Here is a 56,655-nt window from a genome sequence, read left to right as displayed (position 1 = left end):
GGTTCCGAGTTCACCCTGTCGGACGTCAAGAACACCGACCAGAGCATCGCGACGGACACCGTCGAGCGTGTCGTCTCGGACGAGATCCCGCGCGTCTCCCAGCTCGGCACGCACGGCATCCGCGTGCAGACCGGCCAACTCACCGACCGTCAGACGACCGAGGTGCAGGACGCCCTGGCCGAGGCGTACGACGTGCCGGAGAGCCAGGTCGCGGCGACGTTCATCGGTGCCACCTGGGGCGCCGACGTGCTCGCCCAGGCGATCCGCGGTCTGGTGATCTTCCTCGCCCTGGCCGCCGTGTTCATGACGCTGTACTTCCGCACCTGGAAGATGTCGCTCTCCGCGATGGCCGCGCTGCTGCACGACCTGTTGATCACGGCCGGTGTCTACGGCATCGTCGGGCTCGAGGTCACGCCCGCGGCGGTGATCGGATTCCTGACGATCCTCGGGTACTCGCTCTACGACACCGTGGTGGTCTTCGACAAGGTGCGTGAGAACACCGCGCAGGAATCGATCCGCACGTTCAAGCAGTCGGTGAACCTCGCGGTGAACCAGACGCTCGTCCGCTCGATCAACACCTCCGTCGTGGCGCTGCTGCCGGTCGCGGCGATCCTGTTCATCGGGTCGTACGTGCTCGGTGCGGGCACGCTCCGCGACATCTCGCTCGCACTGTTCATCGGCATCATCGTCGGTACCTACTCGACGATCTTCATCGCGTCGCCGATGTACGCCCAGCTGCGCGAGAACGAGCCGAAGATCAAGCAGGCCGACGCCAAGAAGATCCAGGCGGCAGAGAAGCGCCAGCGCGAGGTCGACGCCGACGCCGACGCGAAGGCGACCGCCTGATGCCGATCGAGATCACCGAGGTCGACGTCGCCGAGGCGCGTCGCCGGCTCGAGTCGGGGTCGCGGTTGTTCGACGTCCGTGAGCAGGGGGAGTGGGACGAGGTCCACGCTCCCGAGGCCACGCTCGTCCCGATGTCCGAGCTGGTGAACCGCTGGCAGGAGATCGACGGCGGCGACGAACCGGCGATCATCGTCTGCCACTCGGGTGCTCGTTCGGCCCGGGTGGTCGCGGCACTCGAACAGTCCGGTGTCTCCGCGGTCAACCTGACCGGCGGCATGGTCGCCTGGGAGCAGTCCGGCGCCCCGGTGGTCCGCGACGCCCAGGGCGAACCGGTTCACGAGCACTGACCGGACACGCGTAGTGTTGGCGGATCGAGCTCGGATCGAGCTCTCGGACCGAGTCCTGGGAGGCGCATCATGACGGACACCCGCGAAGAGCCGTCCGCGCCGAGCCGCCCCGGCTCCGCCCAGCGGCCGACCAGCCCCCTCGGACCGAACACGACAGGCAACCTCGGTTCCCTCCGCTCGCTGCTGCCGCGCCTGTTCTCCCGCGCCCAGCCGGCCGGCGCCGTGGACACCCTGATCCGCACGGTGCGCTCGCACCATCCCAAGGCCGACGTCACGCTCATCGAGCGCGCGTACTCGGTCGCCGAGCGCGCGCACGACGGTCAGAAGCGCAAGTCCGGCGAGCCGTACATCACACACCCCGTCGCGGTCGCCCAGATCCTGGCCGACCTGGGCATCGGGCCGATCACGATCGCCGCCGCGCTGCTCCACGACACGGTCGAGGACACCGACTACCAGCTCGACCAGCTCCAGGTCGACTTCGGCGACGAGATCGCCATGCTCGTCGACGGCGTCACGAAGCTCGACAAGGTCAAGTACGGCGACAGCGCCCAAGCCGAGACGGTCCGCAAGATGGTCATCGCGATGTCGAAGGACATCCGCGTGCTGGTCATCAAGCTCGCGGACCGGCTGCACAACGCCCGCACCTGGGGCTTCGTCGAGTCCACCTCCGCCACCCGCAAGGCGAAGGAGACGCTCGAGATCTACGCGCCCCTCGCGCACCGGCTCGGCATCCAGATGATCAAGCTCGAGCTCGAGGACCTGTCCTTCGCGGTCCTGCACCCGAAGCTCTACGTCGAGATCGACAGCCTGGTCAAGGAACGGCAGCCGAAGCGCGAGCAGTTCGTCCAGAACGTCATCGGCACGCTCAAGAAGGACCTGAAGGCCGCGAAGGTCCGCGGCGAGGTCATGGGGCGGCCGAAGCAGTACTACTCGATCTACCAGAAGATGATCGTGCGGGGTCGCGAGTTCGACGAGATCTACGACCTCGTCGGCATCCGGGTGCTCGTGCCGACGGTGCGCGACTGCTACGCCATGCTCGGTTCGGTGCACGCGCGGTGGACGCCGCTGCCCGGCCGGTTCAAGGACTACATCGCGACGCCGAAGTTCAACCTGTACCAGTCGCTGCACACCAGCGTGCTCGGGCCGCAGGGGCGCCCGGTCGAGATCCAGATCCGCACGCACGAGATGCACCAGCGCGCCGAGTTCGGTGTCGCCGCGCACTGGAAGTACAAGCAGCGCGCTGCGGGCCGCGACGTCGGCACCTCGTCGACCACCGACGACCAGGACATGGCGTGGCTCGCCCACATCACCGACTGGCAGGCCGAGACGAGCGACCCGGGGGAGTTCCTCGACTCGCTCCGCTACGAGATCGGCGCGAAGGAGACCTACGTCTTCACGCCGCAGGGCAAGGTCATCGGCCTGCCCGCCGGCGCCACCCCGGTGGACTTCGCGTACGCCGTGCACACCGAGGTCGGGCACCGCACCATGGGCGCCAAGGTCAACGGTCGCCTCGTCCCGCTCGAGAGTTCGCTGTCGAGTGGCGACGTCGTCGAGATCTTCACGTCGAAGAACCCCGACTCCGGTCCGTCGCAGGACTGGCTGAAGTTCGTCAAGAGCCCTCGGGCACGCAACAAGATCAAGCAGTGGTTCACCAAGGAGCGCCGCGAAGAGGCGATCGAGCAGGGCCGCGACGCCATCGCGCGCGCCGTGCGCAAGCAGAACCTGCCGCTCCAGCGGATCATGAGCCAGGACACCATCGCCGAGGTCGCCTCCTCGATGCGCTACGACGACGTCTCGGCCCTGTACGCCGCGGTCGGCGAGGGGCACGTCTCGACGCAGTCGGTCATCGAGAAGGTCCTGGGCAGCGTCCAGAGCGACACGGAGACCGACGAGCCGGAGCTCACGTTCCCGCGCCAGGTCACGAGCCGTCAGCTGCGCACGAGCGACAGCGGCGTGTTGGTGCGCGGTGCGCCGGACATCCTGGTGAAGCTCGCGAAGTGCTGCACCCCTGTGCCGGGCGACCAGATCGTCGGGTTCATCACCCGCGGGCAGGGCGTCTCGGTGCACCAGTCGTCGTGCACGAACGTCAAGTCCCTGATGAACGAGCCCGACCGGATGATCGAGGTCGAGTGGGCCCCGTCGTCGAAGTCGGTGTTCCTCGTGCAGATCCAGATCGAGGCGCTCGATCGGTCGGGGCTGCTCAGCGACGTCACCCGGGTGCTCACCGACCACCACGTCAACATCCTGTCGGCGACGGTCTCGACCTCGTCCGACCGGTTGGCGCTCAGTCGGTTCGTGTTCGAGATGGGTGACACCATCCACCTCGACCGGGTGCTGAACGCGGTCCGACGCATCGACGCCGTCTACGACGTCTACCGCGTCAGCGCGGGCTGAGCACGGCCCGAGCACGCGTCGCCTCGGGCTGAGCAGGACCCGAGCGCGCGTCGCCGCGCGCTCAGCACGGCCCGAGCCCGCGTCAGCGTGCGCTGAGCAGCCCGCGCAGCCGCCGTTCGGCCTGCCGCGCCATCGGGATGGTCCCGAGGCCGCTCAGGCGCGCGTGCAGCTCGTCCACGGACACCGCCCCGATCGTCAGCAGGCCGTCGACGGCCGCTGCCCGCTCGAGATCCCAGTCACCCGGGGTGCGGAGCAGGTCGACGGCGGTGCGCGCCGGCGTCGTCACGACGGTCTGCACGGACCCCAACCGGACCACGTCGACGGGCTGGAGCGCGACCTCGCGCAGGTGCAGGCCCGGCCCGACCGCGATGCGCAGCTGCGGTGGGACGCTCGCCTCGATCGGGTCCGGTGGCCGCGACGCCGCGCCCCAGACCCACGCAGCGGTCCGGCCGGAGGCGACGAGCCGCGCGTCGCCGAAGACCCACGATGCCGCGGTCGCGCGCAGCGCCGGGTCCTGCGGCGTCGCGGGGGAGGCCCAGCACGGCCCGACGGGCACCAACTCGCCCGCGAGCACGGCAGCGCGCAGCTCCGCTTCGGGCCAGGCGTCCGTGGTCAGGAGACGGGAACCGGGCACCCCGTCATCCTGCCGGACACCGACACCCGGCCGACACCCCCTGTGGAGAGGCCGGGCAGGTCGGTGTCGGCAGCGCCGCTCAGCACAGGACGTCAGCGCAGAGCGTCGGCGCGGTCCGATCAGCGCAGGACGTCGGCGCGGTGCACGAGTGCCGCGGCGCCGATGAGCGGGCCGTCCTGCGACAGCGCCGTCGGCACGATGCGCACCTTCGTCACGAACCCGAACTCGACGCGCTCCGCCACCGCTTCGCGTGCGTACTCGAACAGGTCCGGCGTGACGTGGGAGAACCCGCCGCCGATCGCCACGACCTCGAGGTCGACGAGGCTCGTCGCCGCCGCGATCGCCTGCCCGAGCGCCCGGCCGCTGCGCTTGACCGCGGCGACCGCGATCTCGTCGCCGGCCGCGTACGCCGCCGACAGTTCTTCGCCGGTGGACCCGTCGAAGCCCTGGCGCTGCGCCCAGGCGACGGTCTTCGGGCCGCTGGCGATCGCCTCGAGGCAGCCGGTGCCGCCGCAGGCGCACGGGTCGTCGTAGCCGCCGCACTCCACGTGCCCGATGTGCCCGGCGTTGCCCGTCGGGCCGCTGACGGTGCGGCCGTGCAGGATGAGGCCACCGCCGACGCCCGTCGACACGATCATGCCCATGACGTGGTCGTACCCCTGGGCCGCACCGACCCAGTGCTCGGCCAGCGTGATCGCCAGGCCGTCCATGCGCAGCGTGACCGGCACCCCCTCGGGCACGAGCGCGGCGATGCGGTCGCGCAGCGGGTGGCCGCGCCACACCGGCATGTTGAGCGGGGAGACGAGGCCGTGCTCCTCGTCGACGGGGCCGGCCGAGCCGACCCCGACGCCGACCAGGGTCGCGTCGGTGGGGACCGTGGCGAGCGCGCTCGTCACGACCTCGTCGACGGCGGCCTGCAGCTCGTCGGACGTACGCTGCGGCCCGGTGGGGCTGCGGAAGCGCGTGCCCGGCAGGACGACGCCCTGGTCGGTGACGAGCGCGGCCTCGACCTTGGTGCCGCCGAGGTCGACGGCGAGTGCGAGGGCGGGGGGCTGGGGTGCGGTGCTGGACATGCGCGCTCCGATGCGGCGGTCTGGAGGCCCGGGGCGGCTCCCGGACGCGGCGTCGCGTCCGGTGGGCCCCGGCCTGGCAGGTGGTGGGTCGGTCGGGTCAGGTCGTCGTGCGGTGGATCAGGTCATGTCGCGGTGGGTCAGTAGGAGCTGGTGTCGTCGCCCTGCGACGACGCGGCACCGGTCTCGACGCGGTGCGCGACCTCGTCGAGGATGCGCGCGGACGCACTCGTGCCGATGCGGTTCGCCCCGGCGTCCACCATCTCGAGCAGGGTGTCGAGCCCGCGGACACCGCCCGAGGCCTTCACGCCCGTGTCGGCACCGACCGTGCGGCGCATCAGCGCGATGTGCTCGGTCGTCGCCCCGCCGCCGGCGAACCCGGTGGAGGTCTTCACGAACGCGGCACCGGCGGACTGCGCGGCACGCGAGGCTGCGACGATCTCGTCGTCGGTCAGGAACGCGGTCTCGAGGATCACCTTGACGACGGTGGACCCGGCGGCGTCGACGACGGCGCGGATGTCCTGCTCGACGCGCTCCCAGTCGCCGGACTTCGCGGCGCCGATGTTCTGCACCATGTCGAGCTCGAAGGCGCCGTCGGCGAGGGCCTGCAGCGACTCGGCGACCTTGGCCGCGGTGGACGTGGTGCCGTGCGGGAAGCCGATGACCGTCCCGACGCCGACGCCGGTGCCCCGGAGACGCTCGACGGCGTAGGCGACGTCGCTGGGCCGGACGCACACGCTGAAGACCCGGTACGCGGCGGCTTCGTCGAGCTGGGCGTCGACGTCCGAGCGGGTGAGCTCGGGCTTCAGGATCGCGTGGTCGATGAGGCCGCGGACGGCATCGGCGGTGACGGGGAAGGCTGCGTTGTCCACCCGGCAAGCCTACCCGTCAGGCGTGCCGCGTAGCGTTCCGGGCATGCAGGTCCTCGTCACCGGCGCCACCGGGTACATCGGCGGTCGTCTCGTCCCCCGTCTCCTCGAAGCCGGACACTCCGTGCGCGTGTTCGTGCGCAACCCCCGGAAGCTCCAGGACGTCCCGTGGAGCAGCGACGTCGACGTCGCCGAAGGAGACCTGCAGGACGCCGACGCGGTCCGCGCCGCGGTCGACGGCGTCGAGGCCGTGTACTACCTCGCCCACGCGATGGGTGCCGACGGCGACTTCGAGTCCGCGGAACGGCAGGCGGCCGAGACGATGGCGCACGAGGCGAAGCGTGCCGGCGTCAGCCGGTTCGTCTACCTGGGCGGCCTGCACCCCGACGGCGACCTGTCGAAGCACCTGCGCAGCCGGAAGGAGGTCGGGGAGATCCTGCTCCACTCCGGCGTGCCGACGATCGCCTACCAGGCCGGCGTCGTCATCGGTTCCGGCAGCACCTCGTTCGAGATGATCCGGCACGTGACCGACGTCCTGCCGTGGATGCCGGCACCGCGGTGGGTGCGCAACCGGATCCAGCCGATCGCCGTGCGCGACGTCCTGTACTACCTGGTCGCGGCGCTCGACGTCCCCGCCGACGTCAACCGCACCTTCGACATCGGCGGGCCGGACGTCCTGCGCTACGGGCAGATGCTTAACGGCTACGCGGTCGAGGCGAAGCTGCGGCAGCGCCCGATCACGGTCCTGCCGGTGCTCACCCCGCGCCTCGCCGCACACTGGTTCAACGCCGTCACCCCGATCCCGCGCAAGCTGGCGACGCCGATCATCGAGTCGCTGCAGTTCGAGTGCGTCCAGCGCGAGCACGACATCGACGACGTCGTCCCGCAGCCCGAGGGCGGGCTCACGTCGTACCGCCGCGCCGTCCGACTGGCCCTGAACAAGATGCGGTCCGGCGAGGTGCAGACGAGCTGGCGGAGCGCCACCCTGTCGAGCGCCTCGGCCGACCCGATGCCGACCGACCCGGACTGGGCCGGCCACACCGTCTACGTCGACGACCGGAAGCGTCACTCGACCGCCTCGGCGGAGGACGTCTGGCGCGTCGTCGAGTCGATCGGCGGCGAGAACGGCTGGTACTCGTTCCCGCTGGCCTGGGTCGCCCGCGGCTGGATGGACAAGGTCGCCGGCGGCGTCGGGCTCAGCCGTGGTCGTCGTGACCAGGACCGACTCGAGCAGGGCGACGCCCTCGACTGGTGGCGCGTGGAACGCCTCGAGCGCGGTCACTACCTGCGGCTCCGCGCCGAGTTCAAGTCACCCGGGCGCGCCTGGCTCGAGATGACCGTGACCCCGAACCCCGAGGGCGGCAGCGACTACCACCAGCGGGCGATCTACTTCCCGCAGGGCCTGCCCGGACGGCTGTACTGGTACGGGATCCTGCCCTTCCACGGGATCATCTTCCCGGGCATGGTCGAGCGCATCACCGCGGCCGCCGAGCGCGAGTCGGACAACACCGAGTCGACGCAGCGCAACCGGACCCAGCACAATGGGAGTCCGGAACCGGCGAACGAGGAGGCAGCATGACCGAGGAACGCAGTCCCGTCCTGTTCCTGGGGGACAGCATCACGGCCCAGGGGTCGTGGGACAGCTGGCTCCCCGACGAGCAGACCCTGAACCAGGGCATCAGCGGCGACACGACGGACGGCGTGCTCGCACGGCTCGACGCGGTCGTCGCCGAACAGCCCGAGGTGATCGTGCTGCTGATCGGCACGAACGACTTCGGCAACCACCGGGCGAGCGCCGAACACGTCGTCCGCAACGTCGAGACGATCCTCATCACCCTGCGGCGCGAGCTGCCCGGTGTCCGGCTGCTGCTCGTCTCCGTCCTGCCCCGCCAGGCCGAGTACACAGCGAAGATCGAGGAGGCGAACCGGCACCTGCGGCAGTTCGTCGCGACCTGCCACGCGCAGTACCTCGACGCCTGGCCCGCGCTGGCCGACGGCGACCACCTCGGCGACCGCTTCACCGACGACGGCCTGCACCTCACCGACGAGGGCTACCGGGCCTACCTCGGCGAGCTGGTCCCCGCGCTCGAGCGTGTGCGGGGTCTCCCGCCGATGTCCCGGTCCTTCACGGCCATCGACCTCGACGAGGCCCCCGCCTGATGGCTGCCCGCAAGGGACGACCTCCAGTGGGGTCGTCGCAGAACGGCGTGCCCGCCGCACCGGTCCGACCGACCGCGGGGACGACGAACACCCGTGCCACCCCGGGGTTCACCCGGCCGGCACTCGCGCCGTCGCTCATCGCCGCGATCGTCCTGCTCGCCTGCGTCGCGATCATCGACTCGTCCGGCTTCGTCTTCGCCCGCTGGGGCATCACGGTGCTGTCCCTCATCGTGCTCGTCTTCGCGGTGCGCGGGAAGACGTGGTGGGCCGCCGTGCTGATGGCCGCCGTCGCCGTCTGCTGGAACCCACTGGTCACGGTGCCGATCCCCGGCCAGGTGTGGGCCGCGTTGCAGATCCTGGCTGCCGCCCTGTTCATCGTGGTGGGCATCGCCGTCAAGGTGCCGCGCGAGGCGGACGCACCCCGGGCCTCCTGACCGGCTCCGCTGACCGCCTGCGGAACCGACCGGGCGGGCGGACGGTAGGATCGCAGGGTCGGGTACAGGACCCGGCAGCACGACCCGAAGGGCATGGATGAACGACGAGACCGAGCCGGTGACCGAGAGTCCTCTGCTGACCCCTCGACCGTCCTCCGGCGGTCTCGACCGGCCCGACGTCGTCGTCCGCAAGGGGCGACTGACGCTGCTCAACGGCCACCTGACGCCGCAGCAGTCGATGATCGAGGACCTGTTGTTCCTGGACGACGCGCTGACCGAGGCGGACGTCGACCACCTGCTCATCCGCGGCAACGACGAGCGTCCGGTCATCGCGATCGACGAGCGGGACCGGCAGCGTGCCGAGAGCGCCGTCATGGCCGCCGCCGTCAACGAACCGTTCTACGCGAAGCCGCCGGGCGAACCGGCCGTGCTCGTGCAGGACGACGGTCTCGGGCCGGTCGACGAGCCGGTGCTGCGCGTCTTCCGTCCGCGTCTCGAGCCCCTCGGGCGGCTGCGCTACGGCGCCGAGACGAGCGTGCAGCTCGAGTTCTGGCGACTCACCGACACCGAGGTGCTCGCGCCCGTCGAGAACGCGCTGATGCGCCGCAGCCTGCCGGTCGACGAGTTCGTGCTCGTCGACATCGAGCGCTACGGCCGCACCTGGCGCACCGTCGAGCACATGTTCGACGACCACGTCTCCGACATACGGTTCCCGATCGACATCGTCTTCTCGTGGGTCGACGGCAACGCCATCGAGTACCAGCGCGCCCGCCAGGCAGCGCAGGCGACGGCCGTCCTGGGCGAGGGCGACGACGCCCCCGCACGGTTCCGCCAGATCGACGAGCTGAAGTACGCACTCCGCTCGGTGCACACGTTCGCACCGTGGATCCGCCAGATCTACATCGCCACCGATTCACCCGCTCCGCACTGGCTCGCCGACCACCCCAAGGTCCGCATCGTGCGCAGCGAGGAGTTCTTCGCCGACCCGTCCGTGCTGCCGACGCACAACTCGCAGGCCGTCGAGTCGCAGCTGCACCACATCCCGGGCATCAGCGAGCACTTCATCTACTCGAACGACGACATGTTCTTCGGCCGCACCGTCGACCCCTCGGTGTTCTTCAGCCCGGGGTCGGTGTCGAAGTTCATCCTCGCCACCACCCGCATCGGCCTCGGCGTGAACAACGCCGCGCGCAGTGGGTTCGAGAACTCCGCGCGGGTCAACCGTCGCCTGTTGCAGCAGCGGTTCGGTGCGGTCACCACCAGGCACCTCGAGCATGCGCCCACCCCGCTCCGGTCGTCCATCATGACGGAGATGGAGCACGAGTTCGCCGACGAGTTCCGTGCCACGGCGGCGTCGCGCTTCCGTGCTGCCGAGAACATCTCGGTGACCAACTCGCTCTACCACTACTACTCGTTGCTCACGGGTCGGGCGATCACGCAGGAGAACGCCGACGTCCGCTACATCGACACCACGATGCAGTCCGGGCTGCGGTCGCTCGACGAGTTGCTCAAGAAGCGGAACGCGGACTTCTTCTGCCTGAACGACGGCAGTTTCCCGGAGGTCAACGACGAGGAGCGGACGCAGCGCGTGACCGACTTCCTCGAGCGCTACTTCCCCTTCCCCGCGCCGTGGGAGCGCGACAGCGTCTAGAACGCGCCAGCGTTCTGCTGTCGCGCTCCGGGCGAGCCTGCGAGCCCGGCGCCGAAGCCCGGCCATGCGCTCCGGGCGAGCCTGCGAGCCCGGCGCCGAAACCCAGCCACGGCTCCGGGCTCGGCGCCGACCGCCGTCCGCCGACCGGTCACGGCCTGTCGGCGCCCGCCCCGTCAGACGACGCAAGCTGACCACTCGACACACGTCTCGCGGTGGGTCATGACCACCGGCCGGACGGGAGGCCCGTGGCGGCCCCGCCACGCGCCTCCCGACCGCCCCGCCCCGTCGCCGACCGCCGACCGGTCACGGCCTGTCGGCACGCGCGCCGTCAGACGACGCAAGCTGACCACTCGACACACATCTCGCGGTGGGTCATGACCACCGGCCGGACGGGAGGCCCGTGGCGGCCCCGCCACGCGCCTCCCGTCCGCCGTGGGCGCACGCTCACCGCACATGGTGAGCACAAATGGTCGGGTCCGCACTGCGGACCCGACCATTGCTGCTCACGAAGTGCGGCGACCTACCGGTGGACGGGGGAGACCGGCACCGAGTCGAGCGTGAAGACCGGGATGCTCGAGGTCACCGGAGCCGGTTCGACCGCGGGCGGGATCGTGACCCCGTGCGCTGCGAGGCGGGCCTCGGTCTCGACGGCCGACACGGGTTCGCCGACCGTGGAGTAGTGCCCGATCGGGACGACCGAGTGCACGACGTTGTGGCCGTAGACGTGCACCAGGTTGAACGACTGCGCGCCGTCCCGCCCGCGCGTGCCGCCCTGGAACTCGGTGAGGTCCTGCGTGTAGCACGTGGCGCTGGCGACCGAGACGGGGATGCCCGCGAAGACCGCGCTGGTCGAGTAGTGCAGGTGTCCGGCGATGATCGACAGGACGTCACTGCCCTCCACGACCTCGGCCAGGGCTTGCTGGTCGCGGAGCTCGACGAGGACGGTCAGGTCCTGCACGCTCGGCACGGGCGGGTGGTGCATCGCCAGGATGGTGCCGTGCGGCGCAGCCTCGGACAGGACCTCGGCCAGCCAGTCGAGCTGCTCGGGGGAGACCTCGCCGTGGTGGTGGCCCGGGACGCTTGTGTCGAGGGTGATCACCCGGAGACCGTTCACGTCGTAGACGAAGTCGACCGGGCGGTCGGTGGGGTGCAACCCGAAGAGCTCCTGACGGAACGCGCCGCGCTCGTCGTGGTTGCCCATCGCCCAGATGACCTGGGCACCGATCCGGCGGGCAGCCGGCTCGACGATCTCGCGGACACGGGCGTAGGCACCCGGTTCGCCCTTGTCGGCCACGTCGCCGGTGACGACGATCGCTTCGGGCCGGGTGCCTGATGCTTCGATGTCCGCGACGATCTCGGTGAGCCGTGCGGCGGAGTCGACCCCGCCGTACAGATCACCGTCGCCGGAGACGAGGTGGGTGTCGCTGAGGTGGAGGAGGAAGTGGTTCGGCCTGGGGTGTTCGGCCGTCCGGCTGTCCATCGGGGTCTCATTCCGTTGGCGGATGCGTGGTGCAACACGTTGCCACACCGTCCTGGATGAGTCCAGCACGTGTCGGTGAACCAGCCGTGAACTGGGGGCGGCGTTTCGCCCATCGCACGAAGAAACCCCCGCCACGTGGTGGCGGGGGTTCCTGTCGTCGTGCTTAGCGCTTTTCCTCGACCTGCGGGGCCTGGTGGCTGCCCTCGAGGTCCGGGCCGTGGTGGGCGGCGTGCGCTGCCTCGAGCTCGGCCTTCGAGACCGGCTCGATGCGGTCTTCGAAGAAGAAGCGGGAGACGCTCGCACGGGCCTTCTGGACCACGGTGATCTGCCCCTTGGCGTTCGGGCGGATCATGAGCGGCTTGTACTCGTTGAACTGCAGCAGCTTCCAGCGCTCGTACTCGTCGAGCTGCTCGTGCACCTCGATGTACTCACCGTGGGGGAGTCGGACGATGCGACCGGACTCGTAGCCGTGCAGGACGATCTCGCGGTCCTTCTTCTGGAGTGCGAGGCACACGCGCTTCGTGATCCAGAAGGCGACGAACGGGCCGAGGACCGTCGTTGCCTGGATCACGTGGATCACGTGTTCGATCGACACCAGGAAGTGGGTCGCGATGATGTCCGACGACGCCGCAGCCCAGAGGCTGGCGTAGAGCGTGATGCCGGCGGCACCGATCGCCGTGCGGGTCGGGGCGTTGCGCGGACGGTCCAGGATGTGGTGCTCGCGCTTGTCGCCGGTGATCCACGACTCGAGGAACGGGTACAGCAGGATCGCGAGGATGAGCAGCACCAGGACCGCGATGGGCGCCAGGATGTTGAACGACACCGTGTAGCCGAACCACACGACCTCCCAGTGCGGCGGCACCAGACGCAGTGCGCCGTCGGCGAAGCCGATGTACCAGTCGGGCTGGGTACCGGCGGAGACCGGCGAGGGGTCGTACGGGCCGTAGTTCCAGATCGGGTTGATCGTGAACATCGACGCGATGAGGGCGATGATGCCCGCGACGATGAAGAAGAACCCGCCGGCCTTGGCGGCGAACGCCGGGAGGATCGGGACACCGACGACGTTGTCGTTGGTCTTGCCCGGGCCAGCGAACTGGGTGTGCTTGTTGATCACGACGAGCACGAGGTGGACACCGAGCACCGCGACGAGGATCGCCGGCAGCAGCAGGATGTGCAGCGTGTAGAGGCGGCCCACGATGTCGGTGCCCGGGAACTCGCCACCGAAGAGCAGGTAGGCGATCCAGACACCGATCACCGGAACGCCCTCGATCATGCCGACGATGATCCGCAGACCGTTTCCGGAGAGCAGGTCGTCGGGGAGCGAGTAGCCGGTGAAGCCCTCACCCATGGCGAGGACCCAGAGCAGGAAGCCGAAGACCCAGTTGAGCTCACGCGGCTTGCGGAAGGCACCGGTGAAGAACACGCGGGCCATGTGCAGCATGATCGACGCCACGAACAGCAGGGCCGCCCAGTGGTGGACCTGGCGGACGAAGAGCCCACCGCGGATGTCGAACGAGATGTCCAGCGTGGACTGGAGCGCCGTCGACATCTCGACGCCCTTGAGCGGGACGTACGTGCCGTTGTAGACGACCTCGGCCATGGAGGCCTGGAAGAAGAACGTCAGGAACGTACCGGAGAGCAGGACGACGACGAAGCTGTACAGCGCCACCTCGCCGAGCATGAAGCTCCAGTGGTCCGGGAAGATCTTCCGGCCGACTTCCTTGACGAGCCCTGAGATGCTGGTGCGCTCGTCGATGTAGTTCGAGACCCCGCCGATGATGCGGGATCCGCGCTCCGGAGCCGGCTTGTTGGCCGTGCTGCTCGGTGCCGTGGTGGTGGGGGTGCTGGTCATCAGCGTTCACGCTCCCAGAAGGACGGTCCGACCGGCTCGTGGAAGTCGCTCTGGGCAACCAGGTAGCCGTCGTCGTCGATCGCGATCGGAAGTTGGGGGAGGGGGCGTGCGGCCGGACCGAAGATGACCTCGCAGTTGTTCGAGACATCGAAGGTGGACTGGTGGCACGGGCACAGCAGGTGGTGCGTCTGCTGCTCGTAGAGCGCGACCGGGCATCCGACGTGGGTGCAGATCTTGGAGTACGCGACGATGCCGTCGTAGCCCCAGTTCTCGTGGCCCTTGGACGGGTTGAGGTCCTTCGGGTCGAGACGCATGAGGAGGACGGAGGCCTTGGCCTTCTCCTCGAGCATGTGCTCGGAGTCGAGCATGCCGTCCGGGATGACGTGGAACACCGAACCGATGGTCACGTCCGAGGCCTTGATCGGCAGACCCGTCGGGTCCTTCGTCAGGCGCAGGCCCTGCTTCCAGAAGGTGTGGCGCAGGAGCTCGTTCGGGTCCTCGGCCGGAGCGAGGTCGCGGACCAGGACGATGCCCGGCAGCGGGAACGCGGCCAGCGCACCGATCATCGAGTTGCGGATCAGCTTGCGACGGCTGAAGCCGGACTCCTTGTCGGCCAGCTGGAAGGCCTCGACGGCCTTGGCGCGCGTCGCGTCCGTGCCGCGGGTGCCGTGGCGGAGCTCGGTGATCTCGCGGTCGACGACGAGCGACTTCGACCAGTAGACCGCGCCGAGGCCCAGCGCGATGAGCGCGAGGGCGATCGAGAGGCCGAGGAAGAGGTTCGCGGTGCGGACCGTCCCGAAGTCGTTCGAGTCGATCGGGAACGCGACGTAGGCCGCGATCGAGAGGACGCTGCCGACGATCGAGAGGTAGAAGAAGGTCGCGACCTGACGCTCGGCCAGGCGCTGCTTCTTCGGGTCGACGTCGGTGCGGCGCGCGCGGTGCGGCGGCTCACCCGGGTTCTCGAACGGGTCGGTGGGCAGCACCGCGATCCCGGGGGAGGTGGTCGTGCCGTGCTTCTCGACAGCCGAGGACGAGTTCAGCGTCTCGTCGTCGTGCTCTGCCATGGTGTTCCCTTCAGTGTCGTTCGACACGGACGATCAGTTGGACTTCGCGGTCAGCCAGACGGTCATCGCGACGACCGCGCCGAGTCCGAAGATCCAGATGAACAGGCCCTCGGCCACCGGGCCCAGGGAGCCGAGTGCGAACCCGCCGGGCGACTTGTTGTCCTGCACGTACTTGAGGTACGTGATGATGTCGGCCTTCTGCTCCGGCGTGAGGTTCAGGTCGTTGAAGACCGGCATGTTCTGCGGGCCGGTCTGCATCGCCTCGTAGATGTGCTTGCCGGAGACCGTCGACAGGTTCGGGGCGTACTTGCCCTCGGTCAGGGCACCGCCGGCGCCGGCCACGTTGTGGCACATGGCGCAGTTGATGCGGAAGAGCTCGGCACCCTCGGCCGCGTCGCCGTCCTCACCGTTGGTGAGTTCGGTGGACGGGACGGCCGGGCCGGGGCCCAGCGAGGCGACGTACTCGGCGAGGGCGTCGACCTGCTCGTCGGTGAACTGCGCGGGCTTCTCTTCGGCCTGCGGACCCTGGGCGGCCATCGGCATGCGGCCGGTGCCGACCTGGAAGTCGACCGAGGCGGCGCCGACACCGATGAGGGACGGACCCTCGCTCGTGCCCTGGGCGGAGAGGCCGTGGCAGGTCGCGCAGTTCGAGGCGAAGAGCTTCTGGCCCTCGTTCACCTTCGACTGGCTGGTCGCCGCGACGGTGCTCGTGCTGTCGTCGGCGTTGGCCGTGGAGCTGAAGAGCGCGTACGCACCGCCGGTGGTCATGAGGCCGACGACGATGAGCGAGACGGTCGCCATCGGTGAACGGCGGCCCTTCTTGGTCTTGGTTCTGTTGAACATGTGCTCGGGGGTGTCCAGTTCCTACTTGAGAAGGTAGATGACGGCGAAGAGGAAGATCCACACGACGTCGACGAAGTGCCAGTAGTACGACACGACGATGGCGGTGGTCGCTTCCTTGTGACCGAAGTTCTTCGCGGCGAAGCCGCGGCCGAGCGTCAGCAGGAAGGCGATGAGGCCACCCGTGACGTGGAGGCCGTGGAACCCGGTCGTCATGTAGAAGGCCGAGCCGTAGGCGCTGGAGGAGAGCGTGACGCCCTCGTGCCAGAGGTTGGCGTACTCGAAGATCTGGCCGCAGACGAAGATCGCGCCCATCGCGTAGGTGACGAAGAACCACTCCGTCATGCCCCAGTGGCGCGGGTTCCAGCTCGTGCGGTGCACCTGGAAGCGCTCTGCAGCGAACACGGCGAACTGGCACGCGAAGCTGGACAGCACCAGGATGATCGTGTTCACCGAGGCGAAGGGCACCTCGAGCTTGGAGGTTTCGGCCGCCCACAGCTCGGGGGACGTGCTGCGCAGCGTGAAGTAGATCGCGAACAGGCCGGCGAAGAACATGACCTCGCTGCCCAGCCACACGATCGTCCCCACGGCAACGGCGTTCGGCCTGTTCAGGGCCGGACCGCTGGCGGATCTGGAGAGAGGGGTGCTAGTCACGTCCTCCATTATGGCCGAAACCCCAGACAGTGTTTTCGCAGGAGACTGGCGGGTCTCTCGAATTCACTACGATCGAGCCATGCCTGACGCACTCTCTTGGCCTGCAGTGATCAGCGCGCTCATGGCGCGCGAGGACCTGACGATCAGGCAATCCACATGGGCCATGGAGGAGATCGTGCACGGGCGCGCCACCCAGGCACAGATCGCCGCGTTCGCCGTGACGCTCCGCGCGAAGGGCGAGACCGTCGACGAGGTGGTCGGGTTCCGCGACGCGATCCTCGACGCCGCCGTTCCGCTGGACGTCGACCCGATGGCGTTGGACATCGTCGGCACGGGTGGGGACGTCGTCGGCACCGTGAACGTCTCGACGATGGCGGCGATCGTCATCGCCGCCGCCGGGGTGCCCGTCGTGAAGCACGGCAACAAGGCGAGCTCGTCGAAGTCCGGTTCGAGCGACGTGCTCGCCGCACTCGGGCTCGATCTCACGATGGACGCCGCGCGTGTCGCGGACACCTTCCGGCGTGTCGGACTGACCTTCGCGTTCGCGAACGCGTTCCACCCGGGCTTCGCGCACGCCGGGCCGGTCCGCCGCGAGATCGGCGTGCCCACGGTGTTCAACTTCCTCGGGCCGCTCGTCAACCCCGCACGGTGCGAAGCGAACGCCGTCGGCGTCGCGCAGCTCGACCTCGTGCCGATCATCACGGGCGTGTTCCAGACCCGCGGCGCGACCGCCCTGGTCTTCCGCGGCGACGACGGCCTCGACGAGCTCACCACCACCGGCCACAGCCACATCTGGGAGGTCACCGGCGGGCGCATCATCGAGCACGACCTCGACCCGCGCGACCTCGGCATCGCACGTGCACGCACCGAAGACCTCCTCGGTGGCGACCCCGAGCACAACGCAGCCGTCGTGCACCGCGTGCTGTCGGGGGAGACGGGCCCGGTGCGCGACATCGTGTTGCTCAACGCCGCAGCGGGACTGGTCTCCTTCCGTCTGGCGCAGGACCCGACCGAGTCCGACCGACCGATCCTGCAGCGCTTCCGCGAGCAGCTCGCGGTGGCCGCCGAGGCGATCGACTCCGGCGCCGGCACCCGCAAGCTGGCGGACTGGATCGCGGTCCCGACCGCGACCGACGCGCAGTAGACGCAACTGACGGGAGGCCCGGTGCCGGTTCCAGGAACCGGCACCGGGCCTCCCGTCGGTGCGTTCAGTGCACGCGGTCAGCGTGCGCCTGCGTCGCTACTGGACGTCCTCGTCGACCCAGTCGAAGGTCTTCGTGACGGCCTTCTTCCAGAGGCGGAGCGTGCGCTCGCGCTCCGCGGCGTCGAGCTGCGGCTCCCAGCGCTTGTCCTCCTGCCAGTTGGCACGGAGCTCGTCGAGGTTGGCCCAGAAGCCCACCGCGAGACCGGCCGCGTAGGCCGCGCCGAGCGCCGTCGTCTCGGCGACGACCGGACGCACCACCGGCACGTTGAGGATGTCGGCCTGGAACTGCATGAGCTCGTTGTTGGCGGTCATGCCGCCGTCGACCTTGAGCTCGGTCAGGTCCACGCCCGAGTCGGCGTTCACCGCGTCGAGGACCTCGCGGGTCTGCAGCGCCGTCGCCTCGAGGGCCGCACGCGCGATGTGCCCCTTGTTGACGTAACGGGTCAGGCCGACGATGGCGCCGCGAGCGTCCGGACGCCAGTACGGCGCGAAGAGCCCGGAGAACGCCGGCACGAAGTACACGCCGCCGTTGTCCTCGACGGTCTTGGCCAGCGCCTCGACCTCCGGGGCACTGCCGATGAGACCGAGGTTGTCGCGGAGCCACTGGATGAGCGAGCCCGTGACGGCGATCGAGCCCTCGAGTGCGTAGTGCGTCTCCTGGTCGCCGAGCTTGTAGCCGACGGTGGTGAGCAGGCCGTTCTCGGAGCGGACGATCTCGGTACCGGTGTTGAAGATGAGGAAGTTGCCGGTGCCGTAGGTGTTCTTCGACTCGCCCTGGTCGAACGCCGCCTGGCCGAAGGTCGCGGCCTGCTGGTCGCCGAGGATGCCCGCGATCGGGACCTCACGGAGCAGGTTGGACGACTCGACGTGGCCGTAGACCTCGGAAGAGCTGACGATCTCCGGGAGCATCGACTTCGGCACACCGAAGTCGGCGAGGATGTCGTCGCGCCACTGGAGCGTCTCGAGGTCCATGAACAGCGTGCGGGACGCGTTCGTGACGTCGGTCTTGTGGACGCCGCCGTCGACGCCACCGGTCAGGTTCCAGAGGACCCAGGTGTCGGTGGTGCCGAAGAGCAGGTCGCCGGCCTCGGCCTTCTCACGCGCACCCTCGACGTTCTCGAGGATCCACATGATCTTGGTGCCGGCGAAGTACGTCGCGAGCGGGAGGCCGACGATGGCCTTGTAGCGGTCGGTGTCTCCGTCGGCGAGCTTGTCGACGATCGACTGCGTGCGGGTGTCCTGCCAGACGATCGCGTTGTAGATCGGCTTGCCGGTGGTCTTGTCCCAGACGACGGCGGTCTCGCGCTGGTTCGTGATGCCCACGGCGGCGACGTCGTGACGCGTGATGTCGGCACGCGACAGTGCCTGACCGATCACCTCGCGGGTGTTGTCCCAGATCTCGGCGGGGTCGTGCTCGACCCACCCGGCGCGCGGGAAGATCTGCTCGTGCTCCTTCTGCCCGGTCGAGATGATCGAGCCGGAGTGATCGAAGACGATCGCTCGGGTGGAGGTCGTGCCCTGGTCGATGGCGACGATGTAGTCGGCCATTGGTGCTCCTTACGGGTGTTCGGTGCGGTGAGCGGCACGCGATCGCGGGCCGCTCACCCCGGGGTTGGGTTGGTTCAGCTGACGACGGGCAGCAGCGCGAGCGACAGCACGGCGGCGAGTGCACCGCCGACGAGCGGTCCGACGACCGGCACCCAGGCGTACGACCAGTCGCTCGAGCCCTTGCCCTTGATGGGCAGGAAGGCGTGGGCGATGCGCGGGCCGAGGTCACGGGCCGGGTTGATGGCGTAGCCGGTCGGGCCACCGAGGCTGACACCGATCGCGATCACGAGGAAGGCGACGGGGACGGCGCCGAGTTCCGCAGGTGCCTTGCCGTTCGTCATCGCGAGGATGACGAAGACGAGCACGAAGGTGCCGATGATCTCGGTCACGACGTTCCAGCCGTACGACCGGATCGCGGGCCCGGTGGAGAACACGCCGAGCTTCGCAGCGGCGTCGGGCTCCTCGTCGAAGTGCTGCTTGTAGGCGAGCCAGACGATGACGGCACCGATGACCGCGCCGATCATCTGCGCGAGCCAGTAGATGAGCATCGTGCCGACACTGATGTTGCCGAGGATGGCTTGGGCGAGGCTGACGGCCGGGTTGAGCTGGCCGCCCGACTTGTAGGACACGAGGACGCCGGCGAAGACCGCGAAGCCCCAACCGATCGTGACCATGAGGAAGCCGGCCCCGAAGCCCTTCGACTTCGTGAGGGAGACGGCGGCGACGACACCGCCACCCAGGATGATGAGCATCGCTGTACCGACGAGCTCGGACAGGAACTTGACGCCGATGTCGTCCATCGGTGACCTCCAGTGCGTGAGGTGGGGGTCCGGTGGTGCTGCGCCGCACTCCCCGTTGAGTGATTGAGGCCGAGCCTAGTGACGAGGCGAACGACGCGGCGATGAATTCCTGAGGGAAGTCCGGGATCGTGCACGAACGTGCAACCGGCGTGCGCTGCGGGGGATCGCGAGCCGGTGACGCGTCCCCGTCGCACTGCACGAACGTGCAGACCGGACGAACGAGCGCCCGGGCGTCGGATGTAGATTGGGCGCACTCCGGTCGACGACGGCGGTGTGCAGTTCGCCTCGGCTCGGCCCCGTACCCGTGGAGGCACGCGCATGAAGAAGCTCATCAACGACCCGCAGGCCGTGGTCGACGAGACCGTCCGGGGATTCGCCCGGGCACACGCCGGACACGTCGTCCTGGTCGAGGACCCGATCCACCTGCACCGCTCCGACGCACCCGTCGCCGGCAAGGTCGGCATCGTCAGTGGCGGCGGCAGCGGACACGAGCCGCTGCACGCGGGCTTCGTCGGGTACGGCATGCTCGACGCCGCCGTCCCGGGCCCGGTGTTCACGAGTCCGACCCCCGACCCGATCGTCGCGGCCACCAAGGCCGTCGACGGCGGCGCGGGCGTCCTGCACATCGTGAAGAACTACACCGGCGACGTCCTGAACTTCGAGACCGCCGCCGAGCTCGCCGAGATGGACGACATCCGCGTCGAGGCCGTCGTGGTCGACGACGACGTCGCCGTGCAGGACTCGCTCTACACCGCCGGTCGCCGCGGCGTGGCCGGCACCGTGGTCGTCGAGAAGTGCGCCGGTGCCGCGGCCGAGCGCGGTGACGACCTCGACGCCGTCGCCGCGATCGCCCGCCACGTCAACGACGTCACGCGGTCGATGGGCCTGGCCCTGGCGTCCGGCACCGTGCCGCACGCGGGGGAGCCGTCCTTCACGCTCGCCGACGACGAGGTCGAACTCGGCATCGGCATCCACGGCGAGCCCGGGCGCGAGCGCATCCCGATGGCACCGGCCGACCAGCTCGTCGACCGTGTGCTCGAACCGATCCTGACCGACCTCGACGCCCCGGCCGGCTCGAAGCTGCTCCTGCTCGTCAACGGCATGGGCGGCACCCCGCTGTCCGAGCTGTACATCGCCTACCGCCGCGCCGCCGAGGTGCTGACGGACCGCGGGTACGACGTCACGCGTAGTTTGGTCGGCGACTACGTCACGTCCCTCGAGATGCAGGGGTTCTCGCTCACCGTCACGGTGCTCGACGAGGAACTCACGGCACTCTGGGACGCACCGGTGGAGACCCCGGCACTGCGCTGGGGCCGCTGAGCGGCCGAGTACGGCCGCTCGACCACCGACCACGACACCGAGCCCACCGGGCCGGAAACACGAAGGGAACCGCATTGGCGCTCGACACCGCATGGGCCATCGACTGGGTCCGTCGCACCGCTGCGACGATCGACGAACACCGGGCCGAGCTCGTCACGCTCGACCGCGAGATCGGTGACGGAGACCACGGCGAGAACCTCGACCGCGGCTTCCGCGCCGTGCTCGAGGCCGTCGACGGCGGGTCGTTCGACACGCCCGGTGCCGTGCTGAAGACGGTCGCGACGAAGCTCATCTCGACCGTCGGCGGCGCCGCCGGCCCGCTGTTCGGCACCGCGTACCTGAAGGCAGCCCAGGCTGCTGGCGACGCGACCGAGTTCGACGCCGACACGCTCGTCGCCGTGCTCGCCGCAGCCCGCGACGGCGTGGTCTCGCGCGGCAAGGCCGCCGTCGGCGACAAGACGATGGTGGACGCCTGGACCCCCGCGGTCGACGCCGCCACCGCAGCCGCCGCAGCCGGTGACGACCCGGCAGCGGTGCTCGCCGCCGCGGCCGACGCCGCCGCCTCGGGCGCCGAGGCCACCGAACCGCTCGTCGCCCACAAGGGTCGTGCGAGCTACCTCGGCGAACGCGCCGTCGGGCACCGCGACCCGGGTGCGCAGTCGACGGCGTACATCCTGCGTGCCGCGGTGCACGCGACGACGGGTTCCGCCGCGTGACCGTCGGCATCCTGATCGTCTCGCACAGCGCTGCGATCGCCTCCGGCACCGTCGAGCTCGCCCGCCAGATGGCGGCCGACGTGCCGCTCGTCGCCGCGGGCGGGACCGACGACGGCGGCATCGGCACGTCGTTCGAGGCGATCACCGCCGGCATCGAGGAGCTCGCCGACGCCGACGCCGTCGTCGTCCTGTGCGACCTCGGTTCGGCCTACCTGACCACCGACACGGCGCTCGACTTCCTCGACGACGACGTCCGCGCACGCGTGCACGTCTCGCAGGCGCCCCTCGTCGAGGGCGCGGTCGCCGCGGCCGTCGCGGCCCAGACGGGTGGTGACGCCGAGGCAGTGCTCGCTGCTGCGGCGTCCGCCGCAGGCTCCGCGGACGACGCGAGCACTACCTCCCGTCCGTCCGGTGACCAGCCGGGAGGCCCGGGACCGGGTGGCGGGGCGGCCAGCGTCGACGACGTGGCCGCGTCCGAGAGCGTCGAACTGGTGAACGAGACCGGCCTGCACGCCCGTCCCGCGGCGGAGTTCGTGAAGACGGCAGCCAAGTACGACGCAGCGGTGCGCGTGAACGGCGTGGACGCGAAGAGCCTGCTGGCGATCATGGCGTTGGCACTGCCGAAGGGCGCCACCGTGTCGATCGAGGCGAGCGGGACCGATGCGCAGGTCGCGGTCGACGCGCTGGTGGAGCTGGTGCGGAGCGGCTTCGGCGAGTAGCCCTCGCCGGTCGTCGTCCCGCGCTCAGCGGATGGACACCGTGCCGGCCAGGTCGAGGTCCGACGGCCCGCCGGTGACACCCGCGTCGGCAAGGAGCGTCGCGCCGAACACCGCGCTCCAGAACGTCCGGGCATCACGGCCGACACCACTCGGACTCGTCCAGCCGTGCTCGGCGACGACACGCTCGAGGTAGCGCTCCGACTGCCGGAACAGGACCGCGAGCAGGAGTCGCACGCGCTCCCGCTGGGCGTCGTCGTCACCGGCGGCGGCCAGCGCGCGCACGACGAGCAGTGTCGACGGCATGGCGAGCGCGGTGCGTGCGAGCACCTGACGGAACGCGTCGGCGGATCCGGCGCGCCGACCGGCTACCTGCAGGCGCGTGGTGTCGCGGAGGAAGAGCGCGAAGGCGGCGTCGAGGACGAGGCGGTCCTTCGAGCCGTAGTGGTGTGTGATCTGGTTCGGGTAGACCCCGGCCGCACGGGCGATCTCGCTGACGGTGACGGCGTGGCGTGCGGTGCTCGCTCCGCCCGCGTCACTGGCGCGTGCGGTGCTCGCTCCGCCCGCGCCACCGGCTGCACCTGCGCTGAGGAGTCCGGCGGTCGCGGCGAGGATCCTCGCCCGGGTCGCTGCGCCGCGGGTCGTCCGGGCGCCGTCGGTGGTTGCCATCTCTGAATTGTACGTGGTACAACTCAACTTGTTCAACGTACAAGAAGGAGCACTCGTGGACATCTCCATCACCGGCTACGGCGCGGTCTCACCGTTCGGCCACGGCGTCGCGCCGCTGTGGGACGCCCTGGTCGCCGGACGCTCCGGCGTGCACGAGCTGCACCGCGACGGGCAGCTCTGGGAACGGGTGCCGATCATGGTCGGCGCCGACGCAGCACTCGACGCCGAGTCCGCACTCGGTCGCGTCCGTACGAACCGACTCGACCGCAGCCAGCAGCTCGCGCTCGTCGCCGCCGGCGAGGCCTGGGCCGACGCCGGCGCGCCCGCGGTGGACGGCGACCGCCTGGCCGTCGTCGTCGGGACCGGCATCGGGGGAGTGGAGACGTTGCTCGATGCACACGACGTGCTCGGCGCCTCGGGCGCGCGTCGGGTGTCGCCCCGGACCGTCCCGATGCTCATGGCCAACGGGGCCGCGGCGCAGATCAGCATCGAGTACGGCGCCCGCGCCGGTGCGTACACGACCGTCTCGGCGTGCGCGTCCGGTGCCGAGGCGATCGCGACGGCCGCGCGGCTCATCGTCACCGGGGAGGCCGACGTCGTCATCGCGGGCGGCACCGAAGCGGCGGTCACCCCGGTCACCATGGCCTCGTTCGCGCAGTCCCAGGCCCTCGCGAAGCCCGACGGTGACGACCCCACCACGTTGTCGCGACCGTTCGACGCCGACCGCCGCGGGTTCGTGCTCGGCGAGGGTGCCGGGTTCGTCGTCCTGGAACGGGCCTCGCACGCCGCCGCCCGCGCACAGCGGTCGCACGGGACGCTTGCCGGGTGGGGGATCACGTCAGACGCGTTCCACATCACCGCCCCGCTCGGGGACGGCAGCGAGCAGGAGCGCGCGATGACGGCGGCGATCCGGATGGCCGGGCTCACCGGTGCGGACATCGACCACGTCAACGCGCACGCGACCGGGACCCCGGTCGGGGACGTCGGTGAGGCAGCGGCGATCGGTCGTGCTGTCGGGACCGGTGCGCTCGTCACCGCGCCGAAGAGCGCCATCGGGCACATGTTCGGTGCGGCGGGAGCAGTCGAGGCGATCCTGACGGTCCGGGCACTCGAGACCGGGGTCGTGCCGCCGACGCTGAACCTGCAGCACCAGGACCCGGCGATCGACCTGGACGTGGTGGCGGCGACGGCTCGGACTGCGACCATGCGTGCGGCGCTGAACAACTCGTTCGGGTTCGGTGGGCAGAACGCCTCGTTGGTGTTCACCGCGGTCTGAGGGACACGGGGACCGACGTATCCTGACTGCCATGAGCATGGAAGGCGTGGCCTGGAGCTCGCTGTACAAGATCTCGACCGCCAAGGACGGCAAGCACGGCATCTCGCGCGAGTCGGTGCGGCGGATCATGACGTTCGCAGTGCCCTACCGGGCCAAGCTGGTGGTCTTCATCGTCCTCTCCGTCGTGGGCGCGGTCCTCGCGGTCGCGACACCGGTGCTCGCCGGCCGGGTGGTCGACGTCATCGTCGCCCGGGGCGCGCTCAGCACGATCACCTGGCTCGCGGTCGTCATCGCCCTGGTCGCCGTGGGCGACGCAGGCGTGTCGCTCGCCACGCGCTGGTTCTCGGCACGCATTGGCGAAGGCGTGATCCTGGACCTCCGGACCGCCGTCTTCAACCACGTGCAGAAGATGCCGATCGCCTTCTTCACCCGCACACGGACCGGTGCCCTCGTCAGCCGCCTCAACAACGACGTGATCGGCGCGCAGCAGGCCTTCAGCGGCACGCTGTCCGGCGTGGTCACGAACCTCGTGGCGCTGATCCTCACCCTGACCGTCATGCTCAGCACGTCCTGGCTCGTGACGGTCCTGGCGATCGTCATGCTCCCGATCTTCCTCGTCCCCGCGCGGCGCATGGGCAGCCGCCTCGCCGCGCTGCGTCGCGAGGCCGCCGACCACAACGCCGCCATGAGCACGCAGATGACCGAGCGCTTCTCCGCGCCCGGCGCCACCCTCGTGAAACTGTTCGGCCGGCCCGACGAGGAAGCGGAGGAGTTCCGCGTCCGCGCCGCCCGGGTCCGCGACATCGGGGTGCGGAGTGCCCTGCTGCAGTTCGTCTTCGTGACCGCCCTCACCCTGGTCTCCGCCCTCGCGCTCGCGCTCGTCTACGGGGTCGGCGGCGCCCTCGCACTCGGTGGCCAGCTGAACACGGGCGACGTGGTGACGCTGGCCCTCCTGCTCACCCGCCTGTACGCGCCGCTGACCAGCCTCGCGAACGCCCGGGTGGAGATCATGAGCGCGGTGGTCAGCTTCGAGCGCGTCTTCGAGGTCCTCGACCTCGAACCGCTCATCCAGGAGAAGCCCGACGCCGGCACCGTCCCCGACGGCCCGGTGGCGGTCGAGTTCGACGACGTCCGTTTCGCCTACCCCTCGGCGGACAAGGTCTCCCTCGCCTCACTCGAGGAGGTCTCCACGCTGGACACCCGCGGCGGTGACGAGGTGCTCCACGGCGTCTCGTTCCGGATCGAGCCGGGGCAGACCGTCGCCCTCGTCGGCACCTCCGGGGCCGGCAAGTCCACGATCGCGCAGCTGCTCTCCCGCCTGTACGACGTCGACAGCGGCGCCGTCCGCCTGGCGGGATCGGATGTCCGCGACGTCACGTTCGCCTCCATGCGACACACCATGGGGATGGTGACGCAGGACGGCCACCTGTTCCACGAGACCATCCGCTCCAACCTGCGCCTCGCACGGCCCGAGGCGACCGAGGACGAAGTGTGGGACGCCGTCCGGCGCGCGCGGCTCGAACCGCTCATCCGCTCCCTGCCGGACCAGCTGGACACGATGGTCGGCGAGCGCGGCTACCGGCTGTCCGGCGGCGAGCGCCAGCGGATGACCATCGCCAGGCTCCTGCTCGCCCAGCCGCGCGTCGTCATCCTCGACGAGGCCACCGCGGCGCTGGACTCGACATCCGAGGCGGCCGTGCAGGCTGCGCTCAGCGAGGCGCTCGAGGGGCGGACTGCGATGGTGATCGCCCACCGACTGTCGACCATCCGCAGCGCGGACCTGATCTTGGTGGTCGAGGACGGCTCGATCGTCGAGCGTGGGACCCACGAGGAACTGCTGGCCGTCGGCGGACGGTACGAGGAGTTGCACCGGACCCAGTTCGCCGTGCAGAAGGACGTCGCGGCGGACGAGGAAGCGCTGCGGGAGAGCTAGTTCCTCAGGTCACGGCGCCGTCGTGAACTGCTGGAGGCCGGTGACCCGCAGCAGGTCGAGCTTCGCGGCGTCCTCGGTTCCGGGGACCGCGGTGTAGACGACGATCCGCAGGTCGCCGCCCGGGACCGTCAGCACGTCGCAGTCGATCTCGATCGGGCCGACGGGCGTGTGCACCTGCTTGCGGCTCGCCCGGTGCTCGGCGATGCGACCGGTGTCCCAGCGGCGTTCGAACTCGGGTGACTCCCGGCGCAGCCGCGCGACGAGTTCGGCCAGGTCGCGGTCGGCGGGGTAGCGGCCGGATGCCTGCCGGAGGTCCGCTGCGAGGTCGCTCGAGAACTCCTCCTGGTGCTCGTCGTCCCACTCGACACCGTCGTGCGCGTGCATGAAGTGCCGCCACACCAGGTTGCGCTCGATGCCGACGGCCCGCGAGGGGTCACCGTTCAGCGCAGCCCACAGGTCGTTCCACAGCACGATGTCGTGCGTCGCCGTGAACACCGCGATCGGGACGTCGCCGAGCCGGTCGACGAGCCGCTGCACCCCGGGGGTGATGTGCCGTGGGACGACCTGGAGCGACGGGGGAGCGACGCCCGCGACCCGGCACAGGTGGTCGCGCTCGGCCGCGGTGAGCCGGAGCGCCGTGGCGAGCGCGCCGAGCAACTGGGGTGAGGGGTTCAGCGCGCGGCCCTGCTCGAGCCGGACGACGTAGTCGACGCTCACCCCGGCGAGCGCGGCGAGCTCCTCGCGACGGAGCCCCGGGGTCCGTCGACCGGGCCCGGCCGGCAGGCCGACCTCTTCGGGACGGACGCGGTCGCGCCAGGAACGCAACACACTCGCGAACTCGCTCATGCCCACCATCCTGGCCCCGCGCCTCCTGTCCGTCCTGGTACTGCTGGTCCCACCGTCGCACGGTGCCTGGGGGAGTCAGCCACTCGGGCGGAGAGTGGGGGCATGACAACGACACTCATCACCGGCGCCAACCGCAGCCTGGGGCTCGAGACCGTCCGCCGCCTGGTCGACGCGGGCCACACCGTGTACGCCGGCATGCGCGACCCCGCCACGGGCGACGGAGCACGCGCCCTCGGCGCCGAGGTCGTCCAGCTCGACGTGACCGACCAGGACAGCATCGACGCAGCGATCGCGACCATCCCCGTCCTCGACGTGCTCGTGAACAACGCCGGCATCCTCGGGACGTCGTTCGGCGTCGACGACCTCGACGCCGCCGCGATGTCCGCCGTGCTCGACACCAACGTCACCGGCATCGTCCGGGTCACACAGGCAGCACTCCCGCTCCTGCGGGCATCCGACCACCCCGTGATCGTGAACGTCGCCTCGGGCGTCGGGTTCGCCCGCTGGTTGACGACCCCGGGCCACGACGAGTACGCGGTGCCGGCGGTGCCCTACGCCGCGTCGAAGGCCGCGGTGATCGCGTTGACCGTGCAGTACGCGAAGAACCTGCCGGGGTTCCGCGTCAACGTCAGCGACCCCGGGTACACCGCCACCGAGTTCAACGGGTTCGGTGGCCACCAGACGATCACCGAGGGCACGGACGCGACCGTCGCGCTCGCCACCGTCGGGCCGGACGGGCCCACGGGGGAGTTCCACAACCGGGACGGCCGCGTCGAGTACTGAGGTCACGGCGTCCGGCTCAGTCGTGCACGTCGGCGCCGAACCCCGGCCCGGGGCGCATCATCCAGCCTTCCGGGTCGGGGAGCGGACGGAACCCGAACCGCTCGTACAGTCCGTGCGCATCCGCGGTGAACAGAGCGAACCGCTTCAACCCGAGTGGCTCGATCGCCTCGGTCACGCCCTGCACGAGGGCGACGCCGACACCACGGCCACGAGCGTCCGGATCGACGAAGACGTCGGCCAGCCAGCCGAACGTCACCCCGTCGGTGATCACCCGGGCGTACCCGAGCTGCGCACCCGTCGCTGTGTCGTAGACGCCGAAGTTGCGGGACCCGGCGATGATCGCGTCCTGGGTGGCACGACTGCGACCCCGTGCCCAGTACGACTGCTCGCTGAGCCAGCGGTGCACGCGGTCGACGTCGAGGTCGGCGGGGTCGGCGGAGAAGTGCAGTGCGGTCGGTTCGTCCATGGGACCAGTGAACCGGCGGTCGCCATCGGCGGGCAACGGCCAATCCGTCGCCTGTGGACAACGCGGCACCACCGTCTGGGACGATGGCGGGATGCGCGCAGTCCAGTACGACCAGTTCGGATCCGCCCCGTCGATCGTCGACCTGCCCGATCCGGTGGCACCGGACCGCGGTGTCGTCGTCCGGGTCGCGGCCACCGGGGTGTGCCGCAGTGACTGGCACGCCTGGAAGGGGCACGACGACTCCGTCTCGCTGCCGCACGTCCCCGGGCACGAGTTCGCCGGTGTCGTCACGGCCGTCGGGGACGCGGTGACCCGGGTGTCGGTCGGTGACCGGGTGACCGCACCCTTCGTGTTCGCCTGCGGGACGTGCCCGGAGTGCGTCGACGGCGCCACCCAGGTGTGCACGCGCCAGCAGCAACCCGGGTTCACGCTGCCCGGTTCCCACGCCGAGTCGGTCGTCATCCCGCACGCCGACGTCAACGTGGTCGCGCTCCCGGACGCCGTGGGCTTCGCCGAGGCCGCAGCACTCGGGTGCCGGTTCGGGACGGCGTACCACGCCCTGCACGCCCGAGGTCGGGTCGCAGCAGGGGAGTGGGTGGTCGTGTTCGGCTGCGGCGGCGTCGGTCTGTCGACGATCATCGTCGCGGTCGCGGCGGGCGCACAGGTCGTCGCGGTGGACGTCTCGCCGGCGGCGCTCGAACGTGCCGCGGCACTCGGCGCCGTCACCGTGCCGATGGACGGAGCGGCAGTCGCCGCGGTCCGCGCTCGCACCGACGGCGGCGCGCACGTCTCGATCGACGCGTTCGGCAGCCGAGCGACCTCCGTCGCAGCGGTCGCCTCCCTGCGCCCTCGGGGACGCCACGTGCAGGTCGGCCTGCTGCTCGACGACGAGGCCGAGCCGGTGATCCCGATGGGCCGCGTCATCGCTGACGAGCTCGAACTGCTCGGCAGCCACGGGATCTCCGTGGGGGAGTACGCGGCGATGCTCGCCGACGTCGTCACCGGGCGACTGCGTCCGGACGACTCGATCGGTCGGACGATCGGTTTCGACGATCTGCCCGGGGCGATCGTCGCCATGGACCGTCCCGCCACGTCGACCGGGATGACCGTCGCCGTCTTCTGACCGCCGCGGTCTCCTAGGCGTCTGCGCTGACGCGGAGCAGCTGCACGGTGGCGTACCGGACGGCGTCCGATGCCTCGCGCAGAGCGTGGTCGAGCTGCATCGCGATCTGCTCGTCCGTCCACGGCACGCCGACCTCGATCGCGTCGAGCGGGTGTACGGGCCGTTCCGGTCGGTTCGCCCAGTCCGCCAACGTGGTGCGATCTTCGATCGTCGGGACCCCCAGCGCAGCGTCAGGGGCCTGGTGGGCACGATGCGCCTCGGCGACCACGGAGTCGATGTCGGTCGGGGGAGTCAACCCCGACACCCGGTAGCGGTCCGCGACCTCGTGCCACCACTTCGTCGCCTGCCGCAGGTGCCCCTCGGCTCGCTGGACCATCTGATCAGCGATGTCCGCCTCGTGCTCGGCGTCGCTCTCGGCCGTCAGGAAAGCGTCCGAGTACCCGAGGACCCCCACGAGGTCCTCGGCTTCGGACCGGAGCAGGGGACGTGCGCCGTCCTCGACCGACTCCACGGTCGCGGCGTCCCAGTGCCAGCCGCGCAGCCGCATCCGGAACGCCAGGTCGTCCTGATCAGAGCCGGCCAGTCGTTCGCGGACGCCCCGGAGGTTCCGGCCGATCTGGGCATCGCTGAGGCTCATGGTGGAGACGCTACGCACGAGACCCCGTCAGTGTCCGAGCGGCTCGACGCTCAGACGACGTCGCCGTCTGAACTGCTCAGCGCTTCGGTCGGTAGACCAGCCCGAGCGCGCCGCCTGCGAAGGCTCGAGAACTGATCAGTTCGAGATCCAGCTCGCCCGTCAGAGCGGCGAACACGCCATCGCCTGACCCGAGCGCAACAGGCAGGACTGCCAGCCGGTACTCATCGACCAGACCGGCCCGGACCAGGCTGCGACCGAACTCCGTCCCGCCCTGCGCGAGGACGTACCCACCCGACTCCTGCTTCAGCGCCGTCACCTCGGCTTCGAGCGGTCCGGCGGCGACGCGTGCACCCGTCCAGGTCGCCGCCGCGGGGGACTCGGGGTCGGTGACTGCCAGTGTTCGCGGATCGAAGTCTCGCTGCGTGGTGAAGACGACCTTGGGGATCCGGTTCATCGGTTCGGCGATCGGCCCGGGTGCCGTCGGCCAGAAACCTGAGATGGACTCGAAGGTCTTGCGGCCGAAGGCGTGCACGCCCGCACCAGCGACGACGCCGAGCACCCAGGCCATCGAGTCCGGACTCCCGCCGCGGAACATCCAGTCCGATTCAGCTCGGGGAACGGCCACGAAGCCGTCCAACGACATCGACATCTTCAGCACGAGTTCACGCACGGGGAGCCCCTGTCCGAATCTGAGTTGACATAATATGCATTATCGGCGCACGCTCACAAGCGGCACCAAGGACTTCCTGCGCAGAAAAGGTCGGGTCCCACGCGCGGACCCGACCTTTCCTGCTCACGAAGCACATCGCCGGGCGACAGTGTCAGTCGACAGGCTTCGTCGGGACGTCGTCGGCGTCGATCTCGAGCGCCGCCGGCTCACCGCCCTGTTCTTCCAGGTTCTCCTGGTCGGTGTCCGGCTGCTCCGGTGTCTCGCTCTGGGTGGTCTCTTCGGCTGGGTCTGGCTGGCTGTAGCTCATGCGCCGGACGGTACGCCCACCGCGCTGATGACGTGTCGGGACTCCGTGCACGGCGCGCTACTGTCGGATGGCCGGTCGACGCCACAGGAGGAACGATGCCGCACACGCTCGTCGGGCTGATCGGCGCCGGACTGCAGCGGTCGCTGACTCCCCTGATGCACGAAGCAGAGGGCCGGGTGCTCGGACTCGACTACGAGTACCGCCTGCTCGACCTCGACGTGCTGGGCCGAACTGCTGCCGATCTGCCGGAACTGCTCGCCACCGCCGAGGCCGAGGGGTACCGCGCGGTCAACGTCACGCACCCCTGCAAGCAGGCCGTCGTCCCGTTGCTCGACGCGCTCGACCCGCGGGCTGTCCGGATCGGTGCGGTCAACCTCGTGCTGTTCCGCGACGGCCGCCGCATCGGGTACAACACCGACGAGACCGGCTTCCGGATCGCCGTGGAGCGCGGTCTCGGATCGGTCGCCGGGCAGCACGTCGTGCAGTTCGGTGCCGGTGGTGCCGGCTCGGCGATCGCCCACGCGCTCGTCGGACTCGGTGTCCGGCGGCTCGACGTCGTCGATGCGGACGTCGGCCGCGCGGAGGCCCTCGTCGCGACGCTCGAGCCACCGCCCGACTCCCCCGTCGACGCCCGCGTCCTGGCGATGACCGATGCCGACGAGGTGCTCGCGACGGCGGACGGAGCCGTCAACGCGACACCGCTCGGCATGAACGACGACCCGCGGCAGGCCTTCGACCCCGCGCTGCTCCCCCGAGGCGCCTGGGTCTCCGACGCCGTCTACTTCCCGCTCGAGACGCCGCTCGTCCGGGCGGCACGTGCGGCCGGATGCCGGGTGGTCGACGGTGGCTGGATGGCCGTCGGGCAGGCGGTCGCGAGCCTCCGACACATCACCGGGCTCGAGCCGGACCTCGACCGTGTGCGCGCCGCCTTCACCGGGTTCCTCGCCGAAGGGCGAACCGCCGGTGACCGGACCGGGCGCGAAGCCATCGGGTGAGCAGAAGAGGTCGAGTCCGGATGACGGACTCGACCTCTTCTGCTCACGATGCACGCCCGCGGACGCACCGAGTGCGCCCGCGAACGGGCTCCATCACGACTGGGTGAGGATGACCGCCGTCAGGATGTAGCCGACGATGCCGATGACGATCGCGACGGCCGACAGGATGATGCCGGCGAGGACGGTGCCGCGGCTGCCCCCACGCTTGCGCGCCAGGATGCCGAGCACGAGCCCGATGATGCCGGCGATGATGCCGATCAGGGCGATGAAGATGCCGCCGACGACGCCGACGATGCCGAGCACCAGGGAGACGACACCGAAGGTGTTGGACTGAGCGGGCGCGTTGCCGGGGTTGGACATGGGAGCTCCTTCGATCAGGACGCCGATCCAGGCCGGGTAGCCGATCGTGAGCGTCGATCAAACGCTATCCGAATCGCACCGGCAACGTTCAGGTTCCGTGCACGAACCTGTCCCCTGCTTCAGGCGCCGACGTAGGTCGCCAGGTGCTGGCCGGTCAGTGTCGAGCGGGCTGCGACGAGGTCGGCGGGCGTGCCCTCGAACACGATCCGGCCGCCGTCGTGCCCCGCGCCGGGCCCGAGGTCGATGATCCAGTCGGCGTGCGCCATCACGGCCTGGTGGTGCTCGATCACCACGACGGTCTTGCCCGAGTCCACCAAGCGGTCGAGCAGCCCGAGCAGCTGGGCGACGTCCGCCAGGTGCAGTCCGGTGGTCGGTTCGTCGAGCACGACGATGCCGCCACGCTCGCCGAGGTGGGTCGCCAGCTTGAGCCGCTGCCGTTCTCCGCCCGACAGCGTCGTGAGCGGCTGCCCGATGGTCAGGTACCCGAGTCCGACGTCGGCCAGGCGCGCCAGGATCGTGTGCGCAGCAGGCAGCGCGGCAGGACCATCGGCGAAGAACGCCACGGCCTCAGCGACGGACATGCCCAGGACCTGGCTGATGTCCTTGCCGCCGAGCTGGTAGCCGAGCACCGACTGGTCGAACCGCTTGCCGTCGCACTCCACGCACGGGGTGGCGATGCCCGCCATCATCCCGAGGTCGGTGTACACGACACCGGCGCCGTTGCACGCGGGACACGCACCCTCGGAGTTCGCGCTGAACAGCGCGGGCTTCACGCCGTTGGCCTTCGCGAACGCCTTGCGGATCGGTTCGAGCAGCCCGGTGTAGGTCGCCGGGTTGCTGCGCCGGGAGCCACGGATCCCGCTCTGGTCGATGGCGACGACACCCTCGCGATGCGCGAGCGACCCGTGGATCAGCGTGCTCTTGCCGGACCCGGCGACACCCGTCACGACGGTGAGCACCCCGGTGGGGACGTCCACGTCGACGTCGTGCAGGTTGTGCGCCGACGCACCGCGGATCGCGATCGCCCCGTCGGACCGGCGGACGGCAGTCTTCACCGAGACGCGGTCGTCGAGGTGCTGACCGGTGATGGTCCCGCTCCCCCGCAGCCCCTGCACCGGGCCCTGGTAGCAGAGCGTCCCGCCACCGGAGCCGGCGCCCGGGCCGAGGTCGACGACGTGGTCGGCGATCGCGATCACCTCGGGCTTGTGCTCGACCACGAGCACGGTGTTCCCCTTGTCACGCAGCCGCAGCAGCAGGCCGTTCATCCGCTCGATGTCGTGCGGGTGCAACCCGGTGCTCGGCTCGTCGAAGACGTACGTGACGTCGCTGAGGGACGACCCGAGGTGCTTCACCATCTTGACTCGCTGCCCCTCTCCCCCGGACAGCGTGCCGGTCGGGCGGTCGAGCGAGAGGTAGCCGAGACCGATCTCGACGAACGACTCGAGGAGGTCGCGGAGGCCGTCGAGCAGCGGCGCGACGCCAGGGTCGTCGATGGCCCGCAGCCACGGCACGACGTCGGTGATCTGCATCGAGCAGACGTCGGCGATGCTCTTCCCGCCGATCTTCGACGAGCGGGCGATGTCGTTCAGCCGGGTACCACCGCACGCCGGGCACGTCGTGAAGGTCACCGCACGGTCGACGAAGGCGCGGATGTGCGGCTGCATCGCCTCGCGGTCCTTCTGCAGCATCGAGCGGCGCACCCGGGGAACGAGCCCTTCGTACGTCATGTTGATGCCGGCGATCTTCTGCTTCGTGGGCTCGCGGTACAGGAAGTCGGCGCGCTCCTGCTCGGTGAAGTCGCGGATCGGGGTGTCCTTGTCGAAGTACCCGGACTCCGCGTACATCCGGACGTTCCACCCGTCGGTGCCGTAGCCGGGGATCGTGATCGCCCCGTCGCCGAGCGCCTTCGAGTCGTCGAACAGCTGCGTCAGGTCGATGTCGTTGACGAGTCCGCGCCCCTCGCAGTCGGCGCACATGCCACCGAGCCGGGTGAACGAGACCTTCTCGGCCTTGGCGTCCTTGCCCTTCTGCACGGTGATCGCTCCCCCGGCGGTGACCGTCGCCAGGTTGAACGAGAACGCGTTCGGACCACCGACGTGCGGGTCGCCCAGACGGCTGAAGAGCACGCGCAGCATCGCGTTCGCATCGGTGGCGGTGCCGACGGTCGACCGCGGGTCGGCGCCGATGCGCTCCTGGTCGACGACGATCGCGGTGGTCAGGCCGTCGAGCAGGTCGACGTCGGGTCGTGCGAGCGACGGCATGAAGCCCTGCACGAAGGCGCTGTACGTCTCGTTGATCATCCGCTGCGACTCGGCGGCGACGGTGCCGAACACGAGCGAGCTCTTGCCGGACCCGGACACACCGGTGAACACCGTGAGTCGACGCTTCGGCAGGTCGACGTCGATCCCCTGCAGGTTGTTGGCGCGAGCACCGCGCACGCGGATCCGGTCGTGGCCGTCAGCGGCGTGCACGCTCCGGCTCGGAACGCCGTCGTCGCCGGAACTGGTATGCATGTCGATCAGCGTACCGACGGGTACCGACACCGACAAGACAACCCGGCACCGTGCGTTGGACGCAACCCACCACCGGACAGGAGGCACGGGTCACGCCCGCACCGCGCCTCCCGTCAGCACCGTGCGCACCTTCTCACCCCGTGCGCGGTTCCGCGCACCGTGCAGCGCCACAAGCGCGCACCACGCGACCAACCCCGCGCCGGCCGACGGACCCGGCACCGTGCGTTGGACGCAACCCACCACCGGACGGGAGGCACGGGTCAGGCCCGCACCGCGCCTCCCGTCAGCACCGTGCGCACCTTCTCACCCCGTGCGCGGTTCCGCGCACCGTGCAGCGCCACAAGCGCGCACCACGCCACCAACCCCGCACCGGCCGACGGAGCCGGCACCGTGCAGACGACGGCCGGGTCAGACGACGGCCGAGTCAGGCGACGGCCGGGTCAGCTCACGGCCAACCGACGCACCAGCTCCGGCAGCTCCGCCGGTTCGAACGGCTCGTCGGTGGCGTCGAGCTCATCGGCGGTCCACCAGCGCGACGCGAGGATGTCGACCCGCTCGTCGTCCGTCCACTCGGCGTCCGACAACTCGAAGCCCGGGGTGCGCACGACGTAGAACTCGCTGTGGCCGCGGTCGTGGTCGGCGAGGTCCCACTCGACGGTGAAGTCCCAGGACCAGACGGGCTCGCCCGGGTCGTCGATGACGATGCCGGTCTCCTCGCGCAGCTCGCGGATCGCCGCGTCGCGGTGGTCCTCGCCGGGGTCGACCCCGCCACCCGGCGTGATCCACCGGTGTGCACCGTCCGACGACGGCGAGTTCGTGTCCATCAGGAACACGCGACCCTCGGGGTCGAGCAGGATGATGCGGGAGGTTCGGCGCAGGCCGGGCTTGGCAGTCACCCGCCCGACGCTAGCCGACGAAGCCGCTGACGTCGCCGACGAGCTTGGTGTGGTCGGCGGGGATCGGCTCGATCGCAGCGAGGGCGATCTCGGCCGCGAACTCCGACACGCTGTAGAGCTTGCCGACCTCTTGCCGGCGGCCCTCGATCGCGCCGGGGTTCAGGCGGTTCAGCAGGGTCGCGGTGATCGTGCCCTCGATCATGTCGCCGGAGACGACGACGAACTCGATGCCGGCGGCCCCGAGCTGCGGGATGAGCTCACGCAGGGCGAGTTCGCCGGCGCGCTTGCTCTTGGCCACGGGGACGTACTCGTCCATCGTCTCGGCGGTCTCGACGAAGTGGGCCTGGTGGCTCGTGACGAAGACGACGCGCGACCCGGCGGGCATGTGCGGCACGGCGGTCTGGAGCATGTCGACCTGCGCGTCGCGGTTCAGGCGGAGCGCGTAGTCCTCGCCGAGGCCGGACTCCATGCCGCCCGAAGCGTTCAGGACGAGCAGGTCGATGCCGCCCCACTCCTGCACGACGGTGTCGACGAGCGCCTGCACCGACTCGTGCTCGGTCAGGTCGGCGCCGATCGCCAGGGCGGAGCCACCGGCTGCGACGACCTTCTCGGCGATCTGCTCGGCGCGCTTTGCCTTGTTGCGGTAGTTCACGACGACCTTGGCGCCGGCCTCGGCCAGGTACCCGACGGTGTCGGCGCCGATGCCGCGCGACGAGCCGGTGACGACGGCGCGCGTGTCGGTGAGGGATCCGGGGGCGAGGGGGTTGCTCACAGTCGTGTTCTCCAGGTCGTGTTCCGGCCGGTCGGCCGCACCGAGCCTACCAATCGCCTGCACGGCCGACCGACCCTCCTGATATGTTGAACGGAGTTGTACCGGCCGTCGCGACGCTGCGAGCCACGGCGCGCGACCGAGGGAGGGAGATCGCGTGAACGGAATCGATTGGATCCAGACCATCGTCTGGATCGGACTGGTGTTGCTGCTGGGAGTGGTCGAGATCTTCACCCTCGACTTCATCTTCATCATGCTCGCGGCCGGAGCCGCCGGTGGGTTGATCGCTGCGCTGCTCGGCGCCCCGTGGTGGTTGTCCGCCATCATCTCCGCCGTGCTCGCGCTCGTGCTGCTGTCGCTCGTGCGACCGCGCCTGCTGCTCATGCTCGGCCGCGGCGCGGACCCGCACCGCACGAACATCGAGGGGCTCATCGGGCTCCCCGGCACCGTCGCCGTCGCGTTCACATCATCTGCTCCCGGTCAGGTCCGCCTGGCCAACGGCGAGACCTGGAGCGCACGGTTCGCCGTGGGCGCCATCGACCGCACACCGCCACTCGGCACCCCCGTGGTCGTCGAGTCGATCGAGGGGTCGACCGCGGTCGTGCGCCTCGCAGAAAGGGCCACCTCGTGACCATCACACCCGGGACGATCGCACTGCTCGTCCTGATCCTCGTCGTCGTCATCTTCGTGATCGTCGTCCTGGCCAAGGCGATCCGCATCGTCCCGCAGGCCACCGCGGGCATCGTGGAACGCCTCGGCAAGTACCACAAGACCCTCTCGCCGGGCCTGAACCTGCTCGTCCCGTTCATCGACCGCCTGCGGCCCCTGCTCGACATGCGCGAGCAGGTCGTGTCGTTCCCGCCGCAGCCGGTGATCACCGAGGACAACCTCGTGGTCTCCATCGACACCGTCGTGTACTTCCAGGTCACCGACGCCCGCGCGGCGACCTACGAGATCGCGAACTACCTCGGCGCCGTCGAGCAGCTCACCACCACCACGCTCCGCAACGTCGTCGGTGGCCTCAACCTCGAAGAGGCCCTGACCAGCCGCGACAACATCAACGGTCAGCTCCGCGTCGTGCTCGACGAGGCGACCGGCAAGTGGGGCATCCGCGTCGGCCGTGTCGAGCTCAAGGCGATCGAGCCGCCCGTGTCCATCCAGGACGCCATGGAGCAGCAGCTGCGTGCCGAGCGGAGCCGTCGTGCCGCGATCCTGCAGGCCGAGGGCACCAAGCAGTCCCAGATCCTCGAGGCCGAGGGGCAGCGGCAGGCCGCCATCCTCGCGGCCGAGGGTGACGCCAAGGCCCAGGTGCTCCGCGCCGAGGGTGAAGCCTCCGCCATCGCCACGGTCTTCGAGGCGATCCACACCGGTGACCCCGACGACAAGCTGCTCTCGTACCAGTACCTGCAGATGCTCCCGAAGATCGCCGAGGGCACCGCGAACAAGCTCTGGATGATCCCGAGCGAGTTCACCGAGGCATTGTCCGGCATCGCGAAGGGCTTCTCCGGCGGACGCAGTGGTAGCGGCCCGGTCGCCGGCGCCGGCTCGGGCGGGGACTTCCTCTCCCGCATCTCCAAGCTCGCGAACGAGAGCCTGGCGAACACCGCCGCTGCCGGGTCCGCCGGCACGACCATGCCGCGTGCGGACGCCACCGCCGCGGACATCGTCCCCGAGTCCGACCTCGACGCACGACTGGCCGAGTCGAACCGGAGCGTCGACGCGCACCTCGCAGCCGCCGACGACGCGACCGCCGAGAAGGTCGACGACGCACCGGCTCCGCAGGTCGACGCCGCGCAGCACCCGAACGACGAAGCGTCGGGGCACCGCACCAGCGACGGCTCTGGCCGACGCTGACCCGCACCACCACGAACGACGATGCCCGCCCCGGGGAACCGGGGCGGGCATCGTCGTTCGTCAGGTGGTGGCGTCAGGCACCGCGTCGTGCACGGAGGACCTGCAGGCGCTCTTCGAGGAGCTCCTCGAGTTCCTCGCGCGAACGACGCTCGAGCAACATGTCCCAGTGGGTGCGGGGCGCCTTGACGTCCTCTGCTGCGACCTCGACGGGGATGCCGTCGTCACCGAGCAGGCGTCCTTCGCGGCCGGAGCGTGGCTCCGACCAGGTCTGGGGCACGTCTGCGTCAGCGGAGAAGACGATGTCGAAGGTCTCCCCCGAATCCGTCTGGTAGACCGCGCGCTTGCGGTCCGAGAGCTCGACGCCCTCTTCGCTCTGGAGGCTCTGACTCCCGAGCCGCATGCCGCGGAGACTCCGATCAGCCATGTGTGTGCTCCTCTCGCTCGTCTGCCCTCCACAACACTGTCCCACGCCCCGTCGTTCCCGACTGGGCGCATTCACAGTCCGTTCCCAGTGCATGGCCCCGATGCGCAGGATCACAGCCTCGGAAGCACAGGGACGCGCCGGCGGATCAGGAGCGCTTGCGACGTCCCCACGGTGCACAGGCGAGCAGCACGAGGAGCCCGCCGAGCGACAGGAACAACGCGATCGACCCCGAAGCGAGCGACGCCGGGGTCGTCGAGGTACCGAGCGGCACGTCGGTCACCATCGAGGTCGCGGTGTACTCGGGGACCCGGTCGATGGTGCGTCCGGACGGGTCGATGACCTGCGAGGCGCCGACGGTCGAGATGTTGACGAGGGACCGGCCGGTCTCGATCGCCCGCATCCGGGCGATCTCGAGCTGCTGCAGGTTCTCGTCGGTGCCGGAGAAGTCCGCGTTGTTCGTCTGCGCGAGGATCACCTGCGCTCCCCCGCGCACCATGTCGCGGGTCAGCCCGTCGTCGACGATGTCGAAGCAGATCGCGATCCCCGCCTTGATCCCCGCCACCGGCAGGACGTTCGGCTTCGTGCCCGGCGTGTAGTCACGCTGCAGCAGGCCGATCAGGGACGGCGCGAGCTTCGAGAAGAACCACCGGTCCGGCACGTACTCGCCGAAGGGCACCGGGCGCTTCTTGTCGTAGGACGACTGCCAGCCGTCGGCGGTCCACACGAACGACGTGTTGTGCAGCACCCCGGACGGCGTCTGTGTGATGGCTCCGGCGACCAGCGGCGCACCGACCGAGTCGACGACGGCGTCGAGCGACGACGCGATCACGGGCTGCTGGCGCGGGTCGAACTCGGCGGAGGCCTCGGGCCAGACGACGAGGTCGACGTCCTTCGCCTCGACGTCGGTCGCCGCGACCTGCGCCGCCAGGACCTCGCCCGGCGCAGCACGGTCGAAGTACCCCGCCGGCCCGTTGCCCTGCACCGACTCGATCCGGATGGTGCCGGAGGTCGCGGTCGGCCAGGCCGGCACCGCCAGCACGGCGGCGACCAGCAACCCGGCCGTCGCGACCCGGACCGGCAGCCGCAGGGTCGCGCCCGGCGCCCGCGGGGACACGAGGGCGAGCGACACGACGACCGCGACGCAGTAGACGACCACGAACGTCACCCCGAGGACGCCGACGTACGCGGCCAGGTGGGTGAACGGCCCCTGCGACTGCGACAGGCCGACGCGCCCCCAGGCGAAGCCGCCGTACGGCCAGCTCCCGGAGAACCACTCGCGTCCGGTCCACAGTGCGGCGACCACGGCCGGGAGGCCCCACACGCGTCCGGCGGTCGAGGGCACCACGCGCGCGACCCAGCGGTACGCGAGGGCGATCGCGACGCTGCCGAGGGCGAAGAACGCGGCCTCCAACAACGCCAGTGCGAACCACGGGACGGGCCCCAGGTAGCGCCCGGCCCACGAGATGGCCGGGATCCAGAACGCGGCACCGGCCACGTAGCCGAGCCACGCGGCCCTGCGGGCGCGTTGCCCCATAGCCGCGAGGAGCATGCAGGCCAGCGCCGGGAAGGCCAGGAACCACCAACCGGGCGACGGGAACGCGAGCGCGAAGAGCAGCCCGCCGATGACGGCCAGGGGCAGCGCGCTGCCCAGCGGGAGCGCCGCGAACGGGCCGTCCGTGACCGCGCCGCGGCCCACGCGCGCGGGCACCCCGCGCACACCGGTCTCCGGAACCCGCACCGTGCCTCCCGTCAGACCGCGGCGTAGGCGACGATGCCGCGGCGCACCGCGTCGGTCGCACGTCGGGCGGTCTGGGCGAGGTCGTCGTCACCGGCGTTCCGGATCTGGTCGAGCAGGTCGATGACCTGCTTCGACCAGCGGACGAAGTCGCCGGCGGGCAGGTCGAGGGTGCGGAGGACGTCGTCGAGGGCCGAGCCGGAGGCCCAGCGGAACATGCCGACCGCCATCGCCGGAGTGGGCGGCACCGACCCGGCCAGACGGGCGTCGCGCTCGATGTCGTCGAGGCGCGACCAGATCGTCAGGGTCTCGTCGAGCGCCGGACGGAACGCGCCGCGCGGCAGTGCGTGCTCGGTGCCGGGGGCGTCGTCGCGGCGGGGCTGGTAGATGATCGTGGCGGCCATCGCGGCGAGCTGCGCCGGCGTGAGGTCCTTCCAGACGCCCGCCTCGAGGCACTCGGCGACGAGCAGGTCGCGGTCACCGTAGATGCGCTGCAGGCGGCGACCACCAGCGGCCACGGTGGCCTCGCCGTTGCCGGCGTCGACGAGGTAGCCGAGCTGCAGGAGCACGTCCGTGACCCGGTCGAACGTGGTCGCCACGGCACCGGTGCGGGACCGGATCTGCTGGAGCAGCTTGTCGTTGACGCGCTTGAGCTTCCACCAGCGCTCCGCCCAACGGGCGTGCGCCTCGCGGTCGGGGCAGGCGTGGCAGGGGTGCCGCTGCATCTGGCGACGGACCGCCGTGATCGCGGCCTGCCGTTCCTGCCGTGCGCCGTGCGAGGCCTCGCGCCCACCGGGCACGTTCGTGCGCTCGAGGTCGGAGAGCTCGCGGCGGAGCGTCGAGTACTCGGTGAAGTCGCCGAGGTGGCACTGCATGGCCTCGCGGTAGCCCTCGAGGGACTCCTGCTGCGAGCGGACCTTGCGGGCCAGGTCGACCACGGACCGGTCGGCCTGGAACTGCGCGAACGAGGTCTCGAGGACCTCACGCGTGCGCTGCCGCCCGAACTGGTCGATCAGGTTGACGGCCATGTTGTACGTCGGCTTGAACGACGAGTTCAGCGGGTAGGTGCGTCGGCTGGCGAGCGAGGCGACGGCCTGCGGGTCGAGGCCGTCGGTCCACTGGATGACCGAGTGCCCCTCGACGTCGATGCCACGGCGTCCGGCACGCCCGGTGAGCTGGGTGTACTCCCCCGGGGTGATCGGGACACGGGCCTCGCCGTTGAACTTCTCGAGCTTCTCGAGCACCACCGTGCGTGCGGGCATGTTCACACCGAGCGCGAGGGTCTCGGTGGCGAACACCACCTTGAGCAGCTTGCGTTGGAAGAGGTTCTCGACCACTTCCTTGAACGCGGGGAGCATGCCGGCGTGGTGCGCGGCGACCCCGCGCTCCAGGCCCTCGAGGAACTCCCAGTAACCGAGGACGGCGAGGTCCTCGTCCGGCAGGGTGCGGCAGTGGTACTCCGCGGTCTCGCGGATCTCGTTGCGCTCCGGGACCGTGGTGAGCGACAGGCCGGAGCGCAGGACGTTGCGGACGCCCTGGTCGCACCCGGCGCGGCTGAACACGAAGAAGATCGCGGGCAACAGCATCCGCTCGTCGAGCATGTGTGCGATGCGTTCGCGGTGCAGTTTCTCGGTACGCGGCCCACGGCGGTCGTGGTATCCCCCACGCCCTCGTCCGCCACGGTGGCCGCCGCCGTGCCGTTCGCTGCGCGAGGCACCGCCGACCATGCGGAGCAGTTCCGGGTTGACGCGGTTCGTCGCCGCCGCACCGCTGGAGTCGAACAGGTCGACCATCTTCGAACCGACCAGGACGTGCTGCTCGAGCGGGACCGGGCGGTCTTCCGACACGATGACGTCGGTGTCGCCGCGGACCGTCTGCAGCCAGTCGCCGAACTCCTCGGCGTTGGAGACCGTGGCGCTGAGCGAGACCAGCCGGACCTCGGTCGGCAGGTGCAGGATCACTTCTTCCCACACCGCACCGCGGAACCGGTCGGCCAGGTAGTGGACCTCGTCGAGGACGACCCAGGCCAGGTCGTCGAGCAGGTCGGAGTCGGCGTAGATCATGTTCCGCAGGACCTCGGTCGTCATCACGACGACCCGCGCCCGCGGGTTCACGTTCGTGTCACCGGTGAGCAGGCCCACCTCGGACTCGCCGTAGACCTCGACCAGCTCGGCGTACTTCTGGTTGCTCAGGGCCTTCATCGGCGTCGTGTAGAACACCTTCGCCGTCGGCTGCCGCATCGCCAGCCAGATCGCGAACTCGGCCACGATCGTCTTGCCGGCACCGGTCGGCGCGGCCACGAGGACGCTGCGGCCCTGGTCGAGCGCGTCGCAGGCGGCGAACTGGAACGGGTCGAGGTCGAAACGCAGGTCGGCGCGGAACAGCTCCAGGTTGCGGGAGCGGTTCCGGACCTTGGCGGCGGCGAAGCGCTCGGCCGCGCTGAGGTCCGCGCCCGTCACAGGCCGTACTCTTCGTCGAGCTTGGCCTGCTTCTTCGCCACCCTGCGGTCGTGGAACCAGGCCACGACGCACGCGGCGATGTAGAGCACCACCATCGGGACGGCCAGCAGGAACATCGAGATGACGTCGGCGCTCGGCGTGACGATCGCGCAGAAGACCAGGATGCACAGGATCGCGATGCGCCAGGACTTGATGATCGCCGCCGCCGACAGGACGCCGACGAAGTTGAGCAGCACGATGAAGACCGGCAGCACGAACGCGATGCCGACCGCGACGATGAGCTTGATGACGAAGTCGTAGTACGCCTTCGCGTCGACGATCGAGGTGTCCTGGCTCGACACGAAGCTGCCGAGGATGCCGACCACGTGGGGCAGGATGTACCACCCGAAGTAGCACCCGGCGAAGAACAGCGGGATCGCGGTGCCGAGGAAGCCCCACACGTACTGCTTCTCGCGCCGGACCAGGGCGGGCACGATGAACGCCCAGATCTGGTAGAGCCAGACCGGGCTGGCGATGACGATGCCGATCGTGATCGCGATCTGCAGCTTGAGGTCGAACGCGCCCGTGATCATCGGGAAGTTCAGCTCGGCCGTGTGCCCGCCGACCTTGGCGAGCTCGGCCACCGGTGCCCGGAGCGAGTCCAGCACGAACGGCGTCAGGAACCATCCACCGACCGCGGCGATGACCACGGCGATCACTGCGCGGAACAGGCGGTTGCGCAGCTCGATGAGGTGCTGCCCGAGCGACATGCGGCCTTCGGCGTCGTTGTCACGGCGCCCTTGCCGCCTCGCTCGCCCGCGCGCGGTCGTCGAAGCCATGGGTCGATCCTACGGGGTGGGGACCGACAGTTCGGCGCGCTCCGTGCGAACGCACATGCAGAGGCGGCCAGCCGGCCCGGTCAGCCGGCGGCGAGGGCGGCGGCGGCGAAGTCCCGCACCGCGTCCCGCGCGGCAGGCGGGTCGAGCACCACGGCACGGCCGGGCAGCCCCGCGACGAGCCGGACCACGCCGTCGAAGCCGTTCGACGCCGCGAGCCGGATCCGCACGCGTGCCTCGGCGTCAGGGGCGTCCGCGGTGTCGGCGAGGAAGTCGGCCACGAGCGGCAGCGACGACGAGTCGAGCTCGACGGTGACGATGACGTCCTCTGCCGACTGCTGGAACAGCGTGTCCGGGATCACCACCTGGTCGGCCGACTTCTCCACCGCACGGTCGTCCACGCGTGCACCGGACATCCGGTCGAGGCGGAAGGTCCGGAGCGCCTGCCGGTCGAGGTCCCAGGCGCGGAGGTACCAGTCCGTGTCGATCGACTCGACCCGGAGCGGGTCGACCCGACGGGTGCCGCCCTGGGTGCGCGGACCGGCGTACTCGAAGGACAACCCGCGGCCGCCGGCCATCGCACGACGGATCGTGGCGAGCGCGACGTCGTGCAGGTCCTGCCCGACCGCGACCGTCGACGCGGCACCGCCAGCACCGCGCGACAGCTTCGCCATGAGTGCTCGGATGGCATCGCGGTCAGCGGCCTCGGGCAGCGCGGAGAGGTACTGCAGCCCGGCGATGAGCGCCGAAGCTTCTCGCGCGGACAGTCGTGGCGAGTCGTCGATGGCGACGAGGTTCGTCAGGACGATCATCTCGTTCTGGTCGAAGTCGTCCCAGGCGATGTCGAACAGGTCGCCGTGCTGGTACTGCATCGTCTCGCCGGGGACCCCCGACACCGCGATGAGCTCCACGGCTCGACGGATGCGGGCCTCGGGGACACCGAAGTGGCGCGCGGCCTCGGCCACCGAGACACGCTCGCGGTCGATCAGGTACGGCACCAGGGCGAGCAGGAAGGCGAGCTTGTCCTGCGCCTGCAGGGGTTGGGCGTCAGCCACGGGCGGACTCCTCTCCGTCGCTGTGGTCGCGCACGAGCGCACGGAGCCGCTCGACCACGCGCAGCCGCAGGTCCTCCGGCTCGAGCACCCGGACCTCGGGTCCGAACGCCGCGAGTTCCTCGGCCAGGATCTGCGGGTCGACGTGGTGCAGCACGAGTGCGCCGTCGGCGTCGGTCTCGGTGTCACGACGGCGGGCGAGCCGCCGCTCGGCGTCGGAGCCGGGGGTCACCGCGATGCGCGCCGTGCGGGCGGACCAGATCCGTTCGAGCTCGGCGAGCGTGCGCTCCCCCGCGCCCACCGGGGCGGTGTGCTGCCCGACGTCGTACTGCGTGACGGGTCCGACGATGCGTGAGAGCAGGTAGTTCTTGTCCGAGTCCGTGGCGAACTCGTGGGCGGCGAGCATCCAGCGGCCGCCGTGCTGCACCAGGGCGAGCGGGGCGAGCTCGCGACGACGGGCCTCGTGCTGGCCCGGGGTGATGTAGTCGAACCGGACGGCGGCACCGCGGTCGAGGGCGGAGCGGAGCGGCTCGAACGCTGCGTCGCGGGCCCGGAGTCGCGGGGCGTACGCGTCGACGCCGAGCTGGAGTGCGCCGTCGTCGTCCTCCGAGCCCGCGGACCGCACCTTCAGCAGCCCGCGACGTGAGTCAGCGGACAGGGCGCCTTCGCGCCAGGCCATGGCGGCCAGCGACAGCAGGGCGGACTCGTCCGGGGTGAAGCGGACATCGACGGGCAGGTCGTACTCGCCCTTCGGGATCCGGTAGCGCAGCGTCTGGTTGTTGCCGGCGGCACCCGGCGTCTCGATGGTCTCGAGCGGGATGCCGAGCTCGCGGACGTCGTCCTTGTCTCGCTCGAACTGCCGCTCGAGCGAGGCGTTGTCCCCACCCGGCGTGAACCGCTGGCGGTAGCCCTGCACGTTGGTCAGGATCTCCGCCTTGGTCAGCCCGGACTCCGTCGAGAGCAGCGCGAGCACGAGGCTGAACAGCCGCTCCTCTGCGGGCACACGGGGCACACGGGTCGCTGGCACGAGGCGATCCTACGGCAGCGCGGGTGCACCGGAGTGCACCCGCGCCGCGGTCGGTGGACGGTGTGGAAGCGTCAGCTCGACATCGCTCCGAGCACGTCGATGACGTACGCGTAGGCGGTGCCCTGCTGGTTCACGACGGCCAGGACCTGGTCGCCGACGTGGTGCCCGACGATGGCGTTGCGAACGCCCTCGTCGACCTGCCCCTTGGTGAGCGGCACGGTCTGCGCACCCGAGCCGTCGGTCCAGCTGGAGCCGGCCACGGACGGGTCAGCGCCCCACGTCACGGCGGTGTACTTGATGACCGCGGTGTCCTTGGCGGTGAGCACGCGACCGGACCCCTTGCGGAGCAGGTGCGTCTCGTTCGACTTCGGCGCGTTCCACGACGGGATCGTGATGCCGGGTGCACCGGACGGTGCGAGCACGACGGCGGGCATCTTGTCGCCGGCGAGCTGCGGGGTGCCGGTCGCGCGGGCGTCGAAGGCCCGCTTGACGTCGATGACGGCGATGACGGCGTCCTCGGTCTTCGTCGACGAGCCGCTGTCGGTGGTCGCGCTGGTGTCCGAGCTGCTCAGGGCGCTCTTCGGCAGCGCGACGGCCAGGCGGTCGCCGACCTGCGCGCACTCGAGCGACTCGCCGAGGGCGCCGTAGTTGCTCGCACCGGCGGTGATCGGAGCCGTCTGCCCGGAGTACCCGCTGGTCTGCGCGACCTCGCCGGTGGCGCCGTCGACGAGCGTGTACTCGATCAGGACGGGGGTGCCGTCGTCGATCGTGCGGCCGTCGCCCTGCTCCAGGACGGAGACCTGCGTGCCCTTCGTGGTGAGTCCGCTCGGGATCGACACCTTCGGCTCCTTGCCGAACGCGCCGGTGGCGGTCACCGCTTCGGAGGCCGCACCGGGTGCGGCGCAGCTCGAGGGGGTGGTGCCGGCGCCGTTCGAGGCGCACGCCGTGAGCGACGCCACGAGACCGATGGTGACCAGGAGTGCGGGGATGGTGCGCACGGACCCTCTTTCCGTTCGATGCAGGACGGGCACGTCCGTCAGCCTACCGTTCGCCGTCGGTCGGCTCGGACGCGTCGCTGACCGGCTCGGACCCCTCGGCAGCGGCGGCTGCGGACCCGGCCTCGGCAGCGGCGACCTTGCGGGCCTGCGCCGCCGACTGCCGTGCGACCTTGCGGAGCTTCTTGTCGCTCGTCGCGCGCTCGCCCACGGCGCCGGGGGTCCAGGCCTCGATGTCCTCGTCGGAGAACTCGACCTTGCCCGCGCGGCGCTTCAGGTTCGGCAGGACGGTGCCGTCAGCGAGACGACGGGCCGTGATGAGGAACCCGGTGTGCCCGACCATGCGGTGGTCCGGTCGGACGGCGAGCCCCTCGACGTGCCAGGTGCGCACCAGGGTCTCGCTCGGCATCGGGTCGGTGAAGCGGCCGGTGTCGCGCAGGGCCTCGGCCGTGCGGGACAGCTGGGTGACGGTCGCGACGTAGCAGACGATGAGCCCGCCGGGCACGAGGGCGTCGGCTGCGGCGTCGACGCACTCCCACGGCGCGAGCATGTCGAGGACCACGCGGTCGACACTCTGCTCGTCGACGGCGCCGGGCAGCTCCTCGACCAGGTCGCCGACGGTCACCGACCAGTTGTCCGGGACGGCGCCGAGGAACGTGCCGACGTTGCCCTGTGCGATCGCGGCGAACTCCTCGCGACGCTCGAAGGACTGCAGCTGCCCCGTCGGACCGATCGCCCGCAGCAGGAACAGGGAGAGGGCACCGGAACCGACGCCGGCCTCGACCACCCGGGCGCCCGGGAAGACGTCCGCGAACGCCACGATCTGGGCGGCGTCCTTCGGGTAGACGATGGCGGCACCGCGCGGCATCGACATCACGTAGTCGTTGAGCAGCGGACGGAGCGCGAGGTACTCGTCGCCCGTGCTGGCCCGGATCACCGAGCCGTCGGGCTGGCCGATGACGTCGTCGTGCCGCAGGACCCCGCGGTGCGTGTGGTACTCGCCGGCGGTCTCGAGGGACAGCGTCGTGAGCTTGCCCTTCGGGCCGGTGAGCTGCACGCGGTCGCCGGCCCGGAACGGGCCACGCGGGGGCGTGTGGGGTGCGCCTCCGGCGGTGTGCGGCAGGGCCGCTGTCGGGTCGTCGGTGTGGCTCATCGGGTGACTCCCTCGGTGTCCGCAGCGTGCGCCGGGTCAGGAGCCGGGCCTCCCGTCACGGCAGCGCGCGCGGCCAGCGCCGGCCCCGTCAACTCGACCAGGCGGTCGACGTCGACACCCGACAGGGTGGTCAGGTGCACGTCACCGCCGGCGATCTCGGACAGCGGGACGATGTGCTCCACGGCGACCGTGACGGCGCCGGAGGCGACGGCCGAGGCGACGCCGGTGGCGGAGTCCTCGATCGCGACGCACGCGGTCGGCTCGACGCCGAGCTGGGCGGCGGCGGAGAGGTAGGCGTCCGGGTACGGCTTCGGACGGTCGACGTCGTCACCGGCCACGACGACGCGGAACCCGCGCTCGCCCAGTGCCTCGGCGGCGACGAGTGCCATCTTGCGGCGGGACATCGTCACCAGCGCGGTGGGGATGCCACGGGCGTGGAGCTCCTCGACGAGCTCGCGGGCTCCCGGGCGCCACGGCAGCTCACCCGCGCGCAGGTGCTCCATCACGTAGTCGGTCATCCACTGGATGATCTCCTCGACCTCCATGTCGACGCCCTTGGCGCGCAGGAGCTCGCCGGAGCGCTCGAGGCCGGAGCCGACCAGGGACAGGCCGTCCTCGTGGGTCCACTCGGCGCCGTAGCGGTTCGTCAGGTCGACCTGGGAGCGCTGCCAGATCGGCTCGGTGTCGATGATCGTGCCGTCCATGTCCCACAGCACGGCTGCGGGCGGGACGAGGGCAGGAGGATGCGCGGTCACGGGCGACGAGTCTACCGGGGCCGTTCCGCTGGGCGCGGACGGGCATGCCCGCGGGCGTCGCCGGGGCCTACAGTGGATGCCTGCATCGTGTCCGGCCGGGTGCCTCGTCGTGCCCGCCCCGCTCCGCTCCACCACCAGGAGGTCCGCTCCGTGCCACAGCACTCCCCCTTCAGCGACGGCCGGTTGCTCGTCGTCGCCTTCGAGGGCTGGAACGACGCCGGCGAAGCCGCGAGCGGACTCGCCCGCCGCATAGTCGAGTCCCTCGGGCTCGACGAGCTGCGCGAGCTCGACGGGGAGCGGTACGTCGACTACCAGTTCAACCGTCCGACCATGGGGTCCGACGAGACCGGAGCCCGCGGGGTGCAGTGGCCCCGCATCGTGCTGCACGGCCCCGGGGCCGAGGGCCGTCCGGTCATCGGCGCCACCGGCTCCCCGACCGACCGCGACGTGTTCGTCCTCGTCGGTCCGGAGCCCTCGCGCACCTGGCGCGGCTTCTGCGCCGAGATCATCGACCTCGCCGACGTGTACTCGATCGACGCCGTCGTCTTCGTCGGCGCGATGCTGGCCGACGTGCCGCACACCCGTCCGATCTCGGTCTTCGTCTCGAGCGAGAACGCCGGCGTCCGTACCGCGTTCGACGTCGACAAGTCCTCGTACGAGGGTCCGACGGGCATCCTCGGCGTCCTGGCCGACGCGATGGACAAGGCCGGGCTGACCACGCTGTCGCTCTGGGCTTCGGTCCCGCACTACGTGCACAACTCGCCGTCACCCAAGGCCACGCTCTCGCTGCTCGACAAGATCGAGGAGCTCACCGACGTCACCGTGCCCCGTGGCACCCTGCTCGACGACGCCACCGAGTGGGAGGACGGCATCGACGCCCTCGCCGCCGACGACGAGGACATGGCCTCGTACATCGGGCAGCTCGAGCAGGCCCGCGACACCGTCGACTCCCCCGAGGCCTCGGGCGACGCGATCGCGCAGGAGTTCGAGCAGTACCTGCGGCGCCGCGAGCACAAGGACGGCAAGGACGGCGGTACCGCTGGTGGCGAGGGGCCCTGGCGGCCCCCGCAGCCGCCCCAGCAGTAGGGCGGCGCGGGCGCGGCGCGCGCGGTCACGACACCCCGCTCACTTCCGCCGAGTGGTCGCGACCTGTCGGTTGCCGCCCGCCTCGGCGACAGTTCCTGACCGACCGGCGACCGGCACACGACGTGTTGCGACCGCACGGCGGACGGGAGGCGCGGGACGGGCTCGCCACGGGCCTCCCGTCCGGGGGTCGCGAACGGTCACGGCACCCCGCTCACCTCCGCAAGGTGGTCGCGAACTGTCGGTTGCCGCCCGCCAACGCGACAATTCCTGACCGACCGGCGGCCCGCACACGACGTGTCGTGACCTGTCGAGGCGGGCCGACAGCCAGCTCCCCAACCCCTCCCGAGCTCAGGCCAGACGGATGCCGAGCAGCGCGTCGATCAGGTCGGCGAGCTCCGGCGTGCACGCAGTGCCCCCGGCGATCGCAGTGTCGACCGCGGCGACCGCACCCGGCGTGTCGAGGTCGTCGGACACCCGCGCCCGGATCCGGGACGCCACGTCGGCCGCATCGTCGGCGTGCCCGGCGGATGCACCCGATGCCCAGGCGTCCCAGGTCGCCAGGCGCGTCGTGGCACTCGTGAGCTCGGCGTCGAACCACTCCCAGTCGTCGGAGTACTTGTGCGACAGCAGCGCGAGCCGGATCGCGCGGGGGTCCGCGCCGTCGTCGAGCAGCCCCCGCACGGTGACGAGGTTGCCGAGCGACTTCGAGATCTTCGTGCCCTGGTAGGCGATCATCCCGGTGTGCACGAACGCGTGTGCCAGGGGCTGGTGCGCCAGGGCCGCTGCGTGTCCCGCGCTCATCTCGTGGTGCGGGAAGACGAGGTCACTGCCGCCGCCCTGCACGCTGATCGGCAGGCCGAGGCGGTCGCCGGCGATGACGCTGCACTCGATGTGCCAGCCGGGCCGGCCGGGGCCGATCTCGGAGTCCCAGCTCGGCTCACCGTCGCGGGCCGCACGCCAGAGCAGCGGGTCGAGCGGGTCGCGCTTGCCGGGTCGCTCCGGGTCGCCGCCGCGCTCGGCAGCGAGCGTGAGCATGGTCTCGCGGTCCAGGCCGCTCTCGTCGCCGAGCGACCACGCGTCGGTGGGGTGGTTCACGTCGAAGTACAGGTCATCGCCCTCGGCGTCCGGGGTGGGGACCTCGTAGGCGGAGCCGGTCTCCTGCAGGAACGCAACGGCCTCGGCGACGCGGTCGACCTCGTCGGTGACGGCCACGAAGTCGTCGGGCGGCAGGATCCGCAGCGACTCCATGTCGCGACGGAACAGGTCGATCTGCGACGCGGCGAGCTCGCGCCAGTCGACGCCGTCGCGGGTGGCGCGCTCGAGCAGCGGGTCGTCGACGTCGGTGACGTTCTGCGCGTACTCGACGTCGAGGCCGGCGTCGCGCCACGCGCGGCCGAGCGTGTCGAACGCCAGGTAGGTCGCCGCGTGCCCGAGGTGGGTGGCGTCGTACGGGGTGATCCCGCAGACGTACAGCGCAGCGCGCTCCTCGCCCTGCGTCGGGTCGACCGGCTTGCCGGTGGCGGTGTCGTGCACGACGGGCCGCGGCGCTGCGCCGGGGACGTCGGGGACGGACGGGGCCTGCCAGGCCCTCACGGCTGGATCACTCCGAGCGACAACAACACGATGAGAACGATACCGAGTGCGATGCGGTACACGACGAACGGCATGAAGCTGCGCTTGCTGATGTAGTTCATGAACGCCGCGATCACCACGAACCCGACGACGAAGGCCACCACCGTCGCGATGAGCGTGTCGGCGAGTCCGAACGGCGCTCCGTGGTCGCCGAGGCTCGTCGCGGCCTCGTACAGGCCGGACAGGAACACCGCGGGGACGGCCAGCAGGAACGCGAACCGCGCCGCGGCCGGCCGCGTGTAACCGAGCGCGAGCCCCATCGACACGGTCGCGCCGGAGCGGGAGACCCCGGGGACGAGTGCGAGCACCTGCGCGAGCCCGATCAGGATGCCGCCACCGAAGGTCATGTGCTCGATCCGACGCTCCTTGCGGCCGACGACGTCGAGCACCCCGAGCACGATGCCGAAGACGATGAGCACGATCGCGACGATCCAGAGCGAGCGGAACGTGGTCTCGATGGAGTCCTTCAGCAGGAGCCCCGCGATGCCGATCGGGATGGTGCCGAGGATCACGAGCCACCCGAGGCGCACGTCGGGGTCGCCCTTCGGGACGTCGCGCCGGAACACGGAGCGGAACCACCGCCCGATGATCCGGGTGATGTCCTTCCAGAAGTAGATGAGCACCGCGGTCTCGGTGCCGAGCTGCGTCACCGCGGTGAAGGCCGCGCCCGGGTCCTTCGCGTCGGGCAGGAACAGCCCGACGATGCGCAGGTGCGCGCTGGAGGACACCGGCAGGAACTCGGTGAGCCCCTGGACGAAGCCGAGGAAGATCGCCTCGAGGATGTGCACGCACGGGCCTTTCGGGGGAGGTCGGTCAGGACACCGCCACGCAGGCGACCATGAACAATATCAGTACGTGGCCAGGAGGTCCCCGAGAACACGCCGACCGAAGGCCAGCGAGTCGAGCGGAACCCGCTCGTCGACACCGTGGAACATCGCCGGGAAGTCCACGCCGGCGGGCAGCTGCAGCGGCACGAAGCCGTACCCGGCGATCCCGAGCGTCGACAGCGCCTTGTTGTCCGTGCCGCCGGACAGCAGGTACGGCAGCACCGGGGCTCCCGGGTCGTGGCGGCCGAGGACGTCGCGGACGGCGTCGACGAGCGGTCCGCCGAAGTCCTGCTCGAGACCGATGTCGCGGAAGGACATCACGACCTCGACCTCGTCACCGGCGAGCTCCCGCACACGCGCCAGCACCGACTCCTCGTCCCCCGGCAGGCAGCGGATGTCGACGAGCGCCTCGGCCGTGTCCGGGATCACGTTGTGCTTGTAGCCCGCGGTCAGGACCGTCGGGTTCGTCGTGGTGTGCAGTGCGGCGTGGATGAACCGCGAGGCCGAACCGGTGGCGAGCGCGACCTCGTCCGGGCCCGTCACGGTCGGGTCGACGCCCAGGAACCGAGCGACCTCGGCGACCATCGCGTCCGTCGTCGCCGACAGACGCACCGGCCACTCCTCGCTGCCGATCCGGGCGACCGCCGCGGCGAGCTTCGTCACGGCGTTGTCGCGGATGACGTGCGAACCGTGCGCAGCCGTACCGCGGGCGACGAGCTTGATCCACATCAGCGCCTTCTCGCCCGTCTGCAGCAGGTAGGCACGACGGTCGCCGAGGGTGATCGAGTACCCGCCCACCTCGCTGATGGCGGCGCTGGCCCCGGCGAAGACCTCGGGGTGGTGCTCGACGACGTGGTGCGAGCCGAGGACTCCCCCGGCTTCCTCGTCGGCGAAGTACGCGATCACCAAGTCGCGCTCGGGAGCCCCCTGCGCCGCGATGACGTCCGACAGCGACGTGAGCATCATCGCGTCCATGTTCTTCATGTCGACGGCGCCCCGCCCCCACAGCGAGCCGTCCTTGACGACACCGCCGAAGGGGTCGACCGACCAGTTCGCCGGATCGGCCGGCACGACGTCGAGGTGCCCGTGCACCACCAGGGCCGGCTTGTCACGATCGCGGCCGGGCACCCGCGCGACGACGCTCACACGATCCGGCTCGGACTCGAACAGCTGCGGCTCGAGGCCCAGCCCGCGCAACTTGTCCTCGACGTAGTGCGCCGCCTCGGTCTCGCCGCGCGACTTCCCCTCGCCCCAGTTCGTGGTGTCGATGCGGATGAGGTCGCGCGCGATCGCCGCGGTGGCCTCGAGCTCGGTCGCGGTCGGCTCCGGGTTCGTCATGCCACCACGGTATCGGTCCGCACCGACGCGCCCCGGCCCGGTGACGCCGGAGGACGCGCCGGGTACCCAGCCCTCTGGACGCGCCCGGGATGCGCGGCCGTGTTCATCGGGCGTTCAGACCCGTGCTAGTGTTTTCTCTCGGCAGGGACGCCGGGGAAACCCGGGGAAATCGCCACACATCCAGTCCGGATGGCGGAATTGGTAGACGCGCTAGCTTGAGGTGCTAGTGCCCGTATTAGGGCGTGGGGGTTCAAGTCCCCCTTCGGACACAGAAACATGCGGTGCCCCCTGACCTTTCGGTCCGGGGGCATTTTCTGTTGCGTCTCCCGGCGAGTGCCGCCATCGCTGCGCTCAGGGCGTCGCCGCCTCGGCCAGTTCGCTGCGCTCACGGCCACCGCCCGCCAGTTCGCTGCGCTCACGGCCACCGCCCGCCAGTTCGCTGCGCTCACGGCCAGGGGTGGGCGCACGGCCAGTTCGCTGCGCTCACGGCCCATGCGTGCGCATCTTCCGACGGAGCACGCGTCGATCGACAAGTGGAGCGTCGGAAGATGCGCACGCATCCGGCAGCGAGCAAGGTGGCGCACGCACGGACGACGGGAGGCGCGGTACCAGCTGGCACCGCGCCTCCCGTCCGTCAGGTGGTCGCGTCTAGGACTTCGACGCCTCGACGAAGTTGCGGCGCGGGTCCGTCTCCTTGATGAGCGAGGTCGCGTCGCGGCCCGAGACGGCACCGGTGACCCAACCGATGACGATGCGCGCCTTGCGGTTCAGCGTCGGCATCGCGTACACGTGGTACGCGCGGTGGGCGAGCCAGGCGAGCAGGTTCGTCATCTTGATGCCCTTGATGTTGGCGGCACCCTTGGCGACACCGTACGAGGCGACCGTGCCGATCGAGGGGTGGCGGTACTCCTCGAGGGGCTTGCCGGTGATCGTCGCGACGACGTTGTCCGCCGCGACGACGGCCTGACGGACGGCGTTCTGCGCGTTCGGCGGGTAGAACGCCGGCTGCTTGTCGGCGGTCAGGTCGGGCACCTGTGCGACGTCGCCGAGACCCCAGACACCGGGGACCACTTCGTGCGTGTCCTCGGCCTCGACCTGGAGCTTCGCGTTGGCGGCGAGGTGCCCCTTCGGTCCGCGGGGCAGGTCGGAGGCGTCGAGCAGCGGGTTCGGCTTCACGCCGGCGGTCCAGACGAGCAGCCCGGTGGGGATCTCGTCGCCGTCGGAGAGCTTGACGATGCCGCCCTCGGCGCTCGGCATGGTGGTCTTCAGGCGCACGTCGATGCCGCGGGCGCGGAGCGACTCGAGCGTCCACTTGGACAGCTCCGGGCCGACCTCGGGCGCGACACGGTCGAGCGCGTCGATGAGGATCCAGCGGGGCTGCTCCCCCGCGAGCGACGGGTAGGTCTTGATGGCTGCCTGCGAGACGTCGAACAGTTCGCCGATCGCCTCGACGCCGGTGTAGCCACCGCCGACGAAGACGCTGGTCAGCAGACGACGACGCTCGTCCTCGTCACGGGTGGCAGCGGCCTTGGCGATGTTGTCGAGGAGCTTGGCGCGCACGTAGGCGGCCTCTTCCACGCTCTTGAAGCCGACGCCGTACTCCTCGAGCCCGGGGGTCGGGAAGGTGCGGGTGACCGAGCCGAGCGCGACGACGAGCTGGTCGTAGCCGAGCGTGCGGTCGTCGCCACCGGCGGTCGCGATCGAGACGGTCTTGTCCTTCGACGAGATGCCGGTGACCTTGCCCTGGATGACGCGGGTCTTGCGGAGCGCACGGCGCAGCTCGACGGTCACGTCCTTCGGGGCGATGTGGCCGCCGGCGACCTCGGGCAGGAACGGCAGGTACGTGTAGTAGGTGTTCTGGTCCACGAGCGTGATGCGCATGGGCACGGTCGCGGCGTGCTTCTGCAGCTGCTTGACGGTGCTGTAGCCAGCGGAGCCGCCGCCGAGGACGAGGACGTGAGGGATCGAGTCTGCCATTCCTCCGGTCTACCGGATACGGGCCGTCAACGTCATGAACGCCGCACTTCCTGAGCGAATCAGCGCTCTCGGAGTCGCCACCAGGCCGTCTCGGCGAGGTCGAGACCCATGTAGACCCCGTGCGCGGTGCGTCGGGACTCGGTCAGCGAGAACCGTCGCAACCGGTACCCACCGCCGAACCGGTCGATGATCGCCTCTGGGGAGGACTCCGCGTCGCGCTTGACGTACCAGGTGCGGTCGTCGACGGACTCGATCACGGGCAGACCGCCCGGACCGGACCCGTCACCGGCGCCCGCCGATGCGGGAGCGCAGGACGTCGATGCGCTTCTGGATCTGCTCGATGCTCGCCTGTGCCACGGCCGGCCCACCGCTGATGCGCCGGAGTTCGGCGTGGATGGAGCCGTGCGGCTCGTTGGAGTGCCGGGACCAGATCGACACGAGTCGCGCGAGCTCGGTCCGCTGCTCCTTGATGGTCATGTACATCGGGCGGTTCTCGGGCTCGGCGGCCTTCGGTTGGCCGTCCTTGACCGCCCGGCCCTTGGAGCGCTTCGCCTGGGTCGCCTGGCGCGCCCGGAGCAGGTCGCGCACCTGGTCGGGTTCGAGGAGCCCCGGGATGCCGATGAAGTCGAGTTCCTCGAGCGACCCGACCTCGCCGCCGGTGCCGAACTCGCCGCCGTCGTAGAG

At 70.5% G+C, this 56,655-nt stretch carries 54 protein-coding genes and 1 tRNA gene (2 of these 55 only partly in view); 20 read left to right on the top strand and 35 right to left on the bottom strand.

Translation table 11 applies throughout. The features are described from left to right. From secF to EDF23_RS02040, 3 genes are all read left to right on the top strand, one after another. Window positions 1–846 carry the 3' portion of a protein translocase subunit SecF gene (gene secF / locus EDF23_RS02050; RefSeq protein WP_123292813.1) on the top strand. It extends 168 nt beyond the left edge of the window, so only the last 846 of its 1,014 coding nucleotides appear in the window; the start codon falls outside the window, past its left edge; it ends in the stop codon at window positions 844–846. Further along, on the top strand, window positions 846–1,193 hold the full coding sequence (locus tag EDF23_RS02045) for a rhodanese-like domain-containing protein (protein ID WP_131920181.1): 348 nt from the start codon (window positions 846–848) through the stop codon (window positions 1,191–1,193). The genes secF and EDF23_RS02045 overlap by 1 nt, the downstream gene beginning before the upstream one ends. 69 nt (window positions 1,194–1,262) lie before the next feature. Continuing rightward, window positions 1,263–3,587: a bifunctional (p)ppGpp synthetase/guanosine-3',5'-bis(diphosphate) 3'-pyrophosphohydrolase gene (locus EDF23_RS02040; RefSeq protein ID WP_228505676.1), complete on the top strand. Its 2,325-nt coding sequence runs from the start codon at window positions 1,263–1,265 to the stop codon at window positions 3,585–3,587. 82 nt (window positions 3,588–3,669) lie between these two features. Here EDF23_RS02040 and EDF23_RS19085 read toward each other — a convergent pair whose 3' ends face one another. From EDF23_RS19085 to deoC, 3 genes are all read right to left on the bottom strand, one after another. Beyond that, entirely contained in the window at window positions 3,670–4,221 is a 552-nt protein-coding gene (locus EDF23_RS19085) for a type IV toxin-antitoxin system AbiEi family antitoxin (protein WP_165900975.1), read from the bottom strand. Window positions 4,222–4,340: 119 nt separating this feature from the next. Then, a complete protein-coding gene (locus EDF23_RS02030; RefSeq protein ID WP_123938024.1) occupies window positions 4,341–5,294 on the bottom strand; it encodes an ROK family protein in 954 nt (317 codons plus the stop codon). Between the two features lie 137 nt (window positions 5,295–5,431). Continuing rightward, window positions 5,432–6,163 (bottom strand): deoxyribose-phosphate aldolase, encoded by a 732-nt coding sequence (gene deoC / locus EDF23_RS02025; protein ID WP_123938023.1) that lies wholly within the window; start codon window positions 6,161–6,163, stop codon window positions 5,432–5,434. Between the two features lie 43 nt (window positions 6,164–6,206). Between deoC and EDF23_RS02020 the strand changes: the two genes are divergently transcribed. The 4 genes from EDF23_RS02020 (at window position 6,207) to EDF23_RS02005 (ending at window position 10,405) form a co-directional block, all read left to right on the top strand. Then, entirely contained in the window at window positions 6,207–7,739 is a 1,533-nt protein-coding gene (locus EDF23_RS02020; protein WP_123294425.1) for an SDR family oxidoreductase, read from the top strand. Then, window positions 7,736–8,320 carry a GDSL-type esterase/lipase family protein gene (locus tag EDF23_RS02015; protein ID WP_123938022.1) on the top strand — a complete coding sequence of 195 codons (585 nt, stop codon included), beginning with the start codon at window positions 7,736–7,738 and terminating at the stop codon, window positions 8,318–8,320. The genes EDF23_RS02020 and EDF23_RS02015 overlap by 4 nt, the downstream gene beginning before the upstream one ends. A 47-nt stretch (window positions 8,321–8,367) precedes the next feature. Then, window positions 8,368–8,754, top strand: a complete 387-nt coding sequence (locus EDF23_RS02010; RefSeq protein ID WP_123294462.1) for a DUF6804 family protein — start codon at window positions 8,368–8,370, stop codon at window positions 8,752–8,754. Window positions 8,755–8,851: 97 nt separating this feature from the next. Next, window positions 8,852–10,405 (top strand): stealth conserved region 3 domain-containing protein, encoded by a 1,554-nt coding sequence (locus tag EDF23_RS02005; RefSeq protein ID WP_131920177.1) that lies wholly within the window; start codon window positions 8,852–8,854, stop codon window positions 10,403–10,405. 520 nt (window positions 10,406–10,925) lie between these two features. Here the strand turns inward: EDF23_RS02005 and EDF23_RS02000 are convergent. The 5 genes from EDF23_RS02000 to EDF23_RS01980 form a co-directional block, all read right to left on the bottom strand. After that, window positions 10,926–11,885: a phosphodiesterase gene (locus tag EDF23_RS02000; RefSeq protein ID WP_123294422.1), complete on the bottom strand. Its 960-nt coding sequence runs from the start codon at window positions 11,883–11,885 to the stop codon at window positions 10,926–10,928. A 163-nt stretch (window positions 11,886–12,048) separates the two neighbouring features. Next, a complete protein-coding gene (locus EDF23_RS01995) occupies window positions 12,049–13,737 on the bottom strand; it encodes a ubiquinol-cytochrome c reductase cytochrome b subunit (protein ID WP_131920174.1) in 1,689 nt (562 codons plus the stop codon). Continuing rightward, complete coding sequence (locus EDF23_RS01990; protein ID WP_111084029.1) at window positions 13,737–14,801, bottom strand: Rieske 2Fe-2S domain-containing protein; 1,065 nt, start codon at window positions 14,799–14,801, stop codon at window positions 13,737–13,739. The genes EDF23_RS01995 and EDF23_RS01990 overlap by 1 nt, the downstream gene beginning before the upstream one ends. A gap of 33 nt (window positions 14,802–14,834) precedes the next feature. Further along, the gene (locus tag EDF23_RS01985; RefSeq protein ID WP_123294420.1) at window positions 14,835–15,644 is read right to left on the bottom strand and encodes a cytochrome c; all 810 of its coding nucleotides are present in this window, start codon (window positions 15,642–15,644) and stop codon (window positions 14,835–14,837) included. A gap of 21 nt (window positions 15,645–15,665) precedes the next feature. Continuing rightward, the gene (locus EDF23_RS01980) at window positions 15,666–16,304 is read right to left on the bottom strand and encodes a heme-copper oxidase subunit III (RefSeq protein ID WP_111084027.1); all 639 of its coding nucleotides are present in this window, start codon (window positions 16,302–16,304) and stop codon (window positions 15,666–15,668) included. Between the two features lie 70 nt (window positions 16,305–16,374). Between EDF23_RS01980 and trpD the strand changes: the two genes are divergently transcribed. Next, the gene (gene trpD, locus EDF23_RS01975) at window positions 16,375–17,439 is read left to right on the top strand and encodes an anthranilate phosphoribosyltransferase (RefSeq protein WP_123294419.1); all 1,065 of its coding nucleotides are present in this window, start codon (window positions 16,375–16,377) and stop codon (window positions 17,437–17,439) included. 96 nt (window positions 17,440–17,535) lie between these two features. On the opposite strand, the gene glpK is transcribed toward trpD, so the two are convergent. After that, the gene (gene glpK / locus EDF23_RS01970) at window positions 17,536–19,047 is read right to left on the bottom strand and encodes a glycerol kinase GlpK (protein WP_111084025.1); all 1,512 of its coding nucleotides are present in this window, start codon (window positions 19,045–19,047) and stop codon (window positions 17,536–17,538) included. A gap of 74 nt (window positions 19,048–19,121) precedes the next feature. Beyond that, entirely contained in the window at window positions 19,122–19,847 is a 726-nt protein-coding gene (locus EDF23_RS01965) for an MIP/aquaporin family protein (protein ID WP_123294418.1), read from the bottom strand. A gap of 318 nt (window positions 19,848–20,165) precedes the next feature. Between EDF23_RS01965 and dhaK the strand changes: the two genes are divergently transcribed. The 3 genes from dhaK (at window position 20,166) to dhaM (ending at window position 22,602) form a co-directional block, all read left to right on the top strand. After that, window positions 20,166–21,167, top strand: coding sequence for a dihydroxyacetone kinase subunit DhaK (gene dhaK / locus EDF23_RS01960; RefSeq protein ID WP_131920172.1), 1,002 nt, complete (start codon window positions 20,166–20,168; stop codon window positions 21,165–21,167). A 74-nt stretch (window positions 21,168–21,241) separates the two neighbouring features. After that, window positions 21,242–21,883: a dihydroxyacetone kinase subunit DhaL gene (dhaL, locus tag EDF23_RS01955; protein ID WP_131920170.1), complete on the top strand. Its 642-nt coding sequence runs from the start codon at window positions 21,242–21,244 to the stop codon at window positions 21,881–21,883. Continuing rightward, on the top strand, window positions 21,880–22,602 hold the full coding sequence (dhaM, locus tag EDF23_RS01950) for a dihydroxyacetone kinase phosphoryl donor subunit DhaM (protein ID WP_131880111.1): 723 nt from the start codon (window positions 21,880–21,882) through the stop codon (window positions 22,600–22,602). The genes dhaL and dhaM overlap by 4 nt, the downstream gene beginning before the upstream one ends. Before the next feature lie 24 nt (window positions 22,603–22,626). Here dhaM and EDF23_RS01945 read toward each other — a convergent pair whose 3' ends face one another. After that, a complete protein-coding gene (locus tag EDF23_RS01945) occupies window positions 22,627–23,268 on the bottom strand; it encodes a TetR/AcrR family transcriptional regulator C-terminal domain-containing protein (protein ID WP_131920169.1) in 642 nt (213 codons plus the stop codon). 55 nt (window positions 23,269–23,323) lie between these two features. Here EDF23_RS01945 and EDF23_RS01940 point away from each other — a divergent pair, with 55 nt between their 5' ends. After that, window positions 23,324–24,544, top strand: a complete 1,221-nt coding sequence (locus EDF23_RS01940) for a beta-ketoacyl-[acyl-carrier-protein] synthase family protein (RefSeq protein ID WP_131920167.1) — start codon at window positions 23,324–23,326, stop codon at window positions 24,542–24,544. A 31-nt stretch (window positions 24,545–24,575) separates the two neighbouring features. Then, window positions 24,576–26,477, top strand: coding sequence for an ABC transporter ATP-binding protein (locus EDF23_RS01935; RefSeq protein WP_131920165.1), 1,902 nt, complete (start codon window positions 24,576–24,578; stop codon window positions 26,475–26,477). A gap of 9 nt (window positions 26,478–26,486) precedes the next feature. On the opposite strand, the gene EDF23_RS01930 is transcribed toward EDF23_RS01935, so the two are convergent. Beyond that, complete coding sequence (locus EDF23_RS01930; RefSeq protein ID WP_123294411.1) at window positions 26,487–27,323, bottom strand: helix-turn-helix transcriptional regulator; 837 nt, start codon at window positions 27,321–27,323, stop codon at window positions 26,487–26,489. Window positions 27,324–27,425: 102 nt separating this feature from the next. Between EDF23_RS01930 and EDF23_RS01925 the strand changes: the two genes are divergently transcribed. Continuing rightward, the gene (locus tag EDF23_RS01925) at window positions 27,426–28,106 is read left to right on the top strand and encodes an SDR family NAD(P)-dependent oxidoreductase (protein ID WP_131920163.1); all 681 of its coding nucleotides are present in this window, start codon (window positions 27,426–27,428) and stop codon (window positions 28,104–28,106) included. Between the two features lie 16 nt (window positions 28,107–28,122). On the opposite strand, the gene EDF23_RS01920 is transcribed toward EDF23_RS01925, so the two are convergent. Next, window positions 28,123–28,572 carry a GNAT family N-acetyltransferase gene (locus EDF23_RS01920; RefSeq protein ID WP_123938006.1) on the bottom strand — a complete coding sequence of 150 codons (450 nt, stop codon included), beginning with the start codon at window positions 28,570–28,572 and terminating at the stop codon, window positions 28,123–28,125. Window positions 28,573–28,663: 91 nt separating this feature from the next. On the opposite strand from EDF23_RS01920, the gene EDF23_RS01915 reads away from it, so the two are divergent. Beyond that, window positions 28,664–29,695: an alcohol dehydrogenase catalytic domain-containing protein gene (locus EDF23_RS01915; protein WP_131920161.1), complete on the top strand. Its 1,032-nt coding sequence runs from the start codon at window positions 28,664–28,666 to the stop codon at window positions 29,693–29,695. Window positions 29,696–29,708: 13 nt separating this feature from the next. On the opposite strand, the gene EDF23_RS01910 is transcribed toward EDF23_RS01915, so the two are convergent. The 3 genes from EDF23_RS01910 to EDF23_RS19080 form a co-directional block, all read right to left on the bottom strand. Further along, complete coding sequence (locus EDF23_RS01910) at window positions 29,709–30,332, bottom strand: hypothetical protein (RefSeq protein ID WP_131920160.1); 624 nt, start codon at window positions 30,330–30,332, stop codon at window positions 29,709–29,711. A 76-nt stretch (window positions 30,333–30,408) separates the two neighbouring features. Beyond that, window positions 30,409–30,981 carry a dihydrofolate reductase family protein gene (locus EDF23_RS01905; RefSeq protein ID WP_279388191.1) on the bottom strand — a complete coding sequence of 191 codons (573 nt, stop codon included), beginning with the start codon at window positions 30,979–30,981 and terminating at the stop codon, window positions 30,409–30,411. Window positions 30,982–31,153: 172 nt separating this feature from the next. Then, complete coding sequence (locus EDF23_RS19080) at window positions 31,154–31,309, bottom strand: hypothetical protein (RefSeq protein WP_159571359.1); 156 nt, start codon at window positions 31,307–31,309, stop codon at window positions 31,154–31,156. A gap of 95 nt (window positions 31,310–31,404) precedes the next feature. On the opposite strand from EDF23_RS19080, the gene EDF23_RS01900 reads away from it, so the two are divergent. Then, window positions 31,405–32,304, top strand: a complete 900-nt coding sequence (locus tag EDF23_RS01900; RefSeq protein ID WP_123937913.1) for a shikimate dehydrogenase — start codon at window positions 31,405–31,407, stop codon at window positions 32,302–32,304. A 93-nt stretch (window positions 32,305–32,397) separates the two neighbouring features. Here EDF23_RS01900 and EDF23_RS01895 read toward each other — a convergent pair whose 3' ends face one another. The 4 genes from EDF23_RS01895 to EDF23_RS01880 all read right to left on the bottom strand — a co-directional run bounded on the left by EDF23_RS01895 (window position 32,398) and on the right by EDF23_RS01880 (window position 36,845). Further along, window positions 32,398–32,664: a hypothetical protein gene (locus EDF23_RS01895; RefSeq protein ID WP_123294405.1), complete on the bottom strand. Its 267-nt coding sequence runs from the start codon at window positions 32,662–32,664 to the stop codon at window positions 32,398–32,400. A 119-nt stretch (window positions 32,665–32,783) separates the two neighbouring features. Continuing rightward, window positions 32,784–35,177 carry an excinuclease ABC subunit UvrA gene (locus EDF23_RS01890; protein ID WP_131920156.1) on the bottom strand — a complete coding sequence of 798 codons (2,394 nt, stop codon included), beginning with the start codon at window positions 35,175–35,177 and terminating at the stop codon, window positions 32,784–32,786. A gap of 440 nt (window positions 35,178–35,617) precedes the next feature. Next, window positions 35,618–36,073 (bottom strand): NUDIX domain-containing protein, encoded by a 456-nt coding sequence (locus tag EDF23_RS01885; RefSeq protein WP_131920155.1) that lies wholly within the window; start codon window positions 36,071–36,073, stop codon window positions 35,618–35,620. Window positions 36,074–36,083: 10 nt separating this feature from the next. Next, window positions 36,084–36,845: an SDR family oxidoreductase gene (locus EDF23_RS01880; RefSeq protein WP_131920153.1), complete on the bottom strand. Its 762-nt coding sequence runs from the start codon at window positions 36,843–36,845 to the stop codon at window positions 36,084–36,086. A gap of 154 nt (window positions 36,846–36,999) precedes the next feature. Between EDF23_RS01880 and EDF23_RS01875 the strand changes: the two genes are divergently transcribed. Continuing rightward, window positions 37,000–37,473 carry an NfeD family protein gene (locus EDF23_RS01875; protein WP_235035827.1) on the top strand — a complete coding sequence of 158 codons (474 nt, stop codon included), beginning with the start codon at window positions 37,000–37,002 and terminating at the stop codon, window positions 37,471–37,473. Continuing rightward, window positions 37,470–38,696: an SPFH domain-containing protein gene (locus EDF23_RS01870; RefSeq protein ID WP_131920151.1), complete on the top strand. Its 1,227-nt coding sequence runs from the start codon at window positions 37,470–37,472 to the stop codon at window positions 38,694–38,696. The genes EDF23_RS01875 and EDF23_RS01870 overlap by 4 nt, the downstream gene beginning before the upstream one ends. Window positions 38,697–38,769: 73 nt before the next feature. Here the strand turns inward: EDF23_RS01870 and EDF23_RS01865 are convergent, their stop codons facing one another. The 9 genes from EDF23_RS01865 to EDF23_RS01825 form a co-directional block, all read right to left on the bottom strand. Next, window positions 38,770–39,120 (bottom strand): RNA polymerase-binding protein RbpA, encoded by a 351-nt coding sequence (locus EDF23_RS01865; RefSeq protein WP_111084006.1) that lies wholly within the window; start codon window positions 39,118–39,120, stop codon window positions 38,770–38,772. A 145-nt stretch (window positions 39,121–39,265) separates the two neighbouring features. Then, window positions 39,266–40,858, bottom strand: a complete 1,593-nt coding sequence (gene lnt / locus EDF23_RS01860; protein WP_243648777.1) for an apolipoprotein N-acyltransferase — start codon at window positions 40,856–40,858, stop codon at window positions 39,266–39,268. Between the two features lie 11 nt (window positions 40,859–40,869). Next, a complete protein-coding gene (locus EDF23_RS01855; protein ID WP_123294401.1) occupies window positions 40,870–43,314 on the bottom strand; it encodes a DEAD/DEAH box helicase in 2,445 nt (814 codons plus the stop codon). Next, window positions 43,311–44,063: a twin-arginine translocase subunit TatC gene (gene tatC, locus EDF23_RS01850; RefSeq protein ID WP_111084003.1), complete on the bottom strand. Its 753-nt coding sequence runs from the start codon at window positions 44,061–44,063 to the stop codon at window positions 43,311–43,313. The genes EDF23_RS01855 and tatC overlap by 4 nt, the downstream gene beginning before the upstream one ends. Window positions 44,064–44,212: 149 nt before the next feature. Beyond that, the gene (locus EDF23_RS01845; RefSeq protein WP_123937905.1) at window positions 44,213–45,184 is read right to left on the bottom strand and encodes a WYL domain-containing protein; all 972 of its coding nucleotides are present in this window, start codon (window positions 45,182–45,184) and stop codon (window positions 44,213–44,215) included. Continuing rightward, a complete protein-coding gene (locus tag EDF23_RS01840; RefSeq protein WP_123294400.1) occupies window positions 45,177–46,208 on the bottom strand; it encodes a WYL domain-containing protein in 1,032 nt (343 codons plus the stop codon). The genes EDF23_RS01845 and EDF23_RS01840 overlap by 8 nt, the downstream gene beginning before the upstream one ends. A 71-nt stretch (window positions 46,209–46,279) precedes the next feature. Further along, entirely contained in the window at window positions 46,280–47,206 is a 927-nt protein-coding gene (locus EDF23_RS01835) for a hypothetical protein (RefSeq protein ID WP_131920149.1), read from the bottom strand. Between the two features lie 43 nt (window positions 47,207–47,249). Next, window positions 47,250–48,356 carry a tRNA (adenine-N1)-methyltransferase gene (locus EDF23_RS01830; protein WP_235035825.1) on the bottom strand — a complete coding sequence of 369 codons (1,107 nt, stop codon included), beginning with the start codon at window positions 48,354–48,356 and terminating at the stop codon, window positions 47,250–47,252. Then, window positions 48,353–49,111 (bottom strand): HAD family phosphatase, encoded by a 759-nt coding sequence (locus EDF23_RS01825; RefSeq protein WP_235035824.1) that lies wholly within the window; start codon window positions 49,109–49,111, stop codon window positions 48,353–48,355. The genes EDF23_RS01830 and EDF23_RS01825 overlap by 4 nt, the downstream gene beginning before the upstream one ends. Window positions 49,112–49,261: 150 nt before the next feature. On the opposite strand from EDF23_RS01825, the gene EDF23_RS01820 reads away from it, so the two are divergent. Then, window positions 49,262–50,197 (top strand): PAC2 family protein, encoded by a 936-nt coding sequence (locus tag EDF23_RS01820; protein WP_123312593.1) that lies wholly within the window; start codon window positions 49,262–49,264, stop codon window positions 50,195–50,197. Between the two features lie 348 nt (window positions 50,198–50,545). On the opposite strand, the gene mshC is transcribed toward EDF23_RS01820, so the two are convergent. From mshC to EDF23_RS01805, 3 genes are read right to left on the bottom strand one after another with little or no spacing between them, the layout of a single operon-like run. After that, window positions 50,546–51,790 (bottom strand): cysteine--1-D-myo-inosityl 2-amino-2-deoxy-alpha-D-glucopyranoside ligase, encoded by a 1,245-nt coding sequence (gene mshC / locus EDF23_RS01815; protein ID WP_123294396.1) that lies wholly within the window; start codon window positions 51,788–51,790, stop codon window positions 50,546–50,548. Beyond that, window positions 51,787–52,617, bottom strand: a complete 831-nt coding sequence (locus EDF23_RS01810) for an undecaprenyl-diphosphate phosphatase (protein ID WP_111083996.1) — start codon at window positions 52,615–52,617, stop codon at window positions 51,787–51,789. Before EDF23_RS01810 ends, mshC begins: the two co-directional genes overlap by 4 nt. Before the next feature lie 60 nt (window positions 52,618–52,677). Further along, window positions 52,678–53,994, bottom strand: a complete 1,317-nt coding sequence (locus EDF23_RS01805) for a M20/M25/M40 family metallo-hydrolase (RefSeq protein WP_123937896.1) — start codon at window positions 53,992–53,994, stop codon at window positions 52,678–52,680. A 183-nt stretch (window positions 53,995–54,177) separates the two neighbouring features. Between EDF23_RS01805 and EDF23_RS01800 the strand changes: the two genes are divergently transcribed. Next, window positions 54,178–54,263, top strand: a tRNA-Leu gene (locus tag EDF23_RS01800). A 379-nt stretch (window positions 54,264–54,642) separates the two neighbouring features. Here the strand turns inward: EDF23_RS01800 and EDF23_RS01795 are convergent. The 3 genes in view from EDF23_RS01795 to EDF23_RS01785 are tightly spaced (at most 59 nt apart) and all read right to left on the bottom strand, a layout consistent with a single transcriptional unit that may run on beyond the window. Beyond that, window positions 54,643–55,971 (bottom strand): FAD-dependent oxidoreductase, encoded by a 1,329-nt coding sequence (locus tag EDF23_RS01795; RefSeq protein WP_111083993.1) that lies wholly within the window; start codon window positions 55,969–55,971, stop codon window positions 54,643–54,645. Between the two features lie 59 nt (window positions 55,972–56,030). Next, window positions 56,031–56,228, bottom strand: coding sequence for a hypothetical protein (locus EDF23_RS01790; protein ID WP_123294394.1), 198 nt, complete (start codon window positions 56,226–56,228; stop codon window positions 56,031–56,033). 25 nt (window positions 56,229–56,253) lie between these two features. Further along, window positions 56,254–56,655 carry the end of a DEAD/DEAH box helicase gene (locus EDF23_RS01785; protein ID WP_123294459.1) on the bottom strand. Its footprint extends 1,392 nt past the window's final position, so 402 of the gene's 1,794 nt are visible here — the last part of the coding sequence; its start codon lies beyond the right edge, outside the window; it ends in the stop codon at window positions 56,254–56,256.

The organism is Curtobacterium sp. PhB128 (genome assembly GCF_004340725.1).
GTDB lineage: Bacteria > Actinomycetota > Actinomycetes > Actinomycetales > Microbacteriaceae > Curtobacterium.
Note: the sequence above shows the minus strand (reverse complement) of the source record. Positions and strands in the feature narration are given on the sequence as shown.

Bases quoted from the DNA above. Each gene is read 5' to 3' on its own strand.
- EDF23_RS02045 (WP_131920181.1), top strand. From the start codon at position 846: ATGCCGATCGAGATCACCGAGGTCGACGTCGCCGAGGCGCGTCGCCGG.
- EDF23_RS02040 (WP_228505676.1), top strand. From the start codon at position 1,263: ATGACGGACACCCGCGAAGAGCCGTCCGCGCCGAGCCGCCCCGGCTCC.
- EDF23_RS02030 (WP_123938024.1), bottom strand. From the start codon at position 5,294: ATGTCCAGCACCGCACCCCAGCCCCCCGCCCTCGCACTCGCCGTCGAC.
- EDF23_RS02020 (WP_123294425.1), top strand. From the start codon at position 6,207: ATGCAGGTCCTCGTCACCGGCGCCACCGGGTACATCGGCGGTCGTCTC.
- EDF23_RS02015 (WP_123938022.1), top strand. From the start codon at position 7,736: ATGACCGAGGAACGCAGTCCCGTCCTGTTCCTGGGGGACAGCATCACG.
- EDF23_RS02005 (WP_131920177.1), top strand. From the start codon at position 8,852: ATGAACGACGAGACCGAGCCGGTGACCGAGAGTCCTCTGCTGACCCCT.
- EDF23_RS02000 (WP_123294422.1), bottom strand. From the start codon at position 11,885: ATGGACAGCCGGACGGCCGAACACCCCAGGCCGAACCACTTCCTCCTC.
- EDF23_RS01995 (WP_131920174.1), bottom strand. From the start codon at position 13,737: ATGACCAGCACCCCCACCACCACGGCACCGAGCAGCACGGCCAACAAG.
- EDF23_RS01990 (WP_111084029.1), bottom strand. From the start codon at position 14,801: ATGGCAGAGCACGACGACGAGACGCTGAACTCGTCCTCGGCTGTCGAG.
- EDF23_RS01985 (WP_123294420.1), bottom strand. From the start codon at position 15,644: ATGTTCAACAGAACCAAGACCAAGAAGGGCCGCCGTTCACCGATGGCG.
- EDF23_RS01980 (WP_111084027.1), bottom strand. From the start codon at position 16,304: ATGGAGGACGTGACTAGCACCCCTCTCTCCAGATCCGCCAGCGGTCCG.
- trpD (WP_123294419.1), top strand. From the start codon at position 16,375: ATGCCTGACGCACTCTCTTGGCCTGCAGTGATCAGCGCGCTCATGGCG.
- glpK (WP_111084025.1), bottom strand. From the start codon at position 19,047: ATGGCCGACTACATCGTCGCCATCGACCAGGGCACGACCTCCACCCGA.
- EDF23_RS01965 (WP_123294418.1), bottom strand. From the start codon at position 19,847: ATGGACGACATCGGCGTCAAGTTCCTGTCCGAGCTCGTCGGTACAGCG.
- dhaK (WP_131920172.1), top strand. From the start codon at position 20,166: ATGAAGAAGCTCATCAACGACCCGCAGGCCGTGGTCGACGAGACCGTC.
- EDF23_RS01945 (WP_131920169.1), bottom strand. From the start codon at position 23,268: ATGGCAACCACCGACGGCGCCCGGACGACCCGCGGCGCAGCGACCCGG.
- EDF23_RS01935 (WP_131920165.1), top strand. From the start codon at position 24,576: ATGAGCATGGAAGGCGTGGCCTGGAGCTCGCTGTACAAGATCTCGACC.
- EDF23_RS01930 (WP_123294411.1), bottom strand. From the start codon at position 27,323: ATGAGCGAGTTCGCGAGTGTGTTGCGTTCCTGGCGCGACCGCGTCCGT.
- EDF23_RS01925 (WP_131920163.1), top strand. From the start codon at position 27,426: ATGACAACGACACTCATCACCGGCGCCAACCGCAGCCTGGGGCTCGAG.
- EDF23_RS01920 (WP_123938006.1), bottom strand. From the start codon at position 28,572: ATGGACGAACCGACCGCACTGCACTTCTCCGCCGACCCCGCCGACCTC.
- EDF23_RS01915 (WP_131920161.1), top strand. From the start codon at position 28,664: ATGCGCGCAGTCCAGTACGACCAGTTCGGATCCGCCCCGTCGATCGTC.
- EDF23_RS01910 (WP_131920160.1), bottom strand. From the start codon at position 30,332: ATGAGCCTCAGCGATGCCCAGATCGGCCGGAACCTCCGGGGCGTCCGC.
- EDF23_RS01905 (WP_279388191.1), bottom strand. From the start codon at position 30,981: ATGTCGATGTCGTTGGACGGCTTCGTGGCCGTTCCCCGAGCTGAATCG.
- EDF23_RS19080 (WP_159571359.1), bottom strand. From the start codon at position 31,309: ATGAGCTACAGCCAGCCAGACCCAGCCGAAGAGACCACCCAGAGCGAG.
- EDF23_RS01900 (WP_123937913.1), top strand. From the start codon at position 31,405: ATGCCGCACACGCTCGTCGGGCTGATCGGCGCCGGACTGCAGCGGTCG.
- EDF23_RS01895 (WP_123294405.1), bottom strand. From the start codon at position 32,664: ATGTCCAACCCCGGCAACGCGCCCGCTCAGTCCAACACCTTCGGTGTC.
- EDF23_RS01890 (WP_131920156.1), bottom strand. From the start codon at position 35,177: ATGCATACCAGTTCCGGCGACGACGGCGTTCCGAGCCGGAGCGTGCAC.
- EDF23_RS01865 (WP_111084006.1), bottom strand. From the start codon at position 39,120: ATGGCTGATCGGAGTCTCCGCGGCATGCGGCTCGGGAGTCAGAGCCTC.
- tatC (WP_111084003.1), bottom strand. From the start codon at position 44,063: ATGTCGCTCGGGCAGCACCTCATCGAGCTGCGCAACCGCCTGTTCCGC.
- EDF23_RS01830 (WP_235035825.1), bottom strand. From the start codon at position 48,356: ATGAGCCACACCGACGACCCGACAGCGGCCCTGCCGCACACCGCCGGA.
- EDF23_RS01805 (WP_123937896.1), bottom strand. From the start codon at position 53,994: ATGACGAACCCGGAGCCGACCGCGACCGAGCTCGAGGCCACCGCGGCG.
- EDF23_RS01795 (WP_111083993.1), bottom strand. From the start codon at position 55,971: ATGGCAGACTCGATCCCTCACGTCCTCGTCCTCGGCGGCGGCTCCGCT.